This window comes from Capnocytophaga sp. oral taxon 878, assembly GCF_002999135.1.
Classification (GTDB): Bacteria; Bacteroidota; Bacteroidia; order Flavobacteriales; family Flavobacteriaceae; genus Capnocytophaga.
This window is the reverse complement of record NZ_CP027229.1, coordinates 2899559-2957229: the sequence shown is the minus strand read 5'-3', so window position 1 is coordinate 2957229 and position 57671 is coordinate 2899559. Positions and strand designations below refer to the sequence as shown.

Here is a 57671-nt window from a genome sequence, read left to right as displayed (position 1 = left end):
TTCTGACTGGAGACCTATGGCTGAGGTGGTATTCACTAAAGAAAAAGGTAAAGAGAAAGAGAATCTTACTGTGAATTTGGAGGAGTTCATCAGTGTGAAGGGGATTAAAGCACTGGGTAACCAGCTTACTACTGATAAGGTTAAAACTATTAACACTCTTGAATCATTGCCGTATGAAGAACCTCAAGAGGAGGAAATTATAGAAGATTTGGGCGATGAGGAAATTGTAACTCAAAACGAAAATGAAGGCACCCAAATAGAGATGGAGTTTTAAGAGTTTTAAAACAATAAAAAAGAGGTAAGAGAACTAAGGTTCTCTTACCTCTTTTTTTGTGCCTTATTTGCCTAAAAAGTAAGGGTTATGCCGGCTAGGTAATTGGCTTCGGCAGCTGGAATGTAGGACACTCCGCCTCCATAAAAGTTAGTACCGTAGGGTGTGTATTTGGCGTTTAAAATATTATATCCTGTGAGGGTGAATAATACTGATTGGAAGGTGTGTTTAGGCTTCCATTCGTAGGCTAAGCTAAGGTCGTTTACAAAGTAGGGATCTAGTTTGGCTAAATCTCGGCCTGTATTATCAACATATTGTTTGCCTACGTATTTGGATATAAGGCTTATTTGAAAACTTTCAATAGGCATAAAGCTTATTGTATTACCTATTACTGTATTGGGTGAATAGGAAATAGGTGTATCTCCTAGGCTAAGTGTACTGGTAGCTAAGCCGGGATCGGTGCCTTGATAGTTTTTATTGATATTGCGGCTGAAAGCTATGGCTGGCTGCCATAACCACTTATCGGATAGTTTTACGGTTGCGTCGAGCTCGATACCTGTGCGGTAGCTTTTTTCTACATTTTCACGGATGGGATATCCGGTATCGTTATAACGGCCTGTGAGTACTAACTGATCTTTATAGCCCATATAATAACCGTTAAGATTAAGGGTTACTTTATTGGTGTGGTAACGCCAGCCGAGTTCGAAATCGTTTAGCTTTTCGGCTACTGGTTTGGGTGTATTGGGATATTCATAAAGGGCATTATTATAGCTTTTATAGTCTGACCTATTGGGCTCTTTGGTAGCTCGTGCATAGGAGAAGTAGATATCATTATATGCATTGGGTGCATAGGTTATACCTGCTTTGGGATTGAAGGCTGTGAGTGACTCATCTACTTTTTGTGCTGCTGACTTATAGCTTACGTTACGCAATTGTACATCGGCAAAGAGGCTCCATTGGGGGGCTACTTTGTAGGTGAGTTTGGCGTAGCCTGATGCTTCTTCCTTACGATTTAGTCCTTCGTATTTGTATCTGTTTTTATATACGGGTAAGATTGCTTCTGCCCAAAGTAGTTCTTTGAAGTGAGCTCCTTCATAACGGTTAAGTGCGCCGCCGAAGGTGAAATCAAGGGCTTCTTTTTGGTAATTGGCTGAGAAGGTTGTTCCCCAAAAATCGTTGTCTAAGGCTTGCTGATGGATGAAGGTGGTTTTCTTTTCTTTGCCGTTGGCGTCTAACTCTTTAGGCAGCCCTATTTTAGAATATTTTTCTGCTTCATTTTCATAGGTTTCCCAATATCCTTTGCCTTTGGTGTAGTGGAATGATAGCTGAGTTTTCCACTCGGGGCTCCAGTGTTGTGACCAGTGTAATTGTGCGTGGTCTTGCTGGTAGTTATCTGTTTGGTTATCATAGAAGCGTTTGTTACCGTTTCTGTCGGTGTACTCACCTGCGGGGTTGTAGCGTCTGTTATTTTCTAGGGTGGCTTTATCTAAGCCTAAATAAGTGAGGTAGGTGTGTTCTTTTCCGCCAAAAACGAGTGCTTTGATAAGGGTACCTTCATAATTGTAGGTGCCTTGTAGGAAGTAGGATTTGAGATCGGAAGAGGCTCTATCACGGTAGCCATCGCTTTTGATAACTGAGAAGCGGCCGCTGAGTTCAAAACGGTCATTGATTTTGCCTGTAGAGAGCCTAATGCTGTGCTTGTGGGTGTTATAGCTGCCGTAGAAGTTGGCTATTTCACCCATAGGGCGCTCTTGGATGGCATCGGTAAGGACGTTGATGCTTGCGCCGAAGGCTCCTGCGCCATTGGAGGAGGTACCTACGCCTCTTTGGAGCTGGATACTTTGGGCAGATGCTGCTAAATCGGACAGGTTGTACCAGAAGACGCCTTGCGACTCGCTGTCGTTAATAGGTACGCCATTGATGGTTACGTTGGTACGATAGGTATCGGAGCCGCGTATGTACATTGCGGTATTGCCGAAACCGGAGCCATCTTCGGAGTATGAAACTACGTTGGGCAAGAGGTTGAGCAGGAGTGGTATTTGCTGCCCGAAGTTCTTTTTTTTGATTTCTTCCTTTGAGAGGTTGGAGAAAGTAATAGGGACTTTGTTGGTTGCCCTTACTGCCGAAACGAGTACCTCGTCTAGCTGAATGGTTTTGGTGGTATCGGCAGGTGATTGAAGTTGTTGCGCTACGGCTCCAGTTGTGAGGCATAGCGTAGTGTACAGAAGTACATTTTTCATTAGATAAAATGTTTTTTCACAAATAAAAGAGGTGATTATTTGGTGTGGTTACTAAAAAAAAATAGCCTGTTCTTGCTACCCAAAAGCAAAAACAAGCCAATGCTTAGTTTCAATCCTTTTGCGGCATTACCCGCTCAAGTTCTATGGGTATAATCTCAGCTTTTTACAGCACCCCTTATGAGACGGCGGCAAAAGTACGAACTTTTTCTAAACTGGCAATAAATAATTAACATTTTTTTATAGAGGGAAGTGTGAAGGGGAGAAATAGGAGGGTAAGGGAGATGAGAAAAATGTAATGTTTTGTGGATTTTGTTGCGAATTTGGCAAAGAAAGGGTTGGGGGTTGAAAGGGTTGATAATCAGGGAGGTAATGTTTATCCTTCGTTTACAGTTCGTTTATAGTTCGTTATAGGTTCGTTCATCTTAGGGTATAGCTATAGGGTGCTTGGGGGGATGATGATGGAAGAATGAGCTGATTATCAGGCAAGAAGTAAAAGATAAGAGGTAAGAGTATGAGGGAGGGTGTTTTTGAGATATTGGCAATAAAAATGAGAAAAGGGTGAAGATTCTTCATTTTTGGGTAATAGGAAAGAGATGAGAGTTTTGGGGGAGGGAAATAGTTGCTTAATTAATTATTGGCTGTTAATTGCTAATTGGAAATTATTTTATACCTTTGCCGCCATAAAACCTATTAGAAATGGAAAATACTCAATTATCACAAGAACAATACCAACTATTCAAGACTGCTGAAACATATCTAAGACGCAAGCGATTGCTATATATTCACTTTTGTGTATTTGTTTTAGGATGCATTTTCTTTTATGTAGCTAACAAATTACTGAACTTTGCCCCGCAATATGATTGGTACTTGTGGGCTAGCTTATTATGGCTGTTTTTATGGTGCTGTCACGCTATGAATGTTTTTGTATTTGATAGGTTTTTGGGGAAAGAATGGCAAGAGAAACAACGCCAAAGGTTGATTCAAATACAACAACAACGCCTCATCAAAATGGAAGCGGCAGTAGAAAAAGAATTTCAGTTACAAAAAGAACAAGCCAAGAAAGATTTAACCTCGGCTGAGATAACCACTAACGCCTAAACCTTTACTATGCTGACCCTTATAGCTGCTGCTGCTACGGATAATGCCATAGGGAAAGGTAGTAGTCTTTTATGGCACCTCCCTGATGATTTTAAGCATTTTAAAGCCCTTACTACGGGACATTGCATCATTATGGGACGGAAGACTTTTGAGACCTTTCCTAAGCCTTTGCCACACCGAAAACATATCGTAATCACGCGGCAAATGAACTACCCTGCGACTGAAGAGGTAGCGGTAGTGAGTACCCTTAATGCTGCTATTGACCTTGCGCTAAGAACTGACCAAAACCCTTATATTATAGGAGGTGGTGAGATTTATGCACAAGCAATGCCTTTGGCTGATAAAATAGAACTTACACGTGTGCACCACTCTTTTGAGCAGGCAGATGTATTTTTTCCAGAAATATCATCTTTGGAATGGCAATTAACCAATAGTCTACTTCATCCTAAGGATGAGAAACACCTGTATGCTTTTAGTTTTGAAACATATATAAGGAAAAAATAAGATACAAAAAAGGCTGCTCAACATTGATTGAGCAGCCTTTTTTGTTAGTTGATAATTGCTATTTTTTGAGTAAAGAAAAATATTCATATACTTTTTTCCCTCTAAAACCTACAGCTTTTACTAATTCATCTTCTGAGGCTTCACGAATGCGTTTTACTGACTTAAAATGCTGTAATAGCGTTTCTTTAGTTTTGGCTCCAATACCTTCAACTCCATCAAGTTCCGATACTATGGCACTCTTACTGCGTTTTTGGCGGTGGAAGGTAATTCCAAAGCGGTGCGCTTCATCACGTAACTGCTGTATAATACGTAATGTTTCGGAACGTTTATCTAAATAAAGAGGGATGCTATCTTCAGGAAAATAGATTTCTTCCAAGCGCTCTGCAATACTGATGATAGCTATTTTGCCTCTGAGTTGTAGCTGTTCCAACGCTTTTAGTGCTGATGAGAGTTGCCCTTTACCCCCATCAATAACAATAAGTTGTGGTAGAGGCTGTCCTTCATCTAACAAGCGACGGTAACGCCTAAAAACAGCTTCCTCCATTGAAGCAAAATCATTAGGCCCCTCTACAGTTTTCACATTAAAATGTCTGTAATCTTTCTTGCTTGGCTTAGCATTTTTGAATACTACACATGCTGATACGGGATTAGTGCCCTGAATATTTGAATTATCAAAACACTCAATATGCACTGGTGGCACTGACAAGTGCAAATCACGTTGCATTTGGGTAAGAATACGGTTGGTATGTCGTTCAGGATCTAATATTTTTTCCTGCTTGAACCTATCTTGCCTAAAATGTTTTGCATTTCGTTCTGATAGTTCTAATAACTGTTTCTTTTCACCCAATTTAGGAATTGTCATCAAAAGATTTTCAGCAAGAGTTACTTCAAAAGGTACTATAATTTCTTTAGAAGTAGAAAAAAATCTTTCCCTAATATCAACAATGGCATATTCCAGCAGTTCACGGTCGGTTTCTTCTAATTTCTTTTTAATTTCAATAGTATGAGCCCTAACAATAGCTCCATAAGCTACTTGCAGGAAGTTCACATAAGCATACTCCTCATCTGACACAATAGAGAAGACATCTACATTGTTAATCTTACTACTCACAATAGATGATTTTGCTTGATATTTTTCCAATACTTCTAATTTTTCTTTTACTATTTGAGCTTCCTCAAATCGCAATTCTCCAGCAAGAGCTAACATTTTATCTTTAAAACGTCTTACGGTCTCTTTAAAGTTGCCTTTTAATATCTCTACTATTTGTTTAATATTCTCATTATAGTCTTCCTCTGTTTGAAAGTCTTCACAAGGTCCTTTACAATTTTTTAAATGATATTCCAAGCACACTTTGAACTTATGATTTTGCACATTTTGAAATGAAAGATCATAACTACATGTGCGTAAAGGAAAAAGCTCCTTAAAAAGATCTAATAATGTATGGACTGTTCTCATACTTGTATATGGGCCAAAGTACAGAGAACCATCTTTTATCATACGTCTAGTTAAGAAGACTCGTGGAAAACGTTCTTTTTTAACACATATCCACGGATAGCTCTTATCATCTTTTAATAGTATATTATAACGAGGTTGATACTTTTTAATAAGATTGTTTTCTAATAGTAAGGCATCACTTTCTGTTGCTACCACTATATGTTCAATACGCATAATCTTTCTTACTAAAACACGTGTTTTAGCATTATCATGTTCTTTTTGAAAGTATGAAGAAACTCTCTTTTTAAGATTCACAGCCTTCCCTACATAAATAAGTTTATCATCAGCATCATAAAACTGATACACACCAGCATTTATAGGCAAAGTTTGTAATTGAATTTCAATAGAAACCATAGTAAAAAATTAAAAGTTAACAATTAAAAAGAGGCTACCATTGGCAGCCTCTTTTTCTTTTTATAGAGATGAAAACACTTTATTTCAAACTATTTTACCAAGTTGATTTCAACACGACGGTTAAGATCTCTACCTTTTTTAGTCTTGTTAGATGCAATTGGTTTATCTGGACCATAACCTTTAGCAGAAAGACGAGCTGGGTTGATACCTTTATCTACAAGATAAACTTTAACAGAGTTAGCTCTTTCTTCAGAAAGTTTTTGGTTTTTAGCTTTGTTACCAGTGCTATCAGTGTGTCCTTCAACATCAAATTTAGCATTTTTATACTCATTTAACACTTCAACGATGTTGTTTAATACAGTAGCTGATTCAGGACGGATAGTAGCTTTACCAAGGTCAAACAAGATAGTTTTTGCAAAGTCATTCAATTTCTTTTGAACGTCTTGAGTTACTTCAGGGCAACCATTGTTTGAAACAGGACCTGGTTTATCAACGCATTCGTCGTCTTTATCAAGAACACCATCACCATCACGATCTGGCCAAGGGCAACCATTGTTTTCTTTAGGACCTTTTACATCTGGACATTTGTCATCTTTATCTGCTACACCATCACCATCAGTATCAGGGCAACCTTTAAATTCTTTTAATCCAGCTACTTCAGGGCACTCATCATCTTTATCAGCTACACCATCACCATCAGTATCAGGGCAACCATTAAATTGAGGAAGACCAGCTTCTTCTGGACAAGCATCTTGTTCATCAGCAATACCGTCACCATCTTTATCAGGGCAACCATTAAGTTTAGGATCTCCAGCTACATCTGGACAAGCATCATCTTTATCAGCTACACCATCACCATCTTTATCTTGCTTTCCAAATTTGATAGCGATACCCAAAGCATGTTGGAAGTAATTTTCTTCTGATTTAGACTTCATTGTTGGGTGGTAAGCTGTTTGCAAGTTAATACCGATATTATCGGTAAACCAAAAGTTAATACCACCTCCTGCAAGAGTACGAAGTTTACCAGCATTATCAATAGCAGCATAACCTCCACCTACTTGAGCATAAGGATCAAACCATCTTGCTCCACTCCACAAGTTATTTAAGTGGTATTGAACGGCTAAGTTAACAGCCCAAAAAGACTGATCTACTTTGTTATCAAGATCTTTATTATAACCAAAACCTTTCTCGATTTTGTTCAATGACCCTGAAAGTTCAGCAGAAAAACCTTTCCCTATGTATCTACCTACTGAAAGACGAGATACTGCAGGAAGAATGTTGATATCACTTGGCCCTCCCCAGTCTTTAATAACATCTCCAAAATCCATTGGAGTACGGATATCAACGGAATTTACTCCAAATCCTATTTGCCAAGGATTGTTTTCATCTTGTGCTTGTGCTCCTACTGTAAAAGCAGCAGCCAAAGCAAATAAAGTTACTTTGATTTTCTTCATACTTAAAAATGAATTTGATTACTATTTTAATTTTGGTGCAAATATAGGCAATATTTTGATACGTTTAAATTTTAAAACATTTTTTTTTTGTTAAATTTAATGCCTAACAAAAAATAAGTTTATTAACTATTGATTATCAACCATTTACCTCATTTGCTTTTTTATACTTATTTTACTACTTTATTGCTCTTCAGAAAAATTATAACCATTTTACCAAAGCAAAATCTTGTCGGTGAGGCAAAAGTTCATTCTTAGGGAATATCCGTATTGCCAACTGTAACGCTCCCGGATATTCCGATGCTATCTCTAACTGATAAGTCCCTCGTGTACCTTCATGGTATGCCAAAGCAAATTCAGTTGTCGACAACACCTTCATCTTATCATCCTTATATTCAGCCACTACCAATTCTACTCCTATATCTTCTGGACTTAGGTCTCCTACATCTAGTGTAATCTCTCCTTTATAAGTCTTACCTATTGATATAAGCTGTTCATTACGATTTGGCACTTTAAAGTCTACCACCTTAATATTATCCCATTCTTGGGTAACTTTGCGTTTCCAGCCAGATAGTTCAATAGCAAGAGCAAACTGATTATCTTTAATCTTAGTCACACGCTCAGTCATTGGGTAATAGTATTGCTTTTCGTAATCAGTAAGCATACGGGTAGTAGTAAAGTTTACTGCTACCTTAGCAATGGTATTCTTGATAAGAGCACACCAGCGCGATGAAATACCATCTTTATTCTTATCATAGAATATAGGAGCTATCTCATCCTCAATGATGTTATAAATCATCTCAGCATCCATCTCATCTTGGTACTGTTGGCTTTCATAAGCGCGTTCCATAGGCAATGCCCATCCCGCATCCTCTCTATATCCTTCTACCCACCAACCATCAAGTACGCTAAAATGCATAGTTCCATTCATCGCTGCCTTTTCTCCACTGGTTCCCGAAGCTTCAAGCGGACGTGTAGGTGTATTCATCCATACGTCTACCCCTTGTACCATATGGCGTGCCAACTCCATATCATAGTTCGGAATGAACAATATCTTACCTAAAAACTGTGGTAATTTCGATATTTCCACAATATTCTTAATCAAATCTTGTCCTGCCTTATCAGCTGGGTGTGCTTTACCAGCAAAAATAAATTGTACTGGGCGTTCAGGATTATTCACTATCTTATCCAATCGCTCAATATTAGTAAAGAGCAAGTGCGCGCGTTTATAGGTAGCAAAACGGCGTGCAAAACCTATAGTAAGAATATCTTCACGCAAGTTCTCTTTAATCTCTACCAACTGGCGTGGCGAGAAATAAGGAGTATTCTTTTCTAAACGCAGTTTTTGTTCCACACGGCGCAAGAGCTTTGAACGTAAAGCAGTTTTAATCTCCCATACACGTTGGTCTGATACTTTATAAATACCCTCAAAACCTTTAGGATCATAATGATGTGTTTTGTAATCTTTGCCAAACACCTCATTCTCTACTTCTTTCCATAAGCCTGCTGTCCAAGTAGGCTGATGTACCCCGTTAGTCACATAGCTAATATGTAGCTCTTCTGGCATATAACCTGGCCATAAGTCTTTTAATATATCTTTACTTACTTCTCCGTGTAACCAGCTTACTCCATTCACTTCTTGTGATAAGTTAGCAGCAAGGTTACTCATCGAGAATTTCTCGTGAGGATTCTCTAAGTTTATTTTACCCAAAGCTAATATTTGCTCCCAACTCACGTGTAGCTTATCTGCATAACCATTTAAGTATGCTCGTAACAAGCCTTCTTCAAAAGCATCGTGTCCTGCAGGCACAGGGGTATGTGTTGTAAATAGTGATGAAGCTCTTACTACTTCTATCGCTTCCGAAAATGCAAGATTATTATTTTGTATATATTCACCAAGGCGTTCCAATCCTATAAATGCTGCGTGTCCTTCATTGCAGTGGTAAATATCACTATCAATACCCAGCTTACGTAACATCTTAATACCTCCTAATCCCAAGAGCATCTCTTGTTTAAGGCGGTTCTCCCAATCTCCACCATATAAGTGGTGTGTGATTGAACGGTCATCATCTCGGTTATTTTCAAAGTCTGTATCAAGCAAATAAAGCTCTATACGTCCCACATCCACACGCCATACTCGTGCGTAAAGGGTTCTACCTGGCAAATCTATCGACACTATCACCCATTTACCTGTCTCATCTGTAACAGGTGTTACTGGTATTTTTGAAAAATCTTGTGCTTCATAATCAGCTTCTTGATTACCTGCAGATGACAATTTCTGAGTGAAATAACCATATCTATATAACAATCCTACCCCTGTTATCTTGGTAGCCTTGTCACTAGCTTCTTTCAGATAATCTCCTGCCAAAATACCCAACCCTCCTGAATATATCTTTAATGATGAGTGCAAACCGTACTCCATACTAAAATATGAAACCGACGGACTCACCATTTCTGCCTTTTTCGACATATATTCTTGGAAATCGGCATACACCTTTGATAGGTTGCGCATAAACACATTATCCTGCTCCAACTCTTTATAGCGTTTAAGCGAGATACTATCAAGCAAAGCTATAGGGTTTTTACGTACCTCAATCCATTTATCTTTATCAATGTATTTAAATACCTCATAAGCCTCATCGTTCCAGCACCACCAAAGGTTCTTAGCAAGTTCTTCCAATGGCTGTAAAGCTTCTGGCATCGCACGGTGAATAATCACACTACGCCAGTTAGGGCTATTCACCACCTTTGATTTTTCTAAGTAAGCCACCCCTTCTGTCTCTATAGGAGGTAATTTCTCTACCCTATCCTCAATATTTTCAAGGGTAAGCTCATAACTCTTTATATAGTACTGTACAAGGTTCTTCCAAAGAGCAATATCCGCTACTTTACCAGCTGTAGTTCTGCGCGCTTCTAGTTCAGCTTCTTTACTGTCAAGCAAAGCCGTAATATCTTTCACTATCGCCCCTACTACATCACCGTAATTGCTATCATTACGCTCAATTACCTGTATAGCATTTTGTTTCTCAGGATAATAATCATTCACCCATTTACCAAAACCTGCAAGGGTAGTTGTTATGGTAGGCACACGGAATGCCAAGCTCTCAAGCGGAGTATAACCCCAAGGCTCATAGTAAGAAGGGAATACTGTGCTATCCAATCCCATTAGCAAATCGTAATAACTAAGGTTAAACACCCCGTCATAACCATTTAGGTAACTTGGACAGAAAATCACCTTCACCTTATCTTCTTTACGGTTGAAAAGCTGCTGCTCATAAATGCGAGTCATAATCACATCATGATAAGCATCAGGCAATATATGTGTAAGATGCTTTTGCTCATTATCTACCGTCTGATGTGGGTTTACCAAGTTGTGTAACAATCCTTGGTTAGGCGCATCATGAGCCGTAGGGATAAGAATATACGCCAATAATTCCTTCTTGTTCTTAGGATTTCTATTTAGCGCCCCAAGAGCATCTATAAAAGCATCAATACCCTTATTATGGAACTCATATCTACCACTTATAGCCACTATCTTAGTAGTAGCAGCCACAGCTTGTCCTAACAATGCCTGCGCTACATTCACAAGTCTCTCTCTTGCCTCAGTGCGTTTCTTAGGAAAATCCTTCTCAGCAGGCAATATCTTATTCTCAAAGCCGTTAGGCGTAATAATATCTGTTTTTCTATTCAAAAAGTGCAATGCTTCTTGGGCTGTAATTTCACTCACAGTAGTGAAGCAGTCTGCCACTTTAGCCGTTTCTTTCTCAAGTAAATGTTTGTGCTGTACCCCAAAACGATAAGCCATCTCCTCAGGGTTATAATGCTTCATCTCATTGTACAACGGATAACCATTACCAGCTATTGATCTACCCACTACAGTAGCGTGAGTCGTGAATACCGAGCCTATCTTAGGCATCTTATCCTCAATGTAAAGCAATCCGCTACCTGTCATCCACTCGTGGAAATGACAAATCACATTCTCACGTGATGCCGTATTAAACTTCACAAAACTCTCAATAACTCTACCTACTCCATAACCAAAAAGCACCGATTCCACATAGTCCCATGAACTATTAAATGAATCAAGCTTATAATTATCCCAATAATAGCGCAATATCTCATTCTTTGAGCTTATATAGTGCGAAAAGTCCACAAGTATTACAACAGGATTCCCTTCTATTTTCCAGTTACCCACACGCACACGCAAACCTTCCGTAGCTGCTTTAGCTCGCCACGATTTAAAAAGATCTGCATTCTCTACAAACTCCTTGTTCTCATTATGCTGCCAAATATCAGGACCTATCAATATATATTTACTCCTGAATTCTTTTACAATACTTGGTGCCTTAGTAGCAATAACAGTATGAATACCGCCTACTTTGTTACACACCTCCCAACTTGTCTCAAATACATAGTCAGGATTTAATTTCTTCTTGCTGCTCATTATATCAGTATTAAGTTGTCCTTCTTTAGTTAATGCGTAATAATACAAACGACGTGGCAAAGGTACAAAGTTTTTTCTAATTAGACATATTTTATGCAAAATATTTTTTTTCTTATCACTTTATTTTAATTTCACCCCCATTCCAGCCCCTCCCACCCCCTACCTTACCCTCATCTTACCCTTACCTCAACCCTACCCCCACCTTACCCCCACCCCACCCATCTTATATGATGAACGAACGATAAACGAAGGATAAACGAACTATAAACGAAGGATAGTTTTCGCACTAACTCCCCTCCCTCTTACCTACCCCCTAACTCCTACCCCCTAACTCCTACCCCCTAACTCCTACCCCCTAACTCCTACCCCCTAACTCCTACCCCCTAACTCCTACCCCCTAACTCCTCCCCCCTAACTCCTATCCCCTAACTCCTATCCCCTAACTCCTATCCCCTAACTCCTATCCCCTACCTCCTATCCCCTACCTCCTATCCCCTAATTTGTCCTTTAATTTTTTTTTATTACCTTTGCCAAAAAAATAAACCACTATGAAAAAATTATTATTCCTATGCTGCCTCCTACCCATAGTAAGCAGCGCACAAAGTTTTGATTCTACAGGCCTGCGTTTAGCCTACACCCATAGTAATCAATCACACAACTTAGGATTCGCAGGAATCTCCCTTAACTCGTACGACTCTGGTAATGCCGGATTTATGTCAATACCCACCGGAACCACCATTTACGGCGGAGTACATTTAGGCGCCCACTCCGATATGCCCTCCAAAGTACAAATCATCCCCGAAGTAGGTATCGAAGCCGCCTTAGTAATCCTCACAGCAGGCATCTCTGTCAATACACATTGCTTCCAGCCCCGCATCGGACTCTCTTTGGTCAATGTACACGGCTGCTACGTAGGCTATTCCGTACCTTTCCGAGAAAAAACCTCCTTCGAGGGCTTCACCCTCACCATATTCCTAAACATATTTGATAATTTCTAGAAAAAAAATAGCAGATAGGCGAATTACCTTCGCCCATCTGCTAATCTCTAATTACCCCCAAAAACTATTTCTCAATTATTATCTATGAAAAAACTACTCCTTTCATTGCTACTTATCCCTTTATTAGCAAGCGCTCAAGATTTTGAATATATAGGTATCAGGGCAGCCTACACCCACAGCAATAAGTCACATAACTTAGGCTTTTTAGGCATCTCCCTCAACTCCTTCGATGACGGAAGCGGAAGCGCTGGCGGTGGCTGGGATTCCTCTCTACCCACAGGAACAACCCTCTACGCAGGGGCACACATAAGCTCACACGCCAATATGCCCTCCAAAGTACAAATCATCCCCGAAATAGGTGCCGAAACAAGTTTAACACCCTTAGCCATAGGCTTCTCAGTCAATACCCACTGCATACACCCTCGCATAGGGCTCTCCGGCGCAAACCTATTAGGCACTTACATAGGCTATTCCATCCCTTTCAGAGAGCAAACCGCCTTTGAAGGTTTCACTCTAAGTGTCGTACTGAACTTGTTCAACCCCGATTAAAGCCCACCACTCCACTATCACAAGCAAATAACTGACCGTATTCAGTACATTAACCTATGAACTTGTCATCATCTTAGTTGCCAAAATATGCTTGCATAATCCTCTATTTGTTTGGTGATTGGTGTACCAATTGCAAGTGCATTGTGCCTTCTCTCCATCGAGAATAACCGTATGGGTAACCCCGCCCGTACCCTTCACATTAGCTTTTACATAGCCCTCGCGCTGTTCTATAAGCTGCACCTCATCGTTTTGGGTAAGCTTCTTAGCATTCTGCAATCGCGGATTCAAACTGATCAAGCGCTCTGGTTTAAAAGGCAAGCGCCTATAAAAATAATTACCATCAGTAAGGTTATACCCCAATAGCCCTATGCTCGAAAGCGATGCCTGCAAGGTAGTCATAGTACCCATATTCACATCATTTTCAATAGCTACCATTGCTGGCGAAAACACCTCATTCGTTTTGAAGAAATTATTAATACCCACCAACCATTCCATAGGCACATCTTCTATCATATGCTCCAAATATTTTCCCTCTCCCGAGAAACCTCTATATACCCCATCCGATAGCAAGAAGAGCATCTCTACTCCCTTAAAGTGCAACACAAAAGCTACCGATTGCTCACTATCACTTCTATACACATACAGGCTATCTGCCAAAAGCAACAAGCTCTGCAAAAGGTTTAACCGGTGTACACCTCCTATCTTAATAGCATCTGCCGTTGGGGTCGGGGCAAAAGTATATCCCACACCCCGTTTCACCAAGTAGTAATCATTCTTTACAGCCTGTTTAGGCAAAGAACGAAAAAGCTGTATAGCCTCGGCTTTATTAAGCCGGTACGCCAAATCCATTTCCGAAAGATACACTTGCACATTGCCCAAGCCCTTAATCCATCTATTGGGCAGGGTTACTTTCTTCTCCACTGTTTTGTATTTCTCAGTAATAAAGTGCGATTGCTTTTGCCCTATACCCAAAATCATCTTTTCAGCAGCAGTTACAGCATTAAAAGCACGTACCGTTACATCATTGAAATCGATATTAGTACAGCCACTCTGTAAGAAATCTCCGTCCAACACATCATTGCGCAAGCCCACACGGGCATAAACACTATTACAGGACGAGAACCCCTCAAAAAGCAATTCTCCATTCCCTACCGAAATAATAGGGTCACGTAGTTTAGCAAGCACACCAGGGGCAATAGCAAACTGTGAAGCCACCGTCTTAGCCAGTGCCGATAAGCATTTAGCCACTACAAAAGGTTGCGTGATATTACCCCAGAAGAAACAAGGCACAGCATTGTCTTCTTTAAGTTCAGAGCAGTGCGAAAAGATAAAATTCTTCTCGTGAGCGTTCGCCTCTTCTATCACCGAGGCAAACGGATAAGCATATTCAAAGTCGTTCATTTAATTTATCAATTTATTAGGCAAAGATACCATATTTATATTAATCCTTAAGACAATCCTCAAAATCATCACACAAAATGCAACCTTCTTTAAATACCTTCAGCAGATTGGCTTCCATGCATTTTTTCTGTTCTTTCTCTTTGTCAGTGAGTTTTTTCTTTTCTCTATAGCTGTCGTAGCGTTTCAGTTCTTCAAATCTTTTCAAAATTGTTAAATCGTTTCTGTCATCTTTGTCCAAATCAATTCCACTGACAAAGGATTCTAACTCGTTTTTTATAGATTCATTTTTATAGTATGATTTTATAAAAAGCCAATCAAAATTATACGATATATAGACAAACTTCCAGAAATATTCTTCGGATTCTCTTTTTTCCTCTGACGCCCTCTCTTTAGCCAAAGCAATGGCTTTATCATATTCTTTTATGTAGCAATAGGCTTGTATAGCTTTTCCAGAAAAATCCCTATATCCAGCAGGTTTCTTTTCATAGTAGGATATAAACTCCTTATAATGAGCTCCTTCGTACAAAAAGCGCATTTTGAGTATCGCAAAAGGTTCTAAATCCCCATATTTGGATATCATTTCATCTATTCTTTTCAGATAATCAGCGTATTCTTCTTTGCTGTGTTTGTTTCTCTTTCGGTAATCAGCATAAAGTTGCTTGAAACTCTCCATCCAAGGCTTGGGCTTACGATTGTTAGCATACTTAGGAGAGTCATACATCAGGTCAATAACCGAGAGGTGTTTATAGGTTTCAGGTGTAACTCCCCAACTCAGATACTTATCAGCTATTTCGCGTAATATGTAGTATTTATTAAACTCTTCCATGTCGAGACTTTGGTAGCCATAAGAGCGTTTACTCAGTATATAAGGTTTGAACAGTACCAAAGAATCTATTTCTTCTACACGGCCAGCGCCATTAGCACCTCTAACACCTTCAAAATCAATGCGATAAGTTTTATTCTTATAGGTAATAACAAGCCCTTGAGTATTTGAAAAATGATTGGAAGGAGGTATAACTATCATTTTTTCCACATTTCTTCCTACATAAAAATCATCCTCAGCAACGATATTCGCCACTCTGTTCAGTTTTAAAAGCTTTACTTTTAATTGTTCAACATCAACAGGTCGTTTGTGTTCATCATATACATTCAGCACACGCAATCCGCCTCCTCCCCCAGGCTGTCCCCAGAGTCGCACAGATACTAACAGAAAAATTACAATTATGATTCTCATTTTTTATGAAAGATTATAGGTGACTAATTTCTTATGATTGGTAGGTTTCTTCTCTAATTTTTCAGCCAAAGGCAAATAGGCTTCTACTACTGCTTTTTGGAAAGCCTTTACTTTGGGGTCGCGGGTAGGGAGATCCAAAAACTCCATAAAGCGGGCTATGGGGGCGTATTGTTCAGCTAATAGCTTACCAATGTATTGCGCCAATAGGTTGAGATTGGCACCATTTTCCAAGCATTCTAAGATATAAGCAGCTGCCATATCGCGGGTGGGCTTTTTCTCAAAGAGCAAGGCGGCGGCTACAAACAGCCAACCACTGTGATAGATAGGCAAATGGTTCTCAAGCAGCACTTGCATAGGCACTTGCATACGCTCTATATCATACGACTCGTTGCCCTTGGCATAAGAGGCTATATAGCGCAGGATTTGCGCCTCAGCATAGTGTGGGTTTAGACTGCATTGGTACAATATATCTGTTCCCCAACCTCGGCGACTGTTGCCTGCATTGTAATACAATACAGGGTATTCCGTAGGTTTCTTACGTGCATCAAAATTGTTATTCCAATTGTCCTCTAAGTTCAGGTAATGGAAGGTAACATCACTTTGCTTGCGCGTTTTAATCCAGAAATGAATCATAAAAGGCTTTACCACAGTAGGAAAATCCTTAGCCGAGGTATTGGCAAACTCTACGAACTCACCATCAGGGTGCTTAATACGTGTGATTTGCGTCCAAAGAGGCAAGAGTTCTTCAGTAGGCTCTACCTTATCCGTAAGCCCTATATAATACTGAATAGCAGGGGTGTAGGCACCTTTGAGTTGTTGGGCTTTTTCTTTAGCTACTACCGAAATGTCCTTAAACAGCAATCGGTTGCAAGCCACCACCAAGTCGTGTAAGTCAGGGGTTTCGCCTTGTACCTCGTACTGTAGTAGCCTGTCCATCAGCACCTCTGCCTCTATATAGAAGGGGGCATGCGTAGGGGTAGAAAGAAAAGGAAGTTTGTTTTCCTTCTTCCGATTCTCCAACAGATGCTGGGCTTTGTGGTATAAATAAGGCAATGTGGTGAGAAAAAATGTTTCATCCCCCTTGTTTAGTTTCTTTTTATCACCTATCCAACGCAGTAAAAACCAATGCAGTATAGGTACCGAGGCTATGCCGTTCCAGTGTCTGTCTAACTGCTTAAGATAGGGTGCTAACTGCTCCTTGAAGTCAGCAGGGAAGTCATCTTGCAATTGGTTAAAGCCCTCAAAGAAAAGGTCAATAGTCTGGGGCGTACGCTCGCGGAGGCAATCTCCCAATAAGAATAATAAGGCTTCGGGAGTGGTGGGCGTTTCAAGTTTCGCCACATAGCCTACTCTCACAGACTTTCCCGAAGGGGAACAATCGGTAAGTTGAGAGGAAAGATTATTGTTCTGAATAGGAGCAGGACTTAGGGTTGAAAAAAGTTCTAGGGCTTTACCTTTTAGGTAATCCTGATAGGGTGCTACTACTTCTACTAATCCCTCTTCTCCAAAATAAGTCTTTAATAAGCTTGCAACTTTCTCTTGGAGTTTAGCATCAGGAACAGTGAAGAGTACCGCTAATTGCTCGCGATAGTCAAGATTGATAGGGGCTTGTTTCTGGAAGTATTTTTCTAAAATATGTAAACCTATAAGCTGTGATTTAGCTATCTTTTGGGTAGTAAAGCAAAGCGCAAAGTTATCAGCGAAGGCTTGAAAGTCAAAGTCTTTTTCACTACCAATTTGCTGTATATGCTTAAGGGCAAAGTTGATGAGGTTGGTGTTGCCTGTGCTAAGTAGGGCAAAAAGAGTTTGCTGGCAAGCCAGCAGTTCGTTGGTAGTAGGTTTTAAGAACTCAACCCAACGGCAATGCCAATTCAGGTGAGGTTTCTTCCAAGGGTTGAGTAGGCTCTCCAAAAGTTCAGGAATGTACTTTCTATCGAACACATAGCCTTGCCTTTGCAAATGCACAAAGAAGTCCTCCCACGGTTTGGCATCGTGGAACATTTGGTTTTCATAGAGGTGCAAACGCCTAAATATCTTATCGTGGAACTCTTGATCGTGTAGCACTAAATCTGTATAACGGACTTTTTTATCATCATAAAGATAGGTTGCCGTGATATTTTTAGTAAAAAGTGCCTCATCAAACGGAATTTCTCCCGCCTTGTAGAGCGCCCAATAGGTTTCAAACGCAATAAACTCTCTGTCTTCAGGTTTTACGGAGTGGTACAAATCCAAGATAAAGCGACACTTTTCCTCTTGAAGGATTTTGGGGAGGATATGTAGCGCTTTTGAGTTACTAAATAAGCGGGAACTTGTTAGATAATAGCCACATATTTTGTGAATACTGAGCGTTTGGTATTCTTCCACACTTCGGGTAAGGAGGAATAGTGCTATAATAAACTCGTAATCGGAATTATTAGGCGGTTGCAAATCAAACATACCTTTATCCCAAAAAGATTCTTTAAGTCCCCATTTTGTCTGTTGGAATTCCTCTAATAGGGCAAGGCGCTCGTTATCTGCTAAGTTACTGCAGAAGGAAAAGAGAGCGCTTAAATCGTGAGTAGTAATCAGTTTTTTTAAGTATTCAAACATAAGGGTATTTTTTTTATTAGTAAATTAGCTAATTAGCCAATTGGCTAATTTTTTATGATTGGTAGGTTTCTTTTCTTGCTTTTCAACCAAAGCCAAATAGACTTCTACTACCGCTTTTTGAAAAGCCTTTACCTTAGGGTCACTAATAGGTCGGTCTAAAAACTCTATAAAACGAGGGATCGGCAAAAAGTCCCAAGCGAGCGCCTGAGCGATATAGGTTTTGAGGTAACTAAGGTCTTCCCCACGAGCAATTGCCTGACAGATATATTCATACGCCAAATCCCGTGAAGGACGTTTCTCAAATAACAAAGCCGTACCTATATAGAGCCAACCACTATGGCGTACCCTAATATCGTAGCGCAAAAGCACTTCCAAAGGTACCGACATATTCCGAATTTCGCGCACTTCATTACCTGTAACCCAAGTGCTGATATAGTCACACAGCATCGCATTGGGGTAGTGAGGATTGAGGCTTAGCTTATATTCAAAAATAGTACTGATGGGTGAGCTTCCTCCATTGGCATTGTAATACCAATATGGGAAAGCATTCTTTAGGTCTGTATAACTTACCCCTACCCACTCGGTGTGGTGTCCAAAAGCAAATTCTTTATGACCGTTATCTTCTTGCCAACCATAGTCAATCAGATAAGGCTTCACCACTCCCAAAATGTCCTTAGCCGAAGTACTAGCAAACTCCTCAAACTCTCTATCAGGGTGCTTAATACGGGTAATTTGCGCCCAAAGAGGCAAGAGGTCTTCCGTTAGTTGTACCTCATCAGTTAAACCCAAGTAATATTGGATAGCAAGCGCATAGTTACCCTTGAGTTGTTTGGATTTTTCTTTGGCTGTTACCGAAACTTCTCTAAAAAGCAATCGGTTACAAGCTACAATTAGGTCGTCAATATCAGGTTCTACGCCCTGCTTTTCGTACTGCAAGAGCTTATCAACAAATACCTCTGCTTCTATATAGAAAGGCAGATGCGTAGGGGTCGAGAGCAATGGCAGCTGGCAGTGTTGGAGAATGAAGTCAATAACCATTTGCCCTTTACGGAAAAGATATGGCAGGACTTGGCGGGCATTGCCTAAGTAATAATCCTGCGTATAGGCTTCAAATTCTTTTTCGGAAAGCTTTTTACGTTTTTTACAGAGTTCTTCCCATGTATAACTACATTTAGGGTCAAGAGCCAAAGGGCGCTTGTCTATCAGCGCACGCAAAACTCCTAAGAGGATCATATCCGTCGGGATTTCCTTGCCTATTCGCTTGCTAAGCTGCTTGATATAAGGCGAAAGAGACTTTACCCAATCGGCAGGGAAGTTATCTTGCAAGGTGATAAGCCCCTCCAAGAATACATCTATTGTATGAGCAGCAGGCTCACGAAGGCAGTCGCCAAGGAGGAAAAGAACCGAATCCCAAGAAGAAGGTGCTGATAGGGGGCTGGGATTATATTCCTCAGTAATAGTAGTTGTTTCTGTATTGTGAGTTTCCTCTTGCAAAGAAACCTCTTCTTGCATCTTACTTATTACGTTCTCCAATTTGTTTTTAGCCTCTTCTTTCAAATATGCTTTGTATGGCACTACTATTTCTGCCAAATTTTCTCCTTTAAAATATGTTATAAGTAGGCTGGCTACTTTCTCTTGTAGCTTGGCATCGGGTACAGTAAAGAGTACCGCCAATTGCTCGCAGTATTCTATATTCTTAAGAGCTTGCTTTTTGTAGTATTTTTCCAATATTTCTACCCCTATGAGTTGTGATTTAGCAATCTTAGGTACAGTAAAGCACAACGCAAAATTATCGGCAAAGGCTTGGAAGTCAAATGCAGGATGAATACTTATTTGGGCTATACTCTTCATCGCAAAATTAATGAGCGACGATTTGTCTAAGGTTAGCAAGGCAAACAGCGTATGCTGGCTTGGAAGCAACTCCTCCTCGGTAGGTGTTAGTCCTTCTATCCATCGGCAATACATATCAAGCACATTCTTTTTCCAAGGGTTGAGTAGTACTTCTATAAAACTCCTTACAAAGCTCTTATCAGGAAAATAGTTCTTCTTACAAAGCAAGGCAAATACTTTTTGCCATTCCAAACCACTACTAATAGCATAATCTATATACTTAGCCGTATGAGGAATCACACGCCTTGCCAGCTCAGGATATTGTAGGAGTACCTCAGCCGCTTCAGCTTCTTGCGTACGGTAATACTCTATATCATATAAGTTTTTAACAAAAATCTCCTCATTAAAAGGTATAATCCCCTCTGTATAGAGCGCTAAGAGTATCTCGATAGAAAAACTACGCGGGGACTGCTCAAAAACCTGTTGGGCTCCCTCTATCATATACGCTCCTTCGGGAGTATGGATAAAATCCATAAAGGCTTGGGAGTGTTGGGAATTCAAAAAGAAAAGAGGATACTTAATACGCGTATGATAACTCTTTATAGAAGTAAAATCCAACTGCTTCTCTATGCTTAACAATTCTTCTACACTATGGCATACACACATCATCAGATAAGTAATAAGGTACTTATTTTCGTAACTAAGACGCTTGCTTCCCAAAAGTCCTTCCCAATCTTTATGCTCAGTCTGTTTTTTAATTTGCATCTTTTCTTGCTCGGACAAGGAAAAACATATATTTCGTATCTCATCCCAATTCTGTGCCTTAAGAGCCAACAGTAAATTCTCTTGTACCATAATTTTATTATTTATCTCTTTTATTTCTATTTTAACCTTATTTATCTTCTACCTCAAAACAAAAAAATCTTCATCCTTTTCTCATTTTTATTGCTAATATTGCAAAAATTACCAACCACAACTTCTTCCTCCTCTTAATATTACAATCCCTTAATAATCAACCTCTTCACCTACCAAGCCTACCCCAAGAAACTCACAGCAATAACGAAGGATAAACGAACTTATAACGAAGGATAAACGAAGTATAAACGAACTAATAACAAAAAACAAACATCACCATACTGAATATCAGTCACTTCACCTCCAAACCTTCTTTTTGAAAAAATCGCAACAAAAACCCAAAAATATTACATTTTCTTCATCTCTCTATTCTTTGCTTTACAATGCCAACCCCGCCAACTTCTTATGATTGGTAGGTTTCTTCTCTACATTTTCCACTAAGCGCAAGTATTCCTCTACTACCCCTTTTTGGAAAGCCTTTATTTTGGGGTCACGGGTGGGCATATCCAAAAACTCTACAAACCGATTGATAGGGGTGAGTTTTTGGGCGAGGATATCGGCTATAAAGTGTTGCAAATAACTGAGGTCTTCGTCACGGCTAATGGCGCGGAGTATATACTCTGCCCCGAGGTCACGGGTTTCCTTTTTGTCGTGAAGCAAAGCCATTCCTACAAAAATCCACCCACCGTGATGCACAGGCAGGTCGTATTCCAAGAGTAGTTGGAGAGGCACCTGCAAGTTGCGATAAGTTTCTGCATCGCTTACCCCTACCCAAGGTGGGGTGTATTTGCCTAAGAGTACATCTACATACTGAGGGTTTAAGGAAATTGCATAACGTAAGGTATCTACATCAAATGTCTGAAAAGCCCCAGCGTTGTAATAGTTATAAGGTAAACGATCTTCTTCTTTTTCAAAATTCCTACACTGATAGTCGTTATACGGACTATTAATATACTTCTTTTCCAAATAAAACCATTTGTTTTCAGAGTCAATTTCGTAACTTAGAAAAAAAGGTTTTACTGCCGAAAGATAGTCTTTGGCAGGGGTAGCTTCAAACTCGGCAAACACTTTATTAGGGTGTTTCAGGCGAGTGATTTGCGTCCATAATGGCAAAAACTCCTCTGTAGGGGTTACCACATCCGAAAGCCCGAAGAGGTAGCCCAAAGCAGGCACATATTGTCCTGAGAGTGTGCGTACTTTCTCCTGTGCTTTAGGGGTAATGGTACTCAATAACAATCGGTTGCAAGCCACTACCAAGTCGTCCAAATCCACTTCTTTGCCTGCGGTTTGGTAAGCGAGCAGTCGGTCGGCAAGGGTCTCAGCATCAATATAGAAAGGCGCGTGCGTAGGGGTTGAAAGGAAAGGCAGTTTGCTACTTGTTTTGAGTTTGTCAAGGGTTGCCGTCACCTTATAGAGCAGGTAAGGAATTTCATCACGCAAATACCAAACGTTGTGGAGCACACACGCTTGTTTTAAAGGTTCTTCTTCTTCGGTATTGAGGCGTCTTACTTGGGTATTCATTTTTTTCCAGTCCTCAGGAGACTCCAAAGGTCTATCCTCTACCCACCCCGCAAGGAGCAGCTGTAAGGCAGCCAACTGTAGGTTGAAATAATACATCCCATTAACCTGCGCGATATAAGGGGCGAGTTGCTCCTTGAAGTTTTCAGGCAATTGGTCTTGTAGCTGTACCACTCCCTCAAAGAAAAGGTCGATAGTAGCAGCCGTACGCTCACGAAGGCAGTCACCTAACAAAAACAATAATTCATCCCAAGAGGAGGGCTGTTCAAGTACCCGAATTTCAGAGAGACAATCTACACTAGAGGTATGGAAGCTTTCAGAACTTTCAGTATTTTCCGATAGACTTAGAGTTGTAAGGAGATTTTGAGCATCCCCTTTTAGGTAATCCTGATAGGGTACTACTACCTCTACCAATCCCTCTCTTCCAAAATAAGTAGTTAGCAAGCTGGCAACTTTCTCTTGGAGTTTTACATCAGGCACAGTGAAGAGTACCGCCAATTGCTCGCGGTAGTCGGGATTGGTAGGGACTTGCTTTTTATAGTACTTTTCTAAAATATCCAAACCTATAAGTTGTGATTTAGCTATCTTTTGGGTGGCAAAACACAGCGCAAAGTTGTCTGCAAAGGCTTGGAAGTCAAAACTCTTCTCATCAGCTATTTGCTTGATGAGCTTCATAGCAAAGTTCACCACCGATATCTTGTCGCTACTGAGCAGGGCAAAAAGAGTGTGTTGGTTAGCTAAAAGTTCTTGGTGGGAGGGGTCGAGAGTTTCTATCCAACGGCAATACATATCCAACACAGTCTTCTTCCAAGGGTTGAGTAGGGCTTCGATAAAAGCACGAATAATGGCGTTTTTATTAGTGAAATATGCTTTTTCGTTTAGGGTATGATATATTTTTTTCCATTCTTCTGTAGTAAATATAGTATCCTGAATATACGTTGGTACAGAAGGAAAAAGAACAACAGTCTCAGGGTGTTTCAGTAGGTATTCAGTAAGCTGTTCATCTGCTTTAAGCCAATTAATGTCATACATTCTTTGTATAAAAACACCCTCATTAAGAGGAATATACCCAGCGTTGTATACCGACCAAAGTATTTGAAAAGACATCTCCAAAGGATTATCTTTACACATCAGCTGGATACCTTCTATCATATAAGCCCCTTGTGGAGACTGCACGAAATCTAATAAAACTTCGTCTTCTAAAGAAGATAGGAAATAGTAGTAATTCCCCTTTATATAGGGTTCTATATTTTGGAAAAGTTCTATTTTTCTTACCTCCTCTAAGGTATTGCACACACACATAATAGTGTATGAGATAATGGCTAATTCCTTATTAGAAAAATGGTATCTTTTTTCTTTTTCGAGGACTTCCCGAAAGATAAAGTTAAAATTCTTTCGCGCAAAATAACTCTTTAGCTCCTGTCTTTCTTCCTCTGAAAGCGCAAAGCAAATATTGCGAATGGCGGTAAAATCGTGTGCCTTAATGGCGGAAAGTAAGTTTTCTTTCATAGGGATAAATTAAAAGCCTATTTATTCATTTATTCCTTAAAACAAACTCCCCTTTGGCAAGGGGAGTTTAACAAGGCGGGTTATTTTACTTTGGTAAAGTGCATTACTGTGCGTCCGTTATCTATAGCAAAGGTCATATAGCGGTTATTGTTGGAGAAACTGATGTCCCAAAGTGTTTTTTCCGCTGGGTTGCTCACATTGTAGTACTTGCCCCCTTCCTTTATCCACTCGTAGGTGTTTATCGTTTTATTACATTGCCCATTCTCTGGATAATTAAGGTATAGGGTAGCTCCCAAAGAGTGGGCTACTATATGACCATCTAAACATTCGCCGTCCTTTACAATAAGTTCTTGTTGTCCCACTACGTATTTGGTCATTTTCCAATATCCCACAAAAGGATCAAGAGAACTATAGTCTACCCCTTTTTTGTGAAAGATTTGTATTGCATCATAACCTCCTGATTTATGATAGATGATTAGTTCTTTACCTTTCATTTCATATTTGACAGAAGATTTAGCACCTATCCTTTCATTAGGAGAGTCCTCGGCTACAGTCACATTTATAACCCCATTATTAATCGTGTAATTGTAATATATAGGAGTGTATTCGCAGTCTGAACCTTCTAAATGATACCATTCGTTCTTTATTTTTTTATCGGAAATAGACCAATAAGTTTGTAGGGAACAATTATCAGGAGTTATCCATCGCAATCCTTTACCATTGAGGTTATCATAAAAGGTATAAAGATACCAATCCCCATTGAGCGAAGTGCTACCTCCGCCGTTGTCGTCGTCTTTCCCGCAAGAGGAAACGAATAATGCTGTGGCAACAAGTGCCGAAAAAATGAGTTTTTTCATAAGTTTTTTTTATTTTGAAAATTAAGTGTTACTAAGTTATTTCCCTTCTTCCTTAGGGGTTTCGGTAGGGGTTTTTACACCTGCTTTACGGCGTGCCAAAACATCGGCGTAGTACTTACGGCTGTTGTTGAGCACTTCCAAGGTTTTGGTAAAGAAAGCCTCATCTTTCACCTGTGCGTTGGCTATTATATAAGCCGAAAGCCGTTGGTATATATCGGTAAGCTCCTTGCGAAGGTCTTTTACGTTGTATACCTCTTTCTGCAAATCTTTGAGCGAGCGGTGGGAGAAAAGCTCGTTGAACGCCGTGTTGGAGGTTTCCAGTTCGCTGAGGAACTCGCCTATCTTCAGGGTCTCTACCTGCGCTTGATAGGTAGCGGATTTCAGGGTGCTGATAAGCGTATTCAGGCGCTTGGTTTCCTCCTCATAGGTGTCCTTGGTTACATCTTTGTAATTGTCGAGCACCAGCTTGATAGCGTGGTAAGCTTTCTGTTTGGCTTCCGTTTTGGCATTGCGATAAGGCTTGATACTGTCCTTTAGGGCTTGCATATCGGCATCGCGCACCTTGTCCAATTCCGATATTTTCTTAGATTCCTCTTTGCCACGCACCTGTTCCAGAGCCTTGTCGTAGGTGGTTACTTTGGTCTTGAGGCTTTCGTAAAGCGATTTGAAAGTGGTATCGGTATCCAAGGCAATACCCGAACCCGCAAAGTCTTCAAAAAAGCGGGTAAGAAACTGACTAAACTCAGCGTTGTGCATCTTGCTGAGGTCTGGCTTGACTAATGTATTCTTATTCATATAGTAATTATGATTAATTGACGGTTATTATATACGGCGGATATTCCGCTGTGTGCTTTCGCTGTTACTTCTTCTTTTTGGAAATTCCGCAGAGCAAAAATAAGGTATTTTTTCATTATCGGAAATTCCGCAAGGCAAAAGTAATACTGCTTTTCGTTGTAAGGTATTCCGCAGAGCAAAAGTAACATTGCTTATCGCCATCGGACATTCCGCAAGGCAAAAATTATATTATCTTTATCAGGTATTTATTCCGGTGGGTTATAGTGGTGTTTTTGCTTTGCTTTTTCTCTTATATCAAAAAGAAAATCCCTAACGAGACGACAAAGGTAATAAAAAAATTAAGATATAAATGTAATTAATTCGTTTTTTTTGCTTTGCTGTCTTTTTTATCTTGGCAAAAAGACTTTAGTTTGGTGCGAGCCGCACGGGCGATTATGGACTTTGACAAAGGGTAGAGATGACTACCCACTAATGACTGAAAGTCGCTAACTTTTTATGGTTTCTCGGTAACTTGTCCTGCTTCTTGACTTCCTCTAAATAGAGCTGTACTACTTCTTTGCCAAAGGCTTTTACTGCTGGGAGATTAGGGCGGTCGAGGAATTCTATAAAGCGCGGTATAGGCAGATAATCCCAAGCGAGTACATTGGCAAGGTAAGTTTTCAAGTGAGTTAGGTCTTCCCCGCGAGCAATCGCCTGACAAATATATTCATACGCCAAATCACGAGAAGGGCGTTTTTCAAAGAGCAAACACGCGCCTATATACAGCCAACCGCTGTGGCGTACACGCAGGTCATAACGCAATACGGCTTCCAAAGGCAAAGTCATATCGCGCACTTGGTCAGCCTCATTCATCGTTGCCCAGAGCGCTATGTAAGCACATAATATCGCATCGGGATAGTGTGGGTTGAGGCTTAGTTTATACTCTGCCTCTTGAGCCGAAGTGTGTTCCCCTTCATTGGCATTGTAATAGTTGTAAAGGGCAGGACGGCTTTTCTTATTCTTGTATTTGTAATAATGATTGCAGTGATAGGTGAACTCTTCGCCTACTTCGCCATTGGCATAAGTTCTTTTCTCCCAACCATAACGGATATAGAAAGGTTTTACCACGCTAAGGATATTCTTTGCCTGAGTAGTTTCAAATACTTTGAACTCCTCATCGGGGTGTTTTAGGCGGGTGATTTGCGTCCATAGCGGTAGAAGTGCTTCGTTTAATTGTATCTTATCAGTAAGACCTAAGTAATACTGAATAGCAGGAGCATAGTCGCCTTTGAGCTGTTGGGCTTTTTCTTTGGCTGCTGCCGAAACCTCCCAAAAGAGCAGACGGTTGCAGGCGACAATCAGGTCGTCGAGGTCGGGGGATTTGCCTTGGGCTTCGTATTGCAAGAGTTTATCCACCAACACTTCCGCCTCTATATAGAAAGGTTCGTGCGTAGGGGTAGAAAGGAAAGGCAAGGTGTCTTTCTCTTTGAGCTTTTGGAGTGTGCGTGCTATTTTATTAAACAGATAAGGGAAGGCTTCTTTTGCTTGATTAGCACCTTCGTGTATCGCTCTTATTCTACCAAGTTTGTCGGCTTGTGTATATTTATGTTCTTTGTAGAGTTTTTGAATTTCTTTCCATTCCTTGTCGGTATTATAAACAAGGGGGGTAGCGCTTTGGTTGCTCCAAGAGTCTAAAAATAAGTATAGTAGAGGCATCGTCCCTACAAACCACTCTCGAGCGAGAAGCTGCTTGAGGTAAGGTTTTATCTGCTCAGCATAATCCGCGGGGATTTGGTCTTGCAAGCGCACGAGAGCATCAAAGAAAACATCAATAGTAGCGGCTGTTTTTTCGCGGATACAGTCACCAAGGAGGAAGAGGAGATTTTCAGGTGTCAGGAGACAGGGAATAGGTGTCAGGGTGCGAGCCGCACAGGCAGTTTGGGAGTTCTCTGACGAGACTGAGCTGTCGGACAAGTCGGACGGGGCGGAGATTTCTGATGGACTTAGGGTTGCAAGGAGGTTTTGGGCTTTGCCTTTTAGGTAATCGCGGTAAGGTGCGATGACTTCGGGGAGACCTTCTTGGTTGAAATAGGTGGCGAGTAGTTCAGCTACAGCTTCTTGTAGTTTTACATCGGGTTGGGTGAAGAGGACTGCTAATTGTTCGCGGTAGCTGACATCGGTAGGAGGGTGCTTTTTGAACTCTTTAGCCAAAATCTCTACTCCTTGAAGGAGTGCTTTAGGTTGTTTCTCTACGGTAAAGGCGAGCGGAAGTTGCACGCGGAAACCCTCAAAATCAAACTGTGGCGCATTAGCAATAGACACAATGTATTCCATAACGGTTTTCACTACACTGCCTACCCCAGTGCCTAAAACGGCAAAGAGCGTTTGTTGATGAGCCAAAAGTTCCTCTTGGGTAGGGGCAAGCCATTTGAGCAAACGGCAATGCCAATCGAGGTGGGGTTTCTTCCATTGGTTGAGCAATGATTCTAAAAGCTGCCCTACAAAACTACGAGGAATTTGGTAGCCATAATGCACCAATAATTCAAATACCTCGTCCCAATAGGTAGTTACTTTGGCAACACCAGAGGTACTCATTTTGCTTGAGGGGTTATCACTTTTCCACTTGGAAAGGTCGAGTACTTTGGTTTCGATACGGTAAAGCTGTAACAGTACTTTTTCAATGGCTTCGGGGTATTGGAAGAGGAATTGGGCATCGGCAGTTACTGAGCGGCTACCCATATTAATTTCTAATAAATTCTTTACAAAACGCTCTTCTTCAAAGGGAATCCAGCCTTTTTTGTAGAAATACCATTGGAAATCAAAGGACAATCCTTCAATCTCTTTATTATATCGTTCTTTAAGTACTTTTTTGATATAGTTATCTGGCGGAAATTGTGTAAAGTAGTTTATTACAGGTTCTAAATAAAAAGAACCTAAGATGGCATAAGGAGTTACTTGATAAGGTTCACCAAAATAATTCTCTTTATCAATCATCACTTTGGCGATATCGCTTTCTTCGCGCACCATAGTAATAAGGGTGTAGTTATGAGCTTGAAAAACTTTATAGTTATGGCGATAAGTATTCTTTTTATCAATATTCTTTCGCGGGAAATCTTTTTCCGAATGGGGATCTAATGCTTTGATAGCAGTGATGGTGCTATAACGCTCACTATCGGTGAGCTGGCTTGTAATGTTTAGAATAGCCGAAAAATTACCTTCAGCAATGGCGGTGATGAGTGCTTGATTCATTTTCTTTTAGGTTTCTAAGTTTTAATTATTGTCAGAGCAGGGCAGTCGCAATTCTCCTATGTATTAATCAACCAATTGTGCTAACTTCTTATGGTTTCTCGGCAATTTATCTTGTTTTTTCACTTCTTCTAAATAAAGCTTCACTACTTCCTTGCCAAAGGCTTTCACCGCTGGGGTATTAGGGCGGTCTAAAAACTCTATAAAGCGTGGGATAGGTAGGTAATCCCATGCTAGTACTTGGGCAAGGTAAGTTTTCAAGTAAGTAAGATCTTCCCCACGAGCGATCGCCTTACACAAATACTCATACCCCAAATCACGAGAAGGCCGCTTTTCAAACAGCAAGCACGCGCCTATATACAGCCAACCACTATGGCGTACCCTTAGGTCATAGCGTAATACTATCTCCAAAGGCTGGGTCATATTGCGCACATCATCAACTTCATTCAGGGTTGTCCAAGTGGCAATATAAGCACACAAGAGGGCATCAGGGTAGTGAGGGGTAAGGCTTACTCTATATGCAAAGTATTTATTATCAATCACTCTACCGCCATTACAATTGTAATAAAGATGATTATCAGGTGATTTCCTCCTATAATAAAAACGGAATCTTTTCTCGTCATAGCTTGTATAGCTTTCCCAACCATAGTCTATATAGTAGGGTTTTACTACACTCAATATATCCTTTGCTGTAGTTGTTTGAAACACTACAAATTCCTTATCAGGATGTTTTAGGCGTGTTATTTGTGTCCAAAGGGGCAAGCATTCTTCAGTAGGAGTCACTTCATCGGTAATACCTATGTAATACTGCACTGCTGTTGCATAACCACCTGTAAGCTTTTTGGCTTTTTCTTTGGCAGCTACCGCAACATCTTCAAACAGCAACCGGTTACAAGCTACTACCAAATCATCTAAATCTACCGGCTCATTAGCAGCCTCATATTGTAGCAGTTTGTCTATAAATATTTCAGCTTCTATATAAAAAGGTTCGTGTGTAGGAGTCGATAGCAAAGGCAAGCTACTCTTCTGTTGTAGCCTCTTAAGGGTTATCAGTGCTTTCTGGAAAAGATAAGGCAAGTATATTACAGGGTAACGCAAACTGTAGAAAATGTAATACTCCTTGAACTCCTCTTCCGATAGCTTTTCCCTGAGTTTATCACATTCTTCCCATTCATAAGTATATTTAGGGTCAAAAACTAAATCTTTGTTCTCTGTAAAGCAATATAAAAATGCCAAAAGTATCGTTTCTATAGGGGTATCTATACCAAGATTCTTCTTCCGTAGTTGCTGCATATAAGGCTTTAGTTGCTTAGCATAATCCTTAGGAATATCATTCTGCAACCCTATCAATACCTCAAAAAGTACATCTACAGTACTTGCTGTAGCCTCTCTTATTGCATCTCCTATCAAGAACAAACAATCATCCCAAGAAGTAGGTTTGCCTATCAAAGCATACGTCTTAGCACTCACAGGCGTACAATCTCCTAAGGGGTCAGAACTTACCTCTTCTGCCAATGCTTCTTGCGGCTTACTCTTTTGCCATAACTCTTGCACTTTATCTTTTAAATATACGTAATAAGGGGCTACTACCTCTGCCAAACCTTCATCGTTAAAATATTCTAATAACAAGGCAGTTGTTTGCTCTTGTACTTTCACATCGGGTTGGGTGAACAGCACTGCCAGTTGTTCTCGATAACTAAGGTCAGTAGGCGGGGCTACTTTAAAGCATTGGGCAAGGAGGTCTAAACCCAATAGCAAGGTTTTAGGTTGCTTGGGTACTGTAAAGCATAAGGGTAGTTGGCTCACAAAGGCTTCTCTATCAAATGCCCGATGTTTAGCAATAGTAGCTATCTGCTCCATCGCAAACTTTATTACGCTAGCTATTCCTGTCCCCAGTACAGCAAATAAAGTATGCTGGGCAGCAAGCACTTCCTCCTGCGTCGGATTCAATAAGCGCAATAGGCGACAGTGCCAATCAAGATGCGGCTTCTTCCATGAATTCAGTAATGATCCATATAACGCCTGCACAAATTCCTTGCTTATAGGATACCCCTCTTCCTTCAGAATGGTAAACACCTCCGTCCAATATCCTGCCGAGTTCGCTGCCTCTCGCTTTCCTTGCCGGTTTTTCCACGAAGCAGTGTCTAACACCTTTAGTTCCTTAGTCGCTATCAAGTGTAATAAATCAAAAACCTTGGGGTGAGCTTTCAAGTAAACCACATCTGTCATTATATCCCTTTTACTCTGCCAAGGCACCTCTACAAGTTCTTTCAGAAAATCTTCTTCCTGATAATCTATCCAGCCTTTCTCATAACAATCCCAACAGTGTTTAAAGAAATTACCTTCTTCTTTATTAGCATCAAAGTAAGCACCCATTTCTTCCCAAAAAGGAGGCAAATAAGGTTCAATAAGGTGCCTATAAGGCTCTAATTCCTCTTTGCCAAGTCTTGATTCAATATATATTATGGTTGTTAATTTCAACTGTTTAAAATCAGCCGTTTCACGTAAGCATAACAATATAGCATAGTAAAAATAGTTATCAACCTTATTGTAGTACTCCCACCACTCCAATTCTGGAGCAAACCCCCTCGGGCGCGAAATATTATAAGGATCCATTTCGCTTAGCTGGCGCAAGGCTCTTTGTCGCTGCGTATCAGTCATTGTTTGGGTAATGGTTACTATATCGGGCAACCCAAAATGGGCTATAGCTTGTAATAACTCTTGCATAATATTCATTTGTCAATTAAAGCTGCAAATATAATAAATATTTGCTAATTAACCACCTATTTATTACTTTTGCCAAATCAAACGCACACCCAAAAGCTCCCTTACATTTTCCATACCCCCAATACCACCCTACCTAGCTTTTAAGTTGAACGAAGGATAAACGAAGGATAAACGAACTATAAACGAAGGATAGTTGGTGCAATTGCACCCCAAAAACTTAGCCTCATTCCTGTGCCTTTGCCTTATTATTTTTTTTGCCGAATATAATAATCCATTTTATGACAACTGAAAATACACAATTAGTAATCCTTGATATTCAAGGCAAATTATCACAAATCGTCCACCAAAGTGATGAAGTACTGCGTAACAGCCGCATCATCATTCAGGGCTGCAAAACTCTCGAAATCCCTATTATTTGGGTAGAACAAATGCCCGATAAGTTAGGGGCTACCCACCCTTCCATTGCCGAAGTGGTAGAAGGCTACACCCCTATACAAAAAAGCTGCTTTTCAGCTTGGGGCAATGCCGAGTTTCAGCAACAGCTCTCTGCCAACCATCGCAAGCGCGTCCTTCTTATAGGCATCGAAACTCATATCTGCATTTACCAAACAGCCATCCACCTGCTTGCCAATGGCTATGAAGTATCCATCGTTGCCGATGCCGTATCTTCTCGTACCGAAAGTAATAAGCAAACTGCCCTTACTATGCTACGCGATGCCGGCGCTACCCTCACCACTACCGAGGCCGCTCTTTTTCAGCTATTAGGCACTGCCCAGCACCCCAAATTTAAAGAGATAGCTCGCTTAGTAAAATAACAATTTTAGGGCATAAAAAAACGTTGCCAAAGGCTATAAACAGCCTTTGGCAACGTTTTTACTATCCTGATTTTTGTTAATTCTTCTTCTTCATCACTCTGTCATACACGTATAATGATAGCGCCGCAAATACTCCCACTGCACAAATCACATACCACAACTTGCTTGGGTTATAGGTCTGCCATAAGTACTCCGTAATCTGTGCTTTAGTCATTCCCAGCTTCTCACTCGCCAAATCAAAATACTGATTCTTAGTTAAGTTCTTTGGCATCTCTATCGAGCGTTTTGCCAACTCATTACCCAGCAAAGTATATTTATCCGACCATCTTGTGTACAAATAGCCCGAAATAAAATAAGTAAGATAATTACCCGCTGCCACCGGTAAGAACACCGTACCTTGGTACAACGCTTCTTTCCCCTTAGGAGTAATCTGCGCCACAAATGCCGATAGGGTTGGGCTCGATGCCATCTCTCCCAATGAGAAAATAACAGTCCCTATAATAGTGAACCACGGATTGTTGAACACAAAAGTAAGCGTTACCCCCAAAGTAGCTATAATAGTACCCTTAATCATCGCACTTACGTGCGTCATTTTAGTTACAAAGTATGATACTACTACTTGGAAGAAGATAATCATAAATGAATCTATATTGATGAACCACTCCGCCTTCACCTGTCCTTTTTCAGTCAAAATAGTACCTAAGAAAGGTAAATTCTCATTTATCCAAGCACTCATCGCCGATGAGTCTACCCAGTCTTCAATAAAGTTAGGCAAGGTATAGAACAGCTGGTTGAACATAGTCCAGAATCCTACCATCAGCAGTAGCAATATAGTCAGCCTCTTGTCTTTCAGTGCCTCCACTATATGCATTACCGATTCTTTTATCTCTGTCAATAAAGGCTTGCTATCTTTTTTCGCAGTAGTAGGCTCTTTGTACAAAAACAAAGCCACCAGCACGTTTATAGCCATCACCACCGCTCCTTGTATGAAGATAATGCGCCAGCCGTAAGCAGTACGCAAAGGCGATGACATTGCCGGACCCAAAAAGCCGCCTACATTCACCATCATATAAAAAATACCAAAGCCTATTGTACTAGTGCTTTCATCTGTATTCCTCGCTACTATACCATTCACTACAGGTTTAAAAAAGCCCCCTCCAATAGCCGCCAATAGGAATATCGAGAAAAAAGCAGCATAAGTAGTCGCCTCCGATAGCATAAAGTAACCTACTCCCATTATTATGAACGAAATCACCAAAGATAGCTTATACCCTATACGGTCTGCCACTACCCCCAATATAGGAGGTATAAAGTACAACACCGCCGATACATAAGCCATAATAGCCGCCTTCTGTTCGTGATTAAAACCAAGCCCGCCTTCATCTGTCGAGGCTACCAAATAAAGCCCTAATACGGTAAATATACCATAAAAAGCCCAGCGCTCCATCAGCTGGAGAAAACTCGCTACCCAAAAGGTTGCATTGAATTTTTTTAGCATATCTTTTTCAGTTAATAAGTTTTTAGGAAACTAACACTAATCTCTCTCGCCAAGCCTAAAAACCTGTTATTATGGGGGCAAAAGTAAAGCGTTTTCTATAATATCAGAAATAAATGTCCTTATCCTACAAAGTAAAAACAATTTGTTACATTTGTAACAACTCCTCTTGCCTCTTATCTCTTACCTAACTCCTTGCTATTTCACAACTATTTTGTACTTTTGTATTATGAACTACTAATCGCAATGCACAAATTGCTAAAACGAAAAATCATACATATCGATATGGATGCGTTCTTCGCCTCGGTCGAACAGCTTGACTTTCCCCACCTTCGCGGGAAAGCCATTGCTGTAGGCGGCGCCGAAGCCCGTGGCGTAGTAGCTACCGCCAGTTATGAAGCTCGCAAGTATGGCGTGCGCAGTGCTATGAGCGGACTCCAAGCTCGTAGGTTATGCCCTCATATCATCTTTGTGAAGCCCCGCTTTGAACGCTACAAACAAATATCTATGCAAATCAGGGCTATCTTCCACGAATATACCAATTTGGTCGAACCCTTATCCCTTGATGAGGCTTACTTAGATGTTACTGTTAATAAAAAAGGAAATCCCTCGGCTACTCTCATAGCCCAAGAAATAAGACAACGCATTTTCCACGAAACCGGACTTACAGCTTCTGCCGGCATCTCTGTAAATAAGTTCATTGCCAAAATAGCTAGTGATTACAACAAACCCAACGGACAAACTACCATTACCGAGGCTCAAATACAGGACTTTTTAGACGAACTCGATGTACGCAAATTCTATGGCATAGGCAAGGTCACTGCCGAAAAAATGTACCTACTCGGTATTTTCAGAGGCAAAGATCTCCGCCTCAAATCATTAGAGTTCTTACAGCGTAATTTCGGCAATAGCGGGCAATATTACTATGAGTTAGCTCGAGGCATCCACCGCAGCGAGGTACAACCCTTCAGAATACGCAAATCAGTAGGCGCCGAAGAAACCTTTGCCGAAAACCTCACCAGCGAAATCTTTATGGAACCCGAATTAGAACGCTTGGCGCAAGAGGTAGCCTCCCGCCTAAAAAAACAACAAGTAGCAGGCAAAACCATCACGCTAAAAATTAAATACAGTAATTTCACAGTACAAACACGCAGCAAAACCCTCAAAGATTATATCAGCAGCACCGAAGAGCTTTCTTTGCACGCCAAAGAACTGCTATACCAAGAACGCTTAACCGAGTCTGTACGGTTATTAGGCATCTCTGTATCCCATCTCAATAACGAGCCCAAAAAACTCAACTCCAAAAAACCAGAATACATCCAGCTACGCCTCGAATTCCCCGACTGGTAAATAAAACTAATTTACTAATTCGCTAATTCTCTAATTTGCTAATTTGCTAATTTTTTCATACTTTTGCAGTGTCATTTTTTAATCAACTATTATATGAAAAAAGTACTTCTCTTATTTATCGTGTTGCTTTCCTTGCCCATAGCTGCTCAAGACGCTTTTCGCAAGGGTAAAATTTATGCTGATGTTCAAATTGGGTCTGGTTCCTTACCTCGCATTATAGGGGGCGGAGTGCATTATGCTGTATTACCTTACCTTTCGGTAGGCTCGCAGTTTTCTTATCAAGATTTTATGAACGACCACAAATACGTTCAGGCTTACACCCCTGCTCTTAGTGCCGACTATCATTTGGGGCATCTCAAAACCTTCGATTGGTATACAGGGCTTAGCTTAGGGTATCATATCTGGCGTAGTAACAACCCTTATGAGGGAGTCAAAAACACCGGTTGCCTTATAGTAGCTCCTGAATATGACTTGCCTGTCCGAAACAATCACAAAGGCAACTTTATAGCCTGGAATGCCCATTTTGGTATGCGCTTTTTTGTCTACAAGTTCATAGGTATAAATGGCGAAATAGGCTTTGGCAACGTCTCTTCAATGAAAATAGGTTTAAGTGTAAGAATATAAAATATGAAAAAAGTACTTCTCTTATTTATCGTGTTGCTTTCCTTGCCCATAGCTGCTCAAGACGCTTTTCGCAAGGGTAAAGCCTTTGCCGATATCCAAACAGGAATAACCAACGGAGGTTTTATCTTCGGCTCCAAGGTACATTATGCCATAGCCTCTTCACTATCGGTAGGCGCTGGCTTTTATGCCCAAAGCTTTGATTTTAAGGATAAATATATAACCTCATACCTCCCCAAGCTAACTGTCGATTACCATTTTGGCAAACTTCAAACTACCGACTGGTATACTGGTTTCTCAGCAGGTTATCTCATTTGGGGGAGCAATACTCCCGAAGGTGGTGGCTGCGATACAAGCTATACCTACTTTATGTTACGTGATAATAACCAAGGTAATACAATAGCCTATAATACCCATATAGGCTTCAGGGCATTTGCACTGAAAGCCATAGCACTAAATGCCGAAATAGTATTAGGTAATGTTTTCGGTGTCAAAATAGGAATAAGTATGAAATTGTAAAAACTATTTTTAAATATAAAAAACACATTAACTACACTCATCTTAACATTTGCTTTCTTAGCGATAGGTTGTAATAACCAAAAAGAAGAACCTACTGTACTTTGTTGTTCTCCTCCTGTTGATTTTCATTTGTTTATTGATAAAAAATCTTCTTTACACCAAGATTTTTTAAACAACAAAGGGGAGTTTGATAAAGAAAATGTATATTTCTATCGGTTATCAGATAAAAATACCGAAAAAAAGTACGACACAAATTTTAACTTTGGCGTTAGCTCACCCAAAAAGGAAGGATACGATGTTTTGTCCGTACACCCCACCCCTTTTCTGCATACTGGTAAAACAGAAACGCTTTACCTAAAAAACAAAACTAAAAGCTATAAAATAGAGTATGTAGGCACGCGGGGCAAATGCTGTACGGTTCAGTTTAAGGAAATGCATATTGACGGTATTAAAAACAACGACTTTATTCTAAAATAACCCATAACCCCTTTGGCAGTGGTGACTGCTCAAGGTTTTTTTATTTTATTAACAAAAAGTTGTATTTTTATTTGGAAGTTTAAAAGCTATTTACTACCTTTGCGGCGTAATAACATTCCTTTTTTACAAAAAGAAGGAGCAAAACCAAATCATATATGAAAAGAATATTAATTTTTATGACTGTAACAGGACTCTTCTTTTCCTGCCAACGCGAAGAGGGTGACCCCTCGTTCGCTTCCGACACCACCATTTCAGTACAGCCAAACACAAAGGCTGAAGTGAATACCGATAACAACACTCTCTTAGGATGGGTCGCTCTTACAGGTAAAACCGACATACCCGCTGAAGAGGCACAAGCTACTGCCCTTGCTACGGCTATGCAAATGCGAAAAGTGGAAGGAATTGTAACTAAAGCTCCCTTGCAAATAGGATCGGTAGAAGTAGTAAAAGGTGATACACGTAAACCTTATGTAGCTACTAAGGGCAGTAAGCCTGAACCTGCCGATGTGTACATCATTAACTTTGCTAACAACCAAGGCTATGTAGTAACTTCGGGCGACAGGCGTGTTCCTGGCGTATTGGCTTATAACTCATACGGACATTTGGGTGACACAATTAGCAACCCGGGACAAGCAGTGCTGTTTAGCTATATGCAAGCATATATAGAAGAACAACGCGAAGCTTTTGAAGCTAATAAAGAGAAACTTGCTACCCAAGCTGAAGAAGCTCTTTTTAAGAAGCTCAGTAAAGAGCGGCAAGCAGAATTGATTGCTAGGGGGTATTTTGACAAACAAGGAAAGAGAGTGAAAAGTAAATTTCTTGACCTAACGCATGTTCTTTGCCAATCAAAAGAATTAGATAAAGATAATGGAAATAATCATTCTGATGATTTTGATGAAGATAGGGGAAGACACACCGGCACTAACCTTCCTAAGAAAAACGGACCTGTACTTGACCCTGAAGCAACTACGTACGGTGAATGGACTACAGAATACATAAAAGCTCCTTTACTTAAAACCCTTTGGGGACAAAGTGGAGAATACAATGACAAGGTAGGCGTATATTGTGAAGCTGATCACGACCAATCTCCTGTAGGCTGTGTGGCTACGGCTATAGGGCAGCTAATAGCATACCATAAAAAACCAGCTATTTTTAAAGATAGAGTAATGCACTGGGACGATATGACTAAAATAGATAGGGGAGATATGTTTTCAAGTATTTACAGTTATGCTGTGCAAAACAATCCAACCGCAAAAGAGGATATACAATATTTATTAGCACATTTAGGTGATAGTGATTTGTTAGATATGGACTATGGCTGTGCTGATATAGGCAGTGGCTCAAATATTTATAAAGCCCTCCATACTCTCAAATTATTAGGTTTTAATAATGCTTTCATTTCATCCCTTGAAGCCTTCCCTAATTTTACCAATGAAATACAAAACAACAGACCTGTATATATAAGAGGATGTGAAACAGAAATATCACATTCCTACTCTAAGGGTTGGTGGTTTTGGAAAAAGAATCATATAGATCGTACTTATACAAATTGCCATGCTTGGGTATTAGATGGCTATGTGCTAAAAAAAAGAAAAGTAACTGAACAATATATTGACTGTCCTTCTCCTAAAAGAATTGAAATGACACACGAGGAGAAGTTAGAGCTAGTTCATAATAACTTTGGCTGGGGAGGGTACAGAGATGGTTCTGGAAAAAAAATATATCCACAAGAATATGATGGAACAGGTTGGTATATGGCTAACATTTTCGATTCAAAATCAGGAAGAAAGGCTCCCTCTAATAGTTTTAAATCAGGAGAGCAAGGAAATTTTAAGTATGATTTAAAAATAATTACTAATATAGAATAGCTCTATGAAAAAAGAAATACTATATTTAACACTCTTGTTTCTATTTATTAACTGTCAAAATAAAGATTCTGTAAAAGAAGAAATCATTTGTATGAATACACCTCCTGTTATGAGCATCATTATTATGAACAATGAGATGGAAACAAACAAATTAGTTCGTAGCTTTTACAATGCAAAACAAACAGCTGTTTTATACAAGCTAGAAAACGACAAAAAAAGCGAAATAGGGAAATTTTCCTTTGCTAATAACAATGTAATGATTGGCGGTGCAGGTGAAGGATTAAAATCTTTTTTTACAAAGAACTTAGAAACCTTCTGCTTGGAATATGATAACAAAACAGATACTTTGCAAATAAAAGGCAATTATTACAAAACTGAAAATTGTGGTGATACAGCTTATTTAACTGAGCTTCATTTCAATCATAAAAAAGTAGACCTTAGGAATTCTCTTATCGGAGATAATATTTATAAAATAGACAATACTAAATAACCTATACCCCTTTGGCAGTAGTGGCTGCTAAAGGGGTATTTATTCTGAATACTATGCGAAATATAAGCTATTTACTTATTCTTCTGCTATTGGCTTGCTCCAAAGAAACTATGCCCAACAGCTATACCCTGTACTTCCAAAACAACTATTTTGAAACGGTTGAGGTGCAAGTAGCTTCCTCTTTCTCGGAAAGAATAGCTGCAAAAGCAACCTCAAAAGCATTGGTATTAGAGAGAGGCACTCATACCATAACAGCTATTACTGCCTCACGCTTACAATTAGAAAGTACTATACAATTACAAGGCAGCCAAGAAAGACTTGTAATTGAAATATCTCCTAAAGGAAAAATACAAATACTTCGTTAATCTGTTTTGTTTAAAATAATTATTCTATGCGCTATTACACGCTTTTTCTCATTGGCTTAATCTTACTTTCGTGCGGCAAAAACAACGATGAGCCTGAAATGACTCCTTACGAAATTACCCTTGTATATATGATTGCCGATAACGACCTTGCTACCTATGCCTTGAACGACCTAAATGAAATGGAACGCGGCTTTACCGCTAATGGCAGAGATAAACTATTAGTGTATATAGATAGTAATACCTCCACAGCCTTGCCTTCACACCCTGTGTTATTGGAAATAGTGCCCGACAGCACCGAAGCAATACAATCCAAAATTATCTATACTTACCCCGAACAAAACTCGGCTGATAAAACAGTGCTAAGCAATGTGTTAAAAGATGTTTTTAGCTATTACAAAGGGAGAGTGGAAACTAAAGGGCTCATCCTTTGGTCGCACGGCAATGCGTGGTTGCCCAATAGCTACACTATAGCTACCGAAAACAAAGGAGGGGTTGCTATAAAAGCTTTTGGCAAGGATATGAGCCCTAAAGAAGGTGCATTAGAATTGCCAGATCTTGCTGAAGCTTTGCGCTCTTATCATTTTCAATACATCTTGTTCGACGCTTGCTTTATGGGTTCGATAGAGGTGCTTTATGAGTTGCGCCATAATGCTGACTATTTCATTGCTTCTCCTGCCGAAATATTAGCCGATGGTTTTCCATATCACTTAACCCTTCCTTACCTAATAGGCAAAACACAACTTGAAAAGGCTACAGAAGCATATTATACCTACTACAAAGCTCAAGAAGGCGTACGGCAGTCGGCTACAATTACTTTAGTATCAAGTAGATATTTAGATACTTTAGCAGATTTATGTGCCCAATTACCTACTTTTTCTTCTCTACCTCTTGCTGATTTACAACAATATAGTCGTAACAATGAAAGATATTTATTTGACCTAAAGCAAATATTACTGTTAAATGGTGCCAAGACTAACTTAAATACTCTTTGGCAAGAGCTCTGCCCTATTGAAAAACACACTTCACAATTTGCAAATATAGTTTTAAGTAATTGTAATGGACTTAGTGTTTACCTGTTTGGTAAAAAAGAGGCTCTAAACCATTATTATAAAGAATTAGCATGGTATAAGGCTACAAAACTTCAGTAATACATATCTCAAAATAATTAGTTTTTTATTTGGCTATTATGGGGGTATTCATTACTTTTGCCTCCTAAAAACTTAGTAAATAACATTATGCACACAATCTTCAAATATCTTACCGAACTATCCAATAATAACCATAAAGACTGGTTTGATGCTCATAAAAATAACTATGAAATAGCTAAAAAATTAACCGATAATTTTTTTAAACAAATATATGCCAAGTTAGCCGAACACGATAGTCTTGCGCCTATAAAAATATACCGTATTTACCGTGATTTGCGTTTTTCTAAAGATAAAACTCCCTACAAAACACACTTTGGCTGCTACATTCAGCGCAAGCAGCCTCATAACAGGGGCGGGTATTATATCCATTTAAGTCCAGATGAAACGTTTATAGGGGGCGGCTTCTTTGATCCCAATAAAGAGGATTTACTGCGCATACGCCAAGAAATATCCCTTAACGCCGATGAGTTTACCCAAATAATGAATAGTAAGGATATCATAACACAGTTCGATGGCAAGCTATGGGGTGATGAACTTAAAACTGCCCCTAAAGACTTTGATAAAGATGACCCTATGATTCATTACCTGCGCAAAAAACAATTCTTATTAAAGCATGATTACAGCCAAGAAGATGTGTTTTCAAATGATTTTTTTCAAAAAGTAACAGAAGGGCTATTGGCTATGCGTCCTTTCTTTGATTTTATGACCGAAGCCCTTACTACTAACCTTAATGGTGAAAGCATCTTATAAATATGAAACTAACATTTAACCCAAAATATTTTGTATGGGCTTTAGCACTACTGGGGGTCGAGTTGCTCATAGCTACTGTTTTTAGCCACATAGGCTTTATCAGGGGCTACATAGGCGATGCTTTAGTAGTAATATTGCTGTATTATTTAGTACTTTCATTTGTAAAAGTGAAACACAAAAGCAAGCTAATTTGGGGAATCTTTATTTTCGCAGTAGTAGTAGAGGCATTGCAATACTTTGGCGTAGCCTCTTATTTAGGCTTCACTAAGGGCAGCTTAGGGTATATACTCTTAGGTAATCACTTCTCTTGGGGCGATATAATAAGCTACACAGTAGGATGCCTCTTCTTACAATTAACCCACAAATAAACTTACCCCCATAATAAAATGATAGATATAGGAATAAATCTCACCAACAAGCAGTTTGCAGGTGAGTGTGATGAAATTATAAATCGTGCAATAAATGCAGGTGTCGAACAAATTTTATTAACAGGCACCAGTGTGCGTAGCAGCAAAGAGGCTTTAGCTTTGGCTAAAGAGTACCCCGATACTCTTTTTGCCACTGCAGGCATTCACCCTCACGATGCTAAATCAATGAACAATGAAAGTATCAACATTTTAAAGGCACTACTAAGTGAAAAACAAGTTATAGCAGTAGGTGAATGTGGTCTAGATTTTGACCGCGATTTTTCCCCACGTCCTGTACAAGAGGCTTGTTTTCATGCACAGCTCACTCTTTCCGAAGAGGTTTCCAAACCCTTATTTTTACATGAGCGTGCTGCTTTTGAACATTTTATCGCTATCCTTGCCGAACATAAGCAACTACCTCAAGCAGTAGTACACTGCTTTACAGGCAGTTTAAAGGAGGTTAAAACATATCTGGACAAGGGGTATTATATCGGTTTTACAGGAGCAGTGAGTGATAGCCGCAGGTTTGCTCATTTAGAAGAGGTAGTGCGTTATGTCCCCTTAGATAGTATGCTTATTGAAACCGATGCTCCTTTTATGATGCCTAAAAACACACCTAACCGGCAGTTGTCATATAAGCAACAACGCCGCAATGAACCTGCTTTTTTGCCCTATGTAGCACAATCCATAGCACAATTTAAGGGCATACCTCTCAAGGCTGTTACCGAAAGCACCACCCAAAACGCTCAAGAACTGTTCAAATTATAAAACATATAGTACCACAAATTACCAATTTAATTAGTTAGGAGTTGTTAATAAGCATTACATTCCTAGCTATAACCATAGTAATAAAAGACGATTTTTTAAACGTCCTTTTTAAAACAAATGAAAAAGATATTAGTAACAGGAGGGGCCGGATTTGTAGGTTCAAATCTTTGTGAAGCCCTCACCAAAGACCCTCATAATGAAGTATATTCGTTAGACAATTATTTTACTGGTAAGCGTGAGAATCACGTAGCTGGAGTACAGTATATTGAGGGTAGTACCGAACATATATTTGAACTCATCAACTTCACCCCCGATATTATTTACCATCTAGGCGAATACTCACGTGTAGAACAGAGTTTTGAAGATATTGATAAAGTATTGTTATTTAACAAAACTGGCACTTTAAAAGTTTTGGAGTTCTGCCGCAAGCATAGGGCTAAACTTGTATATGCGGGTAGTAGCACCAAGTTTGGTGATGGCGGACTCGGGAAAGACCAAAGCCCGTATGCGTGGAGCAAATCATCCAATACCGAACTTATAAAGAACTACGGGGTGTGGTATGGTTTAGATTACGCAATAGTGTATTTCTATAATGTATACGGCCCACGCGAAATAAACACTGGCAAGTATGCCACCCTTATCGCTCTTTTTGCCGAGAAAATAAAACGAGGTGAGCCCTTAACTGTCGTTGCTCCAGGCACACAACAACGTAACTTCACACATATAAACGATATAGTAGCAGGATTGCTATTGGTAGGCGAAAAAGGTAAAGGCGATGGATATGGTATAGGAAGTCCCGAAAGCTACACTATTTTAGAAATAGCACAGCTTTTTGGTGGTAAAATACAAATGCTGCCTGAACGTAAGGGTAATCGTATGACATCACCAGTACTTACAGAAAAAACAGAGGCTTTGGGTTGGCACGCTACAAAGCATATTAAAGAGTATATTCAACAGATAAGAAGTAACCTATGAAAATAGCTATTACTGGGGCAAGCACTCTAACTGCCAATGCTTTAACACTTCACAACAATATTGCACAAGGAAGACTTTCAGAAAAAAATAGAACTCTTATTGAAACGTTGCGCTCATCTAATGTGGCATATGCTCCATTAGATCCTAGCGTACTTTACGCAATACATACCGCACGCAATGCTGTAGCCCAAGCTGGCTGGCAGGGCGTGCGGTTCGGTATTAACATAGGCTCATCAAGGGGAGCTACAGAAGTATGGGAAAATCATTTTACTCACTTCCTGCAAGAAGGTAGTTGCCTTACTTTGGCTTCACCTACTACCACTTTGGGCAATATAAGTACATGGGTTGCTCAAGATTTGAACAATGAGGGTTTTGAACTTTCTCACTCCATTACTTGCTCCACTGCCTTGCATGGCATTGCTAATGCTATTGCTTGGTTAGAAAGTGGTATGGAAAGTCGGTTTTTGGTAGGTGGTAGTGAGGCTCCTCTTACTCCTTTTACTTTGGCACAAGTGAAAGCCCTTAAGATATATAGCTCATTACCCCTACCCTATCCTTGTAGAGCTATGGATATGGAAAAACGACAGAATACAATGGTACTCGGTGAAGGAGCTGGCTGTTTTTGTTTAGAAAAAGGTGAGCGTCCTAATGCCTTAGCCTATATTATAGGGCTTGGCTTTGCTACCGAAAAGTTAACGCATAGTGTATCACTATCAAAAAAAGGAGATTGTTTACAAACTTCAATGCAGCGAGCTTTGGAAAGTGCTGGCCATCCACATATTGATGTGATTATTACCCATTGCACAGGTACTATAAAAGGTGATCGCGCCGAACTTAATGCTATTGATGCTGTTTTTGGCAATGACATTCCTCTACTTACCAATAACAAATGGCAGTACGGACATACTTATGGAGCAAGTGGAGCTCTGAATCTTGCTATGGCCATCAGGATGTTACAGCATAATAAGTTTGAAGAAGTACCTTATTTAAAAACTCCTGAAAAACTACCTAACAAATTACAACACATAATGATTAATGCTGTGGGCTTTGGCGGAAATGCAATAAGTGTAGTCGTTAAAAGTAGGTGATAAGAAATATATTCTTATTTTCTCTCTAAAAATAAAATATTGGAGTTTTGAATATAAGAAATAATAAGTATTAGCCTAATTGACAAATTAAATAATATGATTTGCATAAAAGAATATAAAACTCTCATACCTACCATTGATAGTTTTTTAGATGATAAAGAATTTATTAAAACCTCTGAAGGCTTATGGGATACCCACAACAATAAGAAAAAGCTATTGGTAAAAGGTACTATTTCCGATTATACATTATCTTTAAGTAAGAAGTTTATATGGTGTGCGGTACTTCATCCTGAAAGTGTTATTTGTCTAATACTTATTGACAGAAATGGTAATAAGGTAGCATCATTAGAGATAAAAGATGAAGATTTAGATACTCCCAAAGCATTTCTTTCGTTACTGCAAGAAGAAAATAAAATATCAATATGCCTTGTTGATGGGCAAAGTGGAGCTCAGGGGTATTGTATAGTTTTAGAACAAGAAAAACTGAGAATCTGGAAAACTCTTCCTCTTGACCAAATGTGTATGTTTACCTTTGATAAGTATGCTTTACTAGCCGATTTTTACTCTTCAGAACTCATTTTAGTTTCATATCCCAGCTTTGAACCATTAATTACCAAAAAACAAGAGATAATCGATTGTGATTTTATGGAAAATGTATGGAAAGTAGATAACAATTTTGGCATACTAAGTACTACACAAGGAGTCTGGTACGCTTTCGAGTTAAATACGCTCAAAATAATAGATGAATGTGCTATAGAAAAGTATGAACCAAAAAATGATGAATTTGGATATAGCTCATATATAAGTACTCTTACACCTACTAATAAAGAGCTGTTTTTTAAGCATTGGTACTATGAAAACAAAAAATATTATGAAGAGTGGATAGCTGTAGACAGAGGCTATTTAGCATCGCTTATTAAGATTTCAGCAGAGAAAGAGAAGAGATAAAAGATAAAAAAAGAGCAGGAATAATACCATTTAAAAAACTGATAATGAGATAATTTGCGTTTTAAAATATAAAAAAAGTAGAATATTTTGCTCAAAAAGGTTGTGATTTAAAAAAAATGCTTTACCTTTGCACTCATAATTATAGTTATAAAAAAAGAAAATTATGTCAGACATTGCATCAAGAGTTAAAGCCATTATCGTAGATAAATTAGGCGTAGACGAGAATGAAGTAACTGCGGAAGCAAGCTTCACAAACGACTTAGGAGCAGATTCATTGGACACTGTGGAATTGATTATGGAATTTGAGAAAGAATTTGACATTCAAATTCCTGATGACCAAGCTGAAAACATTCAGACCGTAGGTCAAGCAATCAAATACATTGAAGACGCTAAACAATAAGTAGCTTATAGGCATTAGGCTATCACCTTAATAGTTGATAGCTTAATGCCTAATTGCTTTTTAGAACCTAAATGCTAAAAAAATAAAAAGACTAATGGAGAGACGACGTGTTGTTGTAACAGGTATAGGTGCTTTGACCCCAATCGGTAATACCGCCAAAGATTTTTGGCAGGGGCTTGCAGCTGGCAAAAGCGGTGCCGCTCCTATCACCTATTTTGATGCTTCAAAGTTCAAAACTCAGTTTGCTTGTGAACTTAAAGGTTTTAATATTGAAGACTTTATGGACAGAAAAGAAGCGCGCAAGCTAGATAGATTTGCTCAATATGCCTCTGTAGTTTCAGACGAAGCGATAAAAGATGCGCACTTAGATGTTGATAAAGTGGATAAAGACCGCGTAGGTGTGATATGGGGTTCAGGAATCGGTGGTTTGGAAACATTCCAAAATGAAGTAACTACCTTTAACCAAGGCGACGGAACTCCGCGTTTCAATCCGTTTTTCATTCCTAAAATGATTGCTGATATTGCATCAGGAATGATTTCTATTCGATATGGTTTCAGAGGACCTAACTTTACTACAGTATCAGCTTGTGCTTCAGCAGCTAATGCTATGATTGACGCGCTGAACTATATTCGTTTTGGTTATGCCGATGTAATTGTATCAGGAGGTTCAGAAGCTGCAGTTACTATTGCTGGTATTGGTGGATTCAATGCTTTACATGCTTTATCAACCTTTAACGAAAACCCTGCAAAGGCTTCACGTCCATTCGATGCAAATCGTGATGGTTTTGTATTAGGCGAAGGCGCTGGAGCTATTGTACTAGAAGAATATAACCATGCAATTGCTCGCGGAGCTACTATATATTGTGAATTGGCAGGAGGTGGTCTTTCAGCTGATGCTCACCACATGACAGCACCTCACCCCGAAGGTCTTGGGGCTAAGTTGGTAATGAATAACTGCTTAAAAGATGCAGGCGTACAGCCTAGTGAAGTAGATGCTATTAATATGCATGGTACTTCAACACCTCTGGGAGACATCGCAGAATCAAAGGCTGTGATTGATGTTTTTGGTGAACATGCTTATGACATTAACATAAACTCAACTAAATCAATGACTGGTCACTTATTAGGAGCTGCAGGAGCTATTGAAGCAGTAGCCTCAATATTAGCTATTAAGAATAGTTTAGTACCACCTACTATTAACTTTGAAACTCCTGATGAGAAGATTGACCAACGACTAAATTTCACATTTAACAAAGCTCAAGCTCGCGATGTAAAAGTAGCTATGAGCAATACCTTTGGCTTTGGTGGTCATAACGCTTGCTTATTATTTAAAAAGTTATCATAATAGACTCGTAAGTGTTTAACTTAAAGAAAATATTAGCTTTTTCCCGTCTTACTTCAAAGAAGAAAGACGGGATTTTTTATAGCAAACTCAAAGAATTATTGGGCTTCTCACCTAAAAACTTATCATATTACAGTGAGGCTTTCACACATCCATCATACCAATACCAAAAGGCTACTCGTAAAAGTTATGAACGACTTGAGTTCTTAGGCGATGCTATATTAGGGGCTGTTATTGCTGACTATATTTTCACAAATGCTCCTGAGAAAGATGAGGGCTACCTCACCAAAATGCGTTCCAAAATAGTAGAACGACGTAACCTTAACCAACTAGGAGAGGAACTTGGCTTATTAGATTTTTTACGTACAAAGCTCACTCCTCGCCAATTAGGAAACAACATCACAGGTAACTTATTTGAAGCTTTAATAGGTGCTATTTACTTAGACAAAGGTTATAAAGCTTGTTTTAGCTTTATTGAACGAAAATTGATTTTACCCAATATCAATATAAAATATTTAGAGGAAAAAGTAATTAGTCATAAAAGTTTACTAATTGAATGGTGCCAAAAACACAAATTGGACTTTGCTTTTGAAGCTGAAGAAGACATAGAAGACCGTTCTGAAACTAAATATTTTGTTGCTAAAGTACATGTGCAAGGTTTTTCTGTAACTCGTGCCCGTTCAACCTCTAAAAAGAAGGCTGAAGAGATTGCTGCTAAACGCACTTGCTACAAAATTCAAGGGAAACAGCACCACAAACTAGATGTAAAATGAAAATCTTATTATTATCAGATACCCATTCATACATAGATGATCGCATACTGCACTATGCCAATGAAGCTGATGAGATATGGCACTGTGGTGATTTTGGAAACTTAACAGTAATTAAAACATTGCAATCTGTAAAACCTTTGCGAGGTGTGTATGGCAATATAGATGGAACTGAGATACGAGAATATTTTGGAGAAATAAATCGCTTTATGTGTGAAGGCATAGAAGTACTGATGATACACATAGGAGGTTACCCTACAAAATACACGCCTTTAGCTAAAAAAGAGATCCTTTCCAAAACCCCTAAATTGTTTATTTCAGGACATTCACACATCTTAAAAGTACAATATGACAAACAATTTAGTTTGCTGCACTTAAACCCAGGGGCGGCAGGAATTTATGGATGGCAAACTGTACGTACAATGTTACGTTTTGAGATTGAAGAAAAGGAGATAAAAAACTTGGAGATTATTGAATTAGGTAAAAGGTAAAAGGTTCCTATTTTGAAAAAAACAACAAGCAAAACAAACAAATAATTATGGAAGAAGAATTATTATACCTTATAGCCTTAAAAAAAACTGAAATGGTAGGTGATATTACTGCCAAAAAGCTCATTAATCACTTTGGAAGTGCCAAAGAAATTTTTACTCAACCAAAAAAAATACTTCAGAAAATACCAGGTATAGGCAATAAAATCATTGAAAAACTACAAAAATCACAATGGTTACAAGAAGCTGAAACTGAACTAAATTTCTGCAGCAAAAATAACATACAAGTAGTCAGTTATATTGATAAAGATTATCCTTATCTGCTAAAAAAATGTCCTGACAGCCCTATCGTTTTCTTTCAGAAAGGAAACATCAATCTAAAAAATAAACGAATACTTGCTATTGTAGGCACACGTAATGCTACTACCTACGGCACTGACTTTATAAAACAGTTTGTTTATGAGTTAGCACAACTTGATGTTGTAATTATAAGTGGTTATGCCTATGGAATAGACATCAGTGCGCATAAGGAAGCTATTAAAAATGGGATACAAACAGTAGCTTGCCTTGCTCATGGGCTTAATATCATTTATCCTAAAGCACATACTGAGTACTGTGCTGCAATGATAGCTAATGGTGGTTTTATTACTGATTTTGGATTCTTAAGCCCTTTTGATAGAAAAAATTTCTTAAGCCGTAATCGTATTATTGCAGGACTTGCCGAGGCTACAATAGTAATTGAATCAAGCCACCGAGGAGGAAGTCTAGTTACTGCTGGTATTGCAAATTCATACAGTCGGCAAGTTTTTGCTTTACCTGGCAAATACAACGATATTAATAGTGCTGGATGTAATCAACTTATACATGATAGTCAAGCTCAATTGCTAATCTCAGCACAACAGCTAATTACCGACCTAAATTGGGAGAGTCCCAAACCTCAACCTATACAACAAGAGCTTTTTGTAAGCCTCACTACAGAGGAAGAAAACATTCTAAAATACCTCAAAAACAATGGGAAACAAAGTATGGACAACTTATCTTTAGGCTGCCAGATACCTATATATGAGCTTTCTAATCTTCTATTTCAATTAGAACTAAAAGGAGCTATACGCCCGCTACCAGGTAAAATATTTGAAAGCATTAACTAAACTCAAAAAAATTTTTCTCCTCTAAAAGTATTTCTTAATTATTTTTCTAGCTTTTTCAAAAAGCACAACATGTAAAAACAATTTAACCATCTAATTATCAACACTTAACTGTAATAATAAAAAATATTTTTACTTTTCTTGCTGGTTAATAAAAATAAAAATATTACTTTTGTAACTTAAAAGAAGATTTTGCTAAAAACCAATGACGACAGAAGTTAAAAAAGAAGGTAAATATTCATACATCGAGCAAGGTGAGGGCACTCCTATTATCATACTACATGGCTTAATGGGAGGGCTTAGTAATTTTGAAGAGGTGATTTCTTTTTTTTCAGACAGGTATAAAGTAGTAGTACCTGAACTACCTTTATTCTCTATGCCTTTACTTACTACCTCAGTAAAAACATTGGCAAAATATATCCGAAAATTTGTAAAGTTCAAAAAGTTTGAGAAAGTAATTCTCTTAGGGAACTCTCTTGGTGGACACGTAGGACTGTTATACACTAAATTATATCCTAAAGATGTATTAGGATTAGTACTTACTGGTAGTTCAGGACTGTATGAAAGTGCAATGAGTGATGGGTACCCACGTAGGGGTGATTATGATTTTATAAAAAAGAAATGTGAAGAAGTATTTTACGATCCTGCTGTAGCTACTAAAGAAATTGTAGATGAAGTATTTGCTAATATTTCAGATCGTTCTAAACTTATAAAAACTTTAGCTTTAGCTAAGAGTGCTATTCGTAATAATATGGCTAAAGATTTACCTAAGATGCAAACCTCAATCTGTCTCATTTGGGGTAAGAATGATATCGTAACACCTCCAAAAGTAGCAGAAGAATTTTATGAACTACTACCTAATGCTGAATTACATTGGATTGACAAATGTGGACATGCTCCTATGATGGAACACCCTCAAGAATTTAATAAGATACTTAACAATTGGTTAGAAACAAAAAGGATCTAGACAAGTAATAAAAGTGATAAAAAAAGCTGAATTTGTAATGAGCAATTCTCAGGTAAGCAAGTGTCCTAAAGAACTCTTACCTGAATATGCTTTTATAGGGCGTTCCAATGTAGGAAAATCGTCTCTTATCAATATGCTCACTAACCAAAAGAATTTAGCTAAGACTTCAGCACGACCAGGCAAAACACAACTTATCAATCATTTTAAAATTGACAACACTTGGTTTTTAGTAGATTTACCAGGATATGGTTATGCAAGGGTTTCAAAGAGTACTAAAAAAGTATTTCAGCAGTTTATTACTCAGTATTTTGAACAACGTACGCAGTTAGTATGTGCTTTTGTATTGGTAGATATCAGACATGAACCTCAAAAAATTGACCTTGCTTTTATGCAATGGTTAGGTGAACACAATATCCCTTTTGCTATTGTGTTTACTAAAGCTGATAAACTAAAACCTTTAATGATAGAGCGTAATATTAAGTCTTATCAAGATATACTTCTAAAATCATGGGAAGAGTTCCCTCCTTATTTTATTACTTCAGCTGAAAATAGGGCAGGTAAAGAGGAACTTACTACTTATATTGAACAAATAAATACAATGCTAAAAAAACAGTCTTCAGAATAAACATCTTTATTTATTTGTATATTAATAAAAAATCTCTTATTTTTGCATCTTACAAATTACTTACAAGATAAACATACTATTTTTATAGTAATATTTTCTATCCTCACAATAAATAAAAGAAAAAAATACTATTTCGCAAAAAAACACTTACAAAAAGTGTTTTAAATATAAATATGCCTAACATTTCTAGTTTCCAATTAAACAATTTCATCACCTCTTATGGGGTGCGCATTCCCTCACTTAGGTTATATTACCAATGTTTTGGCTTACCGCTGGGAGAAGCGCCCGTGGTGGTAGTAAATCACGCTTTCACAGGCAATTCACAAGTAATGGGTGAAAACGGCTGGTGGAAAGAAGCTATTGGTGAAGGGAAGTTGATAGATACCCTTAAATACACAGTAGTAGCTTTTAATATACCTGGCAATGGTTTTGGAGCACGCGAAGAAGATATGATTCCTAACTATGAGCATTGGGCAGGTATAGATGTAGCGCGCATTTTCAACAAAGGGCTCACCGAGCATTTAGGTCTCAAAGAAGTGTTTGCCCTTGTAGGGTGCTCGTTAGGTGGCGGTATTGCTTGGGAAATGGCAGCCCTCGCCCCTACCCTTTTCAAAGAACTCGTAATCGTAGCTGCCGATTGGAAAGCAACCGACTGGATTATAGGCAACTGCCTTTTGCAAGAGCAGATACTCAAAAACTCTACACACCCCTTGCACGATGCACGCCTACACGCGATGTTGTGTTACCGCACACCTCAATCGTTGAAAATGAAGTTTGAGCGCACTACTAACATTCCGTTGCAGTTGTACAATGTAGAAACGTGGCTCTTACACCACGGCGACAAGCTGCACAAACGCTTCTCACTCTCCGCCTACAAACTGATGAACCAATTGGTAAAAACCATAGATATTTCAAAAGAACGGGGTAGTTTTGCCGAGGCTGTTGCACCTATCACTGCTCACATTACCATTGTAAGCACCGATTCCGACCTGTATTTTGTACCTCAAGAGAATCGCGATACTGTAACTGAACTGCGCGAAATGGGCAAACCCGTAGACTATTACGAAATCCACTCCGTACACGGTCACGATGCTTTCCTGATAGAACACAAACAGTTAGAACAGTTTTTAAAGAAAGTGTTTGTTAGGTAAGAGATAAGAGGTAAGAATTTGTTAATTGTTAATTGTCATAAGATGAAGATATTAAAATTTGGTGGAAAATCACTTGCTAATGATGGCATAGAAAAGGTGATTGATATTATCATTACTTCACATAAGGAACCTCTATCAGTAGTAGTTTCAGCGCGAGGCAACACTACCGATGAATTAGAGGCTTTGCTCGATAAAGCGAGTAAGGGCGAGGACTATACTGCTGACTTTCAACAACTGAAAGACGAACAACAATATGACCCTCGTGTGTCGTTTGAGTCCGAATTTCAGTTGCTCGAAAAACTCCTTGAAGGTGTTTCACTACTCAAAGATTATAGCCCTAAAACCAAAGATTTGGTATTGGCACAAGGTGAACTAATGTCGGCTAAACTTGTAACAGCACTACTCCAGCGCAAGGGCTTGGAAAGTACTTTTGTAGATAGCCGTGAAATCTTCAAAACTGATGCTGTGGTAGGCAATGCACAAATCATCAACTCAGTATCCGAAAAACTCACCCGTGACCGCTTTGCAACTATCCCTTCTAATCACGTAGTCGTGGTTACAGGCTTTATCGCTTCCACCGAAAAAGGCGACACTACTACCTTAGGGCGCAATGGCAGTAACTATTCGGCAGCACTTTTGGCGAACTATCTCAACGCTTCCGAACTGCAAAACTATACCCACGTTGATGGTATCTTCACTGCCAATCCTGAGTTAGTACCCGAAGCCAAAATTATACGTCATCTTTCTTACGAAGAAGCCAATGAATTAGCTAACTTTGGAGCTTCTATACTTCACGCTAAAACCATTATCCCACTCATTGAAAAAGGCATTCCGTTGCGTATCAAAAACACTTTCAACAGTGAAGACGCCGGCACACTCATTCACCAAGAAAGCGTGCAAGAGGGCATCAAATCGATTTCGGTAATTAAAGACAACGCCCTTATCGTGATGGAAGGTCGCGGACTCTTGGGCAAGGTGGGTGTAGATGCACGTATCTTTAGAGCTTTAGCACAGAAAGGTATCAGTGTGAGTATCATCTCACAAGGATCATCCGAGCGCGGGGTAGGCTTGGTAGTAGCTTCTAAAGATGCTAAACTTGCCAAAGCTGCTATAGACGAGGAATTCTCGCACGACTTCTATACCAATGATGTGAGCAGTGTGAGCATTGTAGAAGATGTAGCGGTAATTTCTATTGTAGGGCAACCGCTTGCTACCTTCCACCACCCTTATAACGCACTGATACGAAACCAAATCGTTCCTTTGCTCATCAACAATGCCGTAACGGGTAGAAACGTGAGTTTGGTACTTAAAACCGAAAAACTCCACAAGGCACTGAACGTAATTCACGGTGAAATCTTTGGGGTTTCACGCCGTATCAACTTGGTAATCTTTGGTAAAGGTACCGTAGGAGCTACTCTCATCGACCAAGTGATTGCTGCACACGACAATATACTCCACCGCAAAAACATCAGTTTGCGCATTGTTGCGATTGCCAATTCACAACAACTGCTCACCAATGCAAAAGGAATTGGCAACAATTGGCGTTCTGCCTTCGATAAAGAAGCCGTTCCTTATAGCTTTGATACTTTGCAAGCCTTTGTAGATAAAAATCACTTAGAGAACCTTATCGCGGTAGATGTAACCGCCAGCAAAACCTTTGTAGATAACTATATTCCACTTATCAAGAGCGGTTACGACTTGGTTTCTGCTAATAAGATAGCAAACACTATTTCGTTTGACTTCTATCAAGAACTGCGTAAAACCCTCAAACAACACCAAAAGACTTATCTCTACGAAACCAATGTAGGGGCAGGCTTACCACTGATAGACACTATTCGCCTCTTGCACCATTCGGGCGAGAACATCACTCGTATTAAGGGAATTTTCTCAGGGACGCTCAGCTATCTGTTCAATACTTTTTCAGTAGAAAACAAGCCGTTTAGCGAGGTGCTCCAACACGCTATCAACAGCGGTTATACTGAACCCGACCCTCGTGAAGACCTCTGTGGTAACGATGTAGGGCGCAAGCTGCTCATCTTAGCCCGCGAGCTTGATTTAGGCAATGAGTTCACCGATGTAAAGATACAAAATCTTATCCCCGAACATTTAAGAGAAGTCTCGGTAGCAGACTTTTTGCAACGCTTAGACGAGTTCAACGCGCCTTATCAGCAAATCAAAGAAGCCCAAGCGCCCGACCACGTACTGCGTTATGTAGGCGACCTTCACGGCGATTTAGCCTCTACCGAAACGGTACAGTTAGACGTATCGCTCGTATCGGTTCCGCGCAACAGTGCTCTCGGTCAGGTAAAAGGTGCCGACTCTATTTTTGAGATTTACACCGAATCTTATGGCGATAACCCTATCGTGATACAGGGTGCAGGAGCAGGCGCTTCGGTAACCGCACGCGGGGTATTTGGCGATATTTTAAGATTAGCAGAGAAGAGTAGGTTTTAGGTATTAGGTTTTAGGTGTCAGGTTTCAGGTGTTAGGAGACAGGTGTTAGGACTATGAATCAAGAAGAAAATCCTTTGTTACAAATGTCGTTGCAGGAATTGTGGCAACTGTTCCCTATCAATCTTACGCCGCACAATCCTTTGTGGAAAGAATGGTATGAGGAAGAACACAGTTTTCTTTTAAAACAATTACCCTCTAACGAAATAATACGACTAAACCATATAGGCAGTACCGCTGTGGAAGGGATACAAGCCAAACCTATTGTAGATATGTTATTGGAAGTGAAGAAAGACAGTTCATTTCAGAAGCTAAAAGAAGTCATATTACAATCAGGTTATCTATGTATGAATGAAACAAATGATAGGATTTCTTTTAATAAAGGCTATACTGTTAATGGGTTTGCAGAACGTGTATTTCACTTGCACTTGCGTTATGAAGGCGATAATGACGAACTCTATTTTCGCGATGAACTACAAGCGCACCCTTCAATTGCCAAAGACTATGAAACACTTAAATTGTCTCTTTGGAAGCCTTTCCAGTACGACCGAGATGCTTATACCGCTCACAAAACAGACTTTATAAAACGATATACACTGATAGCAAAAGAAGAATTTAAAGGAAAATATGAAAATAACAGACCATATTAAGAATGCCAAAGGAAAAACACTCTTCTCCTTTGAAGTAGTACCTCCTAAAAAGGGAAATAATATTGAAGAATTATACCAAAACATAGACCCCTTAATGGAGTTCAACCCTCCGTTTATAGATGTAACTACCTCACGTGAGGAGTATTATTACATTGAACACCCCAATGGGCTATTGGAAAAGAAAGTAACCCGTATGCGCCCTGGTACCGTGGGTATTTGCGCGGCTATTCAGCATAAATATAAGGTAGATACTGTACCACACGTGCTTTGTGGTGGTTTTTCAAAAGAAGAAACTGAGTACCTTTTGGTAGATTGCCTCTACTTGGGTATAGACAACGTAATGGCTTTGCGCGGCGATGCAATGAAAGAACAACGCTACTTTCAGCCTACTGAGGGCGGACATACTTATGCTGCCGAACTCGTTACTCAAATCATCAATTTGAACAAAGGAATTTACCTCAACGGTATTGCTGCCGACCATAAGGCTAATTTCTGTATAGGAGTGGCGGGGTATCCTGAAAAACACATTGAAGCCCCCTCACTCACCTCGGACTTGGCGCGCTTGAAAGAAAAGGTAGATGCCGGTGCCGACTATGTGGTAACACAAATGTTTTTTGACAATCAGAAGTATTTTGAGTTTGTAGAGAAAGCCAAAGAAGCGGGTATCAATGTGCCTATCATACCAGGGATTAAACCTATTGCTATTAAAAAGCACCTCAACTTGCTTTCACAAGCCTTTAAAATAGACTTCCCCGAAGAGCTCATCAAAGCAGTAGAAGCCTGCAAAAACAACGCCGATGTAAAACAAGTGGGTATAGAATGGGCTATACAGCAGAGTAAAGAACTGAAAGCTGCAGGAGCACCCGTATTGCATTACTATTCTATGGGAAAATCGGATAATATTGTGAAAGTAATATCAGAAGTATTTTAAAACAATATATCAAAGAACGAGTTGTAAAATTCTTAAGTTTTACGGTGCAAAGTTCTTATAATTTGTTTTCTTACACAAACATTTGTTCCAATATGAAATACAATTGTAAAACAGTGTCATACTAAATCACACAAATTCAGACAAGAATAAAAAAGAGCTCTTCAAAAAAGAGCTCTTTTTTATTCTTGTGACCGCAAGGGGATTCGAACCTCTATCTTCAGAACCGGAATCTGATATTCTATCCAGTTGAACTATGCAGCCTTATTAATTATTGTTATGATAACAACTTCTTTACTATTTCTGAAATGAGTTTACTATCAGTTTTACCTGCCAATTGTTTTGTAGCAACGCCCATTACCTTGCCCATATCTTTAGCTGTAGTAGCCCCTACTTGAGCAATAATAGTCTTTAAGGTTGCTTCAACCTCAGCTTCAGAGAGTTGCGCAGGCAAAAACTTCTCAATTATAGCCTTTTGTGCTAATTCAGGCTCTGCTAAGTCATTCCTACCTTGCTGAGTGTACAATGCCGCACTATCTTTGCGCTGTTTCACTAATTTTTGAAGCAGTTTTAGCTCATCAGCTTCTGTAAGTTCTTCAGCAGCTCCTGCTTCAGTTTTAGCTAATAATATAGCCGATTTGATAGCTCTTAAAGACTCTAATGCAATAGTATCTTTTGCCTTCATTGCCTCTTTCAGAGCCTCCATTACCTTAGTTTGTAAACTCA

General features: G+C 39.4%; 46 protein-coding genes, 1 tRNA gene and 1 riboswitch (2 of these 48 running past the window's edge). Of the genes, 31 read left to right on the top strand and 16 right to left on the bottom strand.

All coding sequences use genetic code 11. From position 1 onward, the window contains the following. Positions 1-274: the end of a DNA gyrase/topoisomerase IV subunit A gene (locus C4H12_RS13500; RefSeq protein WP_106099376.1), read on the top strand. The gene continues 2288 nt to the left of window position 1, outside the view; only the last 274 of its 2562 coding nucleotides appear in the window; its start codon lies beyond the left edge, outside the window; its stop codon occupies positions 272-274. A 71-nt stretch (positions 275-345) separates the two neighbouring features. On the opposite strand, the gene C4H12_RS13495 is transcribed toward C4H12_RS13500, so the two are convergent. Beyond that, a complete protein-coding gene (locus tag C4H12_RS13495) occupies positions 346-2511 on the bottom strand; it encodes a TonB-dependent receptor (protein WP_106099375.1) in 2166 nt (721 codons plus the stop codon). 97 nt (positions 2512-2608) lie between these two features. Then, a riboswitch (TPP riboswitch) is annotated at positions 2609-2697 on the bottom strand. Positions 2698-3207: 510 nt separating this feature from the next. Between C4H12_RS13495 and C4H12_RS13490 the strand changes: the two genes are divergently transcribed. Together C4H12_RS13490 and C4H12_RS13485 are read left to right on the top strand one after the other, a co-directional pair. After that, a complete protein-coding gene (locus C4H12_RS13490; RefSeq protein WP_106099374.1) occupies positions 3208-3609 on the top strand; it encodes a 2TM domain-containing protein in 402 nt (133 codons plus the stop codon). Between the two features lie 9 nt (positions 3610-3618). Further along, positions 3619-4113, top strand: a complete 495-nt coding sequence (locus C4H12_RS13485) for a dihydrofolate reductase (RefSeq protein ID WP_106099373.1) — start codon at positions 3619-3621, stop codon at positions 4111-4113. A 58-nt stretch (positions 4114-4171) separates the two neighbouring features. On the opposite strand, the gene uvrC is transcribed toward C4H12_RS13485, so the two are convergent. The 3 genes from uvrC to glgP all read right to left on the bottom strand — a co-directional run bounded on the left by uvrC (position 4172) and on the right by glgP (position 11857). Continuing rightward, positions 4172-5962: an excinuclease ABC subunit UvrC gene (uvrC, locus tag C4H12_RS13480; RefSeq protein WP_106099372.1), complete on the bottom strand. Its 1791-nt coding sequence runs from the start codon at positions 5960-5962 to the stop codon at positions 4172-4174. 89 nt (positions 5963-6051) lie between these two features. Then, a complete protein-coding gene (locus tag C4H12_RS13475; protein WP_106099371.1) occupies positions 6052-7416 on the bottom strand; it encodes an OmpA family protein in 1365 nt (454 codons plus the stop codon). Positions 7417-7615: 199 nt separating this feature from the next. Continuing rightward, positions 7616-11857, bottom strand: a complete 4242-nt coding sequence (gene glgP / locus C4H12_RS13470; RefSeq protein WP_106099505.1) for an alpha-glucan family phosphorylase — start codon at positions 11855-11857, stop codon at positions 7616-7618. A gap of 548 nt (positions 11858-12405) precedes the next feature. Between glgP and C4H12_RS13465 the strand changes: the two genes are divergently transcribed. Both C4H12_RS13465 and C4H12_RS13460 read left to right on the top strand, forming a co-directional pair. Beyond that, positions 12406-12855, top strand: coding sequence for a hypothetical protein (locus tag C4H12_RS13465; RefSeq protein WP_106099370.1), 450 nt, complete (start codon positions 12406-12408; stop codon positions 12853-12855). Between the two features lie 84 nt (positions 12856-12939). After that, positions 12940-13404, top strand: a complete 465-nt coding sequence (locus C4H12_RS13460; protein WP_106099369.1) for a hypothetical protein — start codon at positions 12940-12942, stop codon at positions 13402-13404. A 54-nt stretch (positions 13405-13458) separates the two neighbouring features. Here the strand turns inward: C4H12_RS13460 and C4H12_RS13455 are convergent, their stop codons facing one another. The 9 genes from C4H12_RS13455 to C4H12_RS13410 all read right to left on the bottom strand — a co-directional run bounded on the left by C4H12_RS13455 (position 13459) and on the right by C4H12_RS13410 (position 31944). Then, positions 13459-14805 (bottom strand): SWIM zinc finger family protein, encoded by a 1347-nt coding sequence (locus C4H12_RS13455; protein WP_106099368.1) that lies wholly within the window; start codon positions 14803-14805, stop codon positions 13459-13461. Positions 14806-14845: 40 nt separating this feature from the next. Continuing rightward, positions 14846-16039 carry a hypothetical protein gene (locus tag C4H12_RS13450; protein WP_129588239.1) on the bottom strand — a complete coding sequence of 398 codons (1194 nt, stop codon included), beginning with the start codon at positions 16037-16039 and terminating at the stop codon, positions 14846-14848. Between the two features lie 3 nt (positions 16040-16042). Beyond that, entirely contained in the window at positions 16043-18628 is a 2586-nt protein-coding gene (locus tag C4H12_RS13445; protein ID WP_106099366.1) for a DUF6493 family protein, read from the bottom strand. A 24-nt stretch (positions 18629-18652) separates the two neighbouring features. Continuing rightward, on the bottom strand, positions 18653-21313 hold the full coding sequence (locus tag C4H12_RS13440; protein ID WP_106099365.1) for a DUF6493 family protein: 2661 nt from the start codon (positions 21311-21313) through the stop codon (positions 18653-18655). A gap of 378 nt (positions 21314-21691) precedes the next feature. After that, positions 21692-24340, bottom strand: coding sequence for a DUF6493 family protein (locus C4H12_RS13435; protein WP_106099364.1), 2649 nt, complete (start codon positions 24338-24340; stop codon positions 21692-21694). 80 nt (positions 24341-24420) lie between these two features. Further along, the gene (locus tag C4H12_RS13430; RefSeq protein WP_106099363.1) at positions 24421-25197 is read right to left on the bottom strand and encodes a lipocalin family protein; all 777 of its coding nucleotides are present in this window, start codon (positions 25195-25197) and stop codon (positions 24421-24423) included. Between the two features lie 36 nt (positions 25198-25233). Next, on the bottom strand, positions 25234-25992 hold the full coding sequence (locus C4H12_RS13425) for a DUF6261 family protein (protein ID WP_106099362.1): 759 nt from the start codon (positions 25990-25992) through the stop codon (positions 25234-25236). A gap of 468 nt (positions 25993-26460) precedes the next feature. Next, positions 26461-29220: a DUF6493 family protein gene (locus C4H12_RS13415; RefSeq protein ID WP_106099360.1), complete on the bottom strand. Its 2760-nt coding sequence runs from the start codon at positions 29218-29220 to the stop codon at positions 26461-26463. A gap of 63 nt (positions 29221-29283) precedes the next feature. Beyond that, positions 29284-31944: a DUF6493 family protein gene (locus tag C4H12_RS13410; RefSeq protein WP_106099359.1), complete on the bottom strand. Its 2661-nt coding sequence runs from the start codon at positions 31942-31944 to the stop codon at positions 29284-29286. A gap of 278 nt (positions 31945-32222) precedes the next feature. Here C4H12_RS13410 and C4H12_RS13405 point away from each other — a divergent pair, with 278 nt between their 5' ends. Beyond that, positions 32223-32759 carry a hydrolase gene (locus C4H12_RS13405; RefSeq protein ID WP_106099358.1) on the top strand — a complete coding sequence of 179 codons (537 nt, stop codon included), beginning with the start codon at positions 32223-32225 and terminating at the stop codon, positions 32757-32759. A gap of 76 nt (positions 32760-32835) precedes the next feature. Here C4H12_RS13405 and C4H12_RS13400 read toward each other — a convergent pair whose 3' ends face one another. Further along, positions 32836-34257, bottom strand: coding sequence for an MFS transporter (locus C4H12_RS13400; RefSeq protein ID WP_106099357.1), 1422 nt, complete (start codon positions 34255-34257; stop codon positions 32836-32838). 282 nt (positions 34258-34539) lie between these two features. On the opposite strand from C4H12_RS13400, the gene dinB reads away from it, so the two are divergent. The 25 genes from dinB to metF all read left to right on the top strand — a co-directional run bounded on the left by dinB (position 34540) and on the right by metF (position 56948). Next, positions 34540-35604, top strand: coding sequence for a DNA polymerase IV (gene dinB, locus C4H12_RS13395; protein ID WP_254424851.1), 1065 nt, complete (start codon positions 34540-34542; stop codon positions 35602-35604). A 93-nt stretch (positions 35605-35697) separates the two neighbouring features. After that, a complete protein-coding gene (locus tag C4H12_RS13390; RefSeq protein ID WP_106099355.1) occupies positions 35698-36228 on the top strand; it encodes a hypothetical protein in 531 nt (176 codons plus the stop codon). A gap of 3 nt (positions 36229-36231) precedes the next feature. Then, the gene (locus C4H12_RS13385; RefSeq protein WP_106099354.1) at positions 36232-36744 is read left to right on the top strand and encodes a hypothetical protein; all 513 of its coding nucleotides are present in this window, start codon (positions 36232-36234) and stop codon (positions 36742-36744) included. A gap of 129 nt (positions 36745-36873) precedes the next feature. After that, complete coding sequence (locus tag C4H12_RS13380; protein ID WP_254424782.1) at positions 36874-37221, top strand: hypothetical protein; 348 nt, start codon at positions 36874-36876, stop codon at positions 37219-37221. Between the two features lie 155 nt (positions 37222-37376). Next, entirely contained in the window at positions 37377-39089 is a 1713-nt protein-coding gene (locus C4H12_RS13375; RefSeq protein WP_106099352.1) for a C10 family peptidase, read from the top strand. A 4-nt stretch (positions 39090-39093) separates the two neighbouring features. Next, complete coding sequence (locus C4H12_RS13370; RefSeq protein WP_254424781.1) at positions 39094-39579, top strand: hypothetical protein; 486 nt, start codon at positions 39094-39096, stop codon at positions 39577-39579. A 53-nt stretch (positions 39580-39632) separates the two neighbouring features. Next, positions 39633-39944, top strand: a complete 312-nt coding sequence (locus C4H12_RS13365; protein WP_106099503.1) for a hypothetical protein — start codon at positions 39633-39635, stop codon at positions 39942-39944. Positions 39945-39970: 26 nt separating this feature from the next. Then, complete coding sequence (locus C4H12_RS13360) at positions 39971-41092, top strand: clostripain-related cysteine peptidase (protein WP_106099351.1); 1122 nt, start codon at positions 39971-39973, stop codon at positions 41090-41092. Positions 41093-41179: 87 nt separating this feature from the next. Continuing rightward, positions 41180-41842 (top strand): DUF2461 domain-containing protein, encoded by a 663-nt coding sequence (locus C4H12_RS13355; RefSeq protein ID WP_106099350.1) that lies wholly within the window; start codon positions 41180-41182, stop codon positions 41840-41842. Between the two features lie 2 nt (positions 41843-41844). Next, entirely contained in the window at positions 41845-42210 is a 366-nt protein-coding gene (locus C4H12_RS13350) for a DUF2809 domain-containing protein (RefSeq protein WP_106099349.1), read from the top strand. An 18-nt stretch (positions 42211-42228) separates the two neighbouring features. Next, a complete protein-coding gene (locus C4H12_RS13345; RefSeq protein WP_106099348.1) occupies positions 42229-43017 on the top strand; it encodes a TatD family hydrolase in 789 nt (262 codons plus the stop codon). Positions 43018-43134: 117 nt separating this feature from the next. Next, the gene (locus C4H12_RS13340; protein ID WP_106099347.1) at positions 43135-43992 is read left to right on the top strand and encodes an NAD-dependent epimerase/dehydratase family protein; all 858 of its coding nucleotides are present in this window, start codon (positions 43135-43137) and stop codon (positions 43990-43992) included. Further along, complete coding sequence (locus tag C4H12_RS13335) at positions 43989-45080, top strand: beta-ketoacyl synthase N-terminal-like domain-containing protein (protein WP_106099346.1); 1092 nt, start codon at positions 43989-43991, stop codon at positions 45078-45080. The genes C4H12_RS13340 and C4H12_RS13335 overlap by 4 nt, the downstream gene beginning before the upstream one ends. 96 nt (positions 45081-45176) lie before the next feature. Further along, positions 45177-46028: a hypothetical protein gene (locus tag C4H12_RS13330; protein WP_106099345.1), complete on the top strand. Its 852-nt coding sequence runs from the start codon at positions 45177-45179 to the stop codon at positions 46026-46028. Between the two features lie 163 nt (positions 46029-46191). Beyond that, a complete protein-coding gene (locus tag C4H12_RS13325; RefSeq protein ID WP_106099344.1) occupies positions 46192-46428 on the top strand; it encodes an acyl carrier protein in 237 nt (78 codons plus the stop codon). A gap of 94 nt (positions 46429-46522) precedes the next feature. Next, on the top strand, positions 46523-47773 hold the full coding sequence (fabF, locus tag C4H12_RS13320) for a beta-ketoacyl-ACP synthase II (RefSeq protein ID WP_106099343.1): 1251 nt from the start codon (positions 46523-46525) through the stop codon (positions 47771-47773). 11 nt (positions 47774-47784) lie between these two features. Then, positions 47785-48543 carry a ribonuclease III gene (rnc, locus tag C4H12_RS13315; RefSeq protein ID WP_106099342.1) on the top strand — a complete coding sequence of 253 codons (759 nt, stop codon included), beginning with the start codon at positions 47785-47787 and terminating at the stop codon, positions 48541-48543. Next, positions 48540-49031, top strand: coding sequence for a metallophosphoesterase family protein (locus C4H12_RS13310; protein ID WP_106099341.1), 492 nt, complete (start codon positions 48540-48542; stop codon positions 49029-49031). The genes rnc and C4H12_RS13310 overlap by 4 nt, the downstream gene beginning before the upstream one ends. A 47-nt stretch (positions 49032-49078) precedes the next feature. Continuing rightward, the gene (gene dprA, locus C4H12_RS13305; RefSeq protein WP_106099340.1) at positions 49079-50176 is read left to right on the top strand and encodes a DNA-processing protein DprA; all 1098 of its coding nucleotides are present in this window, start codon (positions 49079-49081) and stop codon (positions 50174-50176) included. 202 nt (positions 50177-50378) lie between these two features. Then, positions 50379-51140, top strand: coding sequence for an alpha/beta fold hydrolase (locus C4H12_RS13300; protein ID WP_106099339.1), 762 nt, complete (start codon positions 50379-50381; stop codon positions 51138-51140). 13 nt (positions 51141-51153) lie between these two features. Further along, the gene (gene yihA, locus C4H12_RS13295) at positions 51154-51765 is read left to right on the top strand and encodes a ribosome biogenesis GTP-binding protein YihA/YsxC (protein ID WP_106099338.1); all 612 of its coding nucleotides are present in this window, start codon (positions 51154-51156) and stop codon (positions 51763-51765) included. 173 nt (positions 51766-51938) lie between these two features. After that, entirely contained in the window at positions 51939-52916 is a 978-nt protein-coding gene (locus C4H12_RS13290; RefSeq protein WP_106099337.1) for an alpha/beta fold hydrolase, read from the top strand. Between the two features lie 42 nt (positions 52917-52958). Continuing rightward, a complete protein-coding gene (gene thrA / locus C4H12_RS13285) occupies positions 52959-55370 on the top strand; it encodes a bifunctional aspartate kinase/homoserine dehydrogenase I (protein WP_106099336.1) in 2412 nt (803 codons plus the stop codon). Positions 55371-55423: 53 nt separating this feature from the next. Then, positions 55424-56017, top strand: coding sequence for a GrpB family protein (locus C4H12_RS13280; protein ID WP_106099335.1), 594 nt, complete (start codon positions 55424-55426; stop codon positions 56015-56017). Further along, positions 55995-56948: a methylenetetrahydrofolate reductase [NAD(P)H] gene (gene metF / locus C4H12_RS13275; RefSeq protein WP_106099334.1), complete on the top strand. Its 954-nt coding sequence runs from the start codon at positions 55995-55997 to the stop codon at positions 56946-56948. Before C4H12_RS13280 ends, metF begins: the two co-directional genes overlap by 23 nt. A gap of 188 nt (positions 56949-57136) precedes the next feature. Here metF and C4H12_RS13270 read toward each other — a convergent pair. Beyond that, positions 57137-57209, bottom strand: a tRNA-Arg gene (locus tag C4H12_RS13270). Positions 57210-57222: 13 nt separating this feature from the next. Then, positions 57223-57671, bottom strand: the 3' portion of a protein-coding gene (locus C4H12_RS13265) for a GatB/YqeY domain-containing protein (RefSeq protein ID WP_106099333.1). Its footprint extends 1 nt past the window's final position; 449 of the gene's 450 nt are visible here — the last part of the coding sequence; the start codon is cut by the window's right edge — 2 of its three bases fall inside, at positions 57670-57671; the stop codon is at positions 57223-57225.

Bases quoted from the DNA above. Each gene is read 5' to 3' on its own strand.
- C4H12_RS13495 (WP_106099375.1), bottom strand. From the start codon at position 2,511: ATGAAAAATGTACTTCTGTACACTACGCTATGCCTCACAACTGGAGCC.
- C4H12_RS13490 (WP_106099374.1), top strand. From the start codon at position 3,208: ATGGAAAATACTCAATTATCACAAGAACAATACCAACTATTCAAGACT.
- C4H12_RS13485 (WP_106099373.1), top strand. From the start codon at position 3,619: ATGCTGACCCTTATAGCTGCTGCTGCTACGGATAATGCCATAGGGAAA.
- uvrC (WP_106099372.1), bottom strand. From the start codon at position 5,962: ATGGTTTCTATTGAAATTCAATTACAAACTTTGCCTATAAATGCTGGT.
- C4H12_RS13475 (WP_106099371.1), bottom strand. From the start codon at position 7,416: ATGAAGAAAATCAAAGTAACTTTATTTGCTTTGGCTGCTGCTTTTACA.
- glgP (WP_106099505.1), bottom strand. From the start codon at position 11,857: ATGAGCAGCAAGAAGAAATTAAATCCTGACTATGTATTTGAGACAAGT.
- C4H12_RS13465 (WP_106099370.1), top strand. From the start codon at position 12,406: ATGAAAAAATTATTATTCCTATGCTGCCTCCTACCCATAGTAAGCAGC.
- C4H12_RS13460 (WP_106099369.1), top strand. From the start codon at position 12,940: ATGAAAAAACTACTCCTTTCATTGCTACTTATCCCTTTATTAGCAAGC.
- C4H12_RS13455 (WP_106099368.1), bottom strand. From the start codon at position 14,805: ATGAACGACTTTGAATATGCTTATCCGTTTGCCTCGGTGATAGAAGAG.
- C4H12_RS13450 (WP_129588239.1), bottom strand. From the start codon at position 16,039: ATGAGAATCATAATTGTAATTTTTCTGTTAGTATCTGTGCGACTCTGG.
- C4H12_RS13445 (WP_106099366.1), bottom strand. From the start codon at position 18,628: ATGTTTGAATACTTAAAAAAACTGATTACTACTCACGATTTAAGCGCT.
- C4H12_RS13440 (WP_106099365.1), bottom strand. From the start codon at position 21,313: ATGGTACAAGAGAATTTACTGTTGGCTCTTAAGGCACAGAATTGGGAT.
- C4H12_RS13435 (WP_106099364.1), bottom strand. From the start codon at position 24,340: ATGAAAGAAAACTTACTTTCCGCCATTAAGGCACACGATTTTACCGCC.
- C4H12_RS13430 (WP_106099363.1), bottom strand. From the start codon at position 25,197: ATGAAAAAACTCATTTTTTCGGCACTTGTTGCCACAGCATTATTCGTT.
- C4H12_RS13425 (WP_106099362.1), bottom strand. From the start codon at position 25,992: ATGAATAAGAATACATTAGTCAAGCCAGACCTCAGCAAGATGCACAAC.
- C4H12_RS13415 (WP_106099360.1), bottom strand. From the start codon at position 29,220: ATGAATCAAGCACTCATCACCGCCATTGCTGAAGGTAATTTTTCGGCT.
- C4H12_RS13410 (WP_106099359.1), bottom strand. From the start codon at position 31,944: ATGCAAGAGTTATTACAAGCTATAGCCCATTTTGGGTTGCCCGATATA.
- C4H12_RS13405 (WP_106099358.1), top strand. From the start codon at position 32,223: ATGACAACTGAAAATACACAATTAGTAATCCTTGATATTCAAGGCAAA.
- C4H12_RS13400 (WP_106099357.1), bottom strand. From the start codon at position 34,257: ATGCTAAAAAAATTCAATGCAACCTTTTGGGTAGCGAGTTTTCTCCAG.
- dinB (WP_254424851.1), top strand. From the start codon at position 34,540: ATGGATGCGTTCTTCGCCTCGGTCGAACAGCTTGACTTTCCCCACCTT.
- C4H12_RS13390 (WP_106099355.1), top strand. From the start codon at position 35,698: ATGAAAAAAGTACTTCTCTTATTTATCGTGTTGCTTTCCTTGCCCATA.
- C4H12_RS13385 (WP_106099354.1), top strand. From the start codon at position 36,232: ATGAAAAAAGTACTTCTCTTATTTATCGTGTTGCTTTCCTTGCCCATA.
- C4H12_RS13375 (WP_106099352.1), top strand. From the start codon at position 37,377: ATGAAAAGAATATTAATTTTTATGACTGTAACAGGACTCTTCTTTTCC.
- C4H12_RS13370 (WP_254424781.1), top strand. From the start codon at position 39,094: ATGAAAAAAGAAATACTATATTTAACACTCTTGTTTCTATTTATTAAC.
- C4H12_RS13365 (WP_106099503.1), top strand. From the start codon at position 39,633: ATGCGAAATATAAGCTATTTACTTATTCTTCTGCTATTGGCTTGCTCC.
- C4H12_RS13360 (WP_106099351.1), top strand. From the start codon at position 39,971: ATGCGCTATTACACGCTTTTTCTCATTGGCTTAATCTTACTTTCGTGC.
- C4H12_RS13355 (WP_106099350.1), top strand. From the start codon at position 41,180: ATGCACACAATCTTCAAATATCTTACCGAACTATCCAATAATAACCAT.
- C4H12_RS13350 (WP_106099349.1), top strand. From the start codon at position 41,845: ATGAAACTAACATTTAACCCAAAATATTTTGTATGGGCTTTAGCACTA.
- C4H12_RS13345 (WP_106099348.1), top strand. From the start codon at position 42,229: ATGATAGATATAGGAATAAATCTCACCAACAAGCAGTTTGCAGGTGAG.
- C4H12_RS13340 (WP_106099347.1), top strand. From the start codon at position 43,135: ATGAAAAAGATATTAGTAACAGGAGGGGCCGGATTTGTAGGTTCAAAT.
- C4H12_RS13335 (WP_106099346.1), top strand. From the start codon at position 43,989: ATGAAAATAGCTATTACTGGGGCAAGCACTCTAACTGCCAATGCTTTA.
- C4H12_RS13330 (WP_106099345.1), top strand. From the start codon at position 45,177: ATGATTTGCATAAAAGAATATAAAACTCTCATACCTACCATTGATAGT.
- C4H12_RS13325 (WP_106099344.1), top strand. From the start codon at position 46,192: ATGTCAGACATTGCATCAAGAGTTAAAGCCATTATCGTAGATAAATTA.
- fabF (WP_106099343.1), top strand. From the start codon at position 46,523: ATGGAGAGACGACGTGTTGTTGTAACAGGTATAGGTGCTTTGACCCCA.
- C4H12_RS13310 (WP_106099341.1), top strand. From the start codon at position 48,540: ATGAAAATCTTATTATTATCAGATACCCATTCATACATAGATGATCGC.
- dprA (WP_106099340.1), top strand. From the start codon at position 49,079: ATGGAAGAAGAATTATTATACCTTATAGCCTTAAAAAAAACTGAAATG.
- C4H12_RS13300 (WP_106099339.1), top strand. From the start codon at position 50,379: ATGACGACAGAAGTTAAAAAAGAAGGTAAATATTCATACATCGAGCAA.
- C4H12_RS13290 (WP_106099337.1), top strand. From the start codon at position 51,939: ATGCCTAACATTTCTAGTTTCCAATTAAACAATTTCATCACCTCTTAT.
- thrA (WP_106099336.1), top strand. From the start codon at position 52,959: ATGAAGATATTAAAATTTGGTGGAAAATCACTTGCTAATGATGGCATA.
- C4H12_RS13280 (WP_106099335.1), top strand. From the start codon at position 55,424: ATGAATCAAGAAGAAAATCCTTTGTTACAAATGTCGTTGCAGGAATTG.
- metF (WP_106099334.1), top strand. From the start codon at position 55,995: ATGAAAATAACAGACCATATTAAGAATGCCAAAGGAAAAACACTCTTC.